Raw genomic sequence first — 54,993 nt, forward strand, 5'->3', positions numbered from 1 at the left:
GAGTACGTCCGGTACACGGGCGCCCCTCCGCCTTGCGAGGCACCGCACCGGACGACCCGGGCTCATCCGACAAGATCCGAAAGAGACGACCTAGCCGCGTACGCGAGGAGCACCGCCGTGCCCCTCGCCTACCGCGGGACGCTCACCGCCGCCGACGTGGACGTCATGTCCTGGCCGTACGCGGCCATCGCCCTGATCGACGAGGGCCGCGGGCTCCCCGAATGGCCCCGCTTCCTCGCGGCGCACCCCGACGCCGAGATCCGCTGGAAGCTGGCTTCCTGCCCCGGCCTGCCGCCCGACGTCGTGGACCTGCTCGCAGCCGACCCGGATGTGGAGGTGGTGGAGGAAGTGGCCCGCTGGACGGAGTCACCCGTCACCGCCCGCCTCGCTCGCCACCCGGACCCCCGGGTCCGCATCGCGGTGGCGTTCAATCCCACCACCCCGCTCGAAGCCGTCCTCGCTCTGGCCGAGGACCCCGAACTTCCGCTGCGATGGGCGCTGTCCGAGCGCACCGATCTACCCCAGGCGCTCTACGCCCGACTGGCCGACGACCCGAACGACCGGGTCCGGGCCGCGTACGCCCGCAACCCCGGGATCGGCCCGGCGCTGATCCACGTCCTGGCCGCCGATCCGGAGATCCAGGTACGGCGCGCCGTCGCGGAGCATCCGCACGTGCCGCTCGACCTGCTGGCGGAGCTCGTCGTCGACGACCGGGCGGCATGGAATCCGCTGCCACGGATCTCCGCCGCCACACCCGCCGAACTCGCCGAGCTGGCCGGCTCCCCCCACACGGCCGTACGGATGCTCGTGGCGCAGCGGCGCGACCTGCCCGCGGAGCTGCGTGACGCGTTGGCGGTGGACACGGACGCTTCGGTGGTCCGGGCCGTCGCCCCGCACCCCGGGCTGTCCGAGGAGCTGCTGCGCGCCATGGTCGCGCGGCACGGCGTACAGGTCCTCTCCCGGGTGGCCGCCAACCCGGACGCCTCGGGGAGCCTGCTGGAGTTCGTGACCCGGCACCGGCCGGGCGTGCGCAACGCGCTCAAGGAGGTCGCCGAGCACCCCCGTGCGACCGGCCCGGCCTTGCTCCCCTGCCTGGCGGACCGGACGGCCCGACCGCCGGCCGCCGCCCACCCGGCGCTGCCGCCCGAGGTCATCACGGGGCTGCTCGCCGACGAGGACCGACGGGTGGCGAAGGAGGCGGCGGGCAACCCCTCGCTGCCCCGCGCCGTGATGGTGGAGCTGGTGCCCTGACGGTCCGCCGGCCGCGTCACCCCGCAGGTGCCGGAGGGTGTCCCCCGCCTGAGGCGGCGACCGAGCCGGGGGTCACCAGTCCCGTCTCGTAGGCGAGGACCACGGCCTGGGCCCGGTCGCGCAGCGACAACTTCGCGAAGATGCGGGCCACATGGGTCTTCACCGTGGCCTCGCTCAGGGTGAACTCGCGGGCCAGCTCGGCGTTGGAGAGCCCGTGCCCCATCAGGGTCAGCACCTCGCGCTCGCGCGGGGTGAGCGCGGCCAGCTCCAGGTGGACGGCGTCCGCCGCGATCGGGTCCGCGGCGGCCGCGCCCGGTCCGCAGCGCTCCACCAGGCGGCGGGTGATCGAGGGCGCGAGCAGCGCGTCGCCCGTGCTCACCAGGCGGACGGCGGCGGCGAGATGTTCGGGGGTGACGTCCTTGAGCAGGAAGCCGCTGGCCCCGGCGGCGAGGGCGGCGTACACGTACTGGTCGAGGTCGAAGGTGGTCAGCATGATCACCCGGCAGTACGGGGATTCGGCCAGGATGCGCCGGGCGGCCTCCAGGCCGTCCATGTTCGGCATCCGGATGTCCAGGAGGACGACGTCGGGGCGCAGCCGGCGCACCGCGGCGACGGCTTCCACGCCGTCGGCGGCCACGCCGACCACCTCGATGCCGCGGGCCGTCAGGATCAGCCGGAAGCCGGTGCGGACCAGGTCCTGGTCGTCGGCGATCACCACGCGGGGCGCGGGCGCGACGGGCGGGGCAGCGTCCGGCGTGGTCACGGCCGCTCCAACGGGAGACGGGCCCGCACCCGGTAGCCGCCGCCGAGGCGGCGTCGGGCGTCGAGGTCGCCGCCGTAGACGGCGACGCGCTCGCGCAGGCCGATCAGTCCGCGGCCGGTGCCCTCCGGCTTCGGCCGGTCCGGGCCCCCGGCGGGCGCCGGCGCGGGTGCGGGCCCCGTCAACACGCTGGGTCCGCCGCCCAGCACCTCCACCCGCAGCGCGTGCTCCTGGTACCGCACCGTCACCTCGGTCCTTCCTCCGTCCCCGTGTTTGAGCGCGTTCGTGAGCGCCTCCTGGATGATCCGGTACGCCGTGACGTCGATCCCGGCCGGGAGCGGGCGCGGCTCCCCCGAGATCCGTACCTCCACCGGGAGCCCGGCGAAGGCGAACCGGTCGATCAGCGCGCCGAGCCGGGCGAGGCTCGGCTGCGGCGCCAACCGGGCGGCGTCCGAAGCTCCGTACGGTTCGTCCCCGCCGTCCTGGGCGGGGGCGAGCACGCCCAGCAGGTGCCGCAGTTCGGTCATCGTGTTCCGCCCGGCCCGCTCCACGGCGCCCAACGCCGCCGCGGCCTCCTCGGGCAGAGTGGTGAGCACCTCGCGGGCGGCCCCGGCCTGGACCACCATCAGGCTCACATTGTGGCTGACGATGTCGTGGAGCTCCGCCGCGATCCTGGCCCGTTCGGCTTCGACGGCGCTGCGGGCCGCGCCCTCGCGCTCCCGCTCCAACAGCCAGCCGCGTTCCTCCAGCGCCACCCGGTGTCCGCGCCGGGCGCGTAGCAGGGCCACGGCGAGCGCTCCGGCCACGGCCGCGGACCCGCAGGCCGCGACCACCGCGATGATCAGTGCCAACTCGAACTCCCCCGCCCCATGCGCTTGTTCGCCATTGTGCCGGACGGCCGGCGTACATCCCCAGGATGACCTGCCGCGACGATTACATCCGGGGGCCGACGCCGGGCCCGTGGGCTCCGCCTTAGGTTCGGTCCATGACAACTGATCATGACACCGACACCGCGCGGCAGGTCGTCGTCCGGCTGGACGACGTGCACAAGGAGTACGGCGACGCGAAGGCCTTGGACGGTCTGTCGCTGGAGATCCGGGCCGGGGACGCGGTGGCCGTGATGGGACCGTCCGGCTGCGGCAAGTCCACGCTGCTCAACATGGTGGCCGGACTGGACCGGCCGACCTCGGGCACCGTCGAGGTGCAGGGCCAGAACCTGGGTGGGCTGAACGAGACCGGGCTTGCGCTCTTCCGGCGCCGGCACGTCGGCATGATCTTCCAGTTCTTCAACCTGATCGACGACCTACCGGTCCTGGACAACGTGGCGCTGGCCGCCCAACTGACGGGCGCACCGGCCCGACAGGCACGCCGTCGGGCCCTGGAGCTCCTCGACGAGCTCGGGGTGGCCGACCGCCGCAACAACTATCCGGCGACCCTCAGCGGCGGTGAGCGGCAACGGGTCGCCGTGGCGCGCGCCCTGATGAACCGTCCGGCACTGCTCCTGGCGGACGAGCCGACCGGCGCCCTCGACAGCCGTGCGGGCGAACAGGTGATGGACCTGCTGATCGACCTCAACCAGATCGGCCAGACCCTGCTGATCGTCACGCACGACCCGCAGTTGGCCACCCGGTGCGCGAGCCGTCTGGTCGAGGTCGCCGACGGCCGGGTCGCCCGGCAGAGCGCGCTGGAGGCGACCGCGTGAGCGCCGTGTGGCGGGCCTCGCGCGCGGCGGTGCGACGCCGCAGGCTCCAGACGTTCGTGATCGGACTCGTCGTGCTCTGCTCGACCACGACCGTCCTCCTGGCGCTGGGGCTGCTCGACGCCGCGACCAGCCCCTTCGACAAGGCGTACGCCGCCCAGCGCGGCCCGCACACCGTGGCGACCTTCGACACCGCGAAGGCCTCGCCGGAGCAGCTCGCGCGGACCGCGCGGCAGCCAGGGGTGGAGGCCGCGGCGGGGCCGTTCGGGCAGGGCGTCCTGGACGTTCCCCCGGGCTGGCTGTGGACGCCGGGCGGCTCCCTCACGGTGGTGGGCCGGGCCGACCCCGGGGGCCCGGTGGACCGGATCGAGCTGCTGGAGGGCCACTGGGCGACCGCGCCCGGCGAGATCGTCGTCGGCTGGCCCTCGGAGGGCTCACCGGGACCCCGGATGCTGGGAACCACGCTGGAGGTGCCGGGATCCGCGCCGCTGACGGTCGTCGGGTTCGCGGCCGCGATGAGCAAGTCGGCGGGTGCCTGGGTCTCGCCCGAGCAGATGGCCACCATGCGTCCGTCGGCCGCGCAGATGCTGTACCGCTTCACGGACTCCTCGACGGACGCCCAGCTGGCCTCCGCGCTGGCCGGGGCGACCGCCGGGCTGCCCGAGGGGGCACTGGTCAGCGCGCAGACCCACCTCGGCCTGCGACAGGCCTTCTCGGCCCTGGCCGATGCCTACCTCCCTTTCATGACGCTGTTCGGTGTCCTCGGCCTCCTGGTGTCCGCGCTGATCGTCGGGAACGTGGTCAGCGGGGCGGTGGTGTCCGGGTACCGGCACATCGGCGTGCTCAAGGCACTGGGGTTCACCCCGAACCAGGTCGTCGCCGTGTACCTGACGATGACGGCCGTGCCCGCGGTCGTGGGCGCAGCCCTCGGCACCCTGCTCGGCAGCGCACTGGTGGAGCCGGTCCTCGAGGTCGCCTTCTCCGGCATCGAGACGGGCCGGGCCGCCGTCGGCGACGTCGGTGTGTGGGTGCCCGCCGTCTGCCTGCTGGGGATGCCGGCCCTCGTCCTTCTCACCACCCTGATCCCCGCGCTGCGGGCGCACCGGCTTCCGGCGGCCCGGGCGATCAGCGCGGGCGGCGCTCCCCGGACCGGGCGCGGGCTGCGCGTCCAGCGCGTGCTCGGCGCCAGCCGGCTGCCGCGGGCGGTCAGCATGGGCCTGGGCCAACCCTTCGCCCGGCCCGGCCGCACCCTGCTGACCATGGCGGCCATCGTCCTCGGGGTCACGACGGTGACCCTGGCGACCGGGCTGACCAGCACGATGCTCGCGTTCGGCGAGGCCGGTCGGGGCGGCGACGGAGCCCGGATCCATGTGGAGGCGGGCGGACCGGGCAACGGCCGGCCCGCTCCCGTGCTCGGTGACGGCCCGACCGAGGAACGGCTGCGGTCCCTGCCCGGCGCGACCGGGGTACGGGCCCGCGGGCTGGCGCAGGTGAACCTGATCGGGCAGAGCCGGCCGGTCTTCGCCAATTTCTACCGCGGGGAGGACGCCGCGGCCGCGGGCCGGATCGCCCGGGGCCGGGAGGCACGGGCGGCCGGTGAGATCACGGCCGGGCCGGCCTTCCTGAACCAGCACGGGCTCGAGGTCGGCGACCGCGTCACCCTGGCGCTGAACGGGAGACAGGTGGCCGCGACCGTCGTGGGTGAGCTCGTGGAGGGCGACGCGCGGGCCTTGGACGCCACCTGGCAGACCTTCCTCCAGCTGTCACCGGAGGCCGGAGCCGCCGAGTACGAGGTGCGCCTCGCGGCCGGCGCGGACGTACGGGCGTACGTGGAGGCGGCCGAGGCGATCGACCCGAACCTGCGCGTGGCCGTGCTGGACGGCCGGAACGCCGGGACCGTCACCGTCGTCGCGTTCTCGTCGGTGTTCACCGTCCTGCTGAGCATCGTGGCGGCGCTCGGCGTCTTCAACACCGTTCTCCTCGGCGTCCGGGAGCGCCGCCGGGACCTCGGCATGCTCAAGTCGATCGGGATGACCCCGCGGCAGGTGGTGGCGATGACCCTGACCTCGGTCGCGGGCGTGGGCGCGGTCGGCGGGCTGCTCGGCGTCCCGCTCGGGCTGATCGCGCACCGGCTCGTCGTCGACAACGTCGGGGTGGTCACCTTCCCGGAGTCGATGAAGGACGTCTGGGACGCCCCGCTCGTGGCCGGCCTGCTGCTGGCAGGGGTCGTGATCGCGGTGCTCGGCGCGCTGGTCCCGGCCCGGTCGGCGGCCAGGATGACGATCGCCTCGGCCCTGCACACCGAGTAGCCGCCCACACCGAACAGACGCCCCGCCCCCGGACCGGCCCGAGTGAATTCGTCACTTCCCCGGGCCGGGGGTCGTTAGGGCCTGGGGGTTGACTCGGGGGCGAAGGGATGACGGAATGCGGCAGTTTCCTCTGGAGATGCACCACATGGCACCCGGCCGGGTGGTCGAGTGGCGGCTCAGGTCCACGGCGGCGGAGGCCTCCGACACGGGTGACCCGGTGGGCCGGAAGGCGTCCTTCAACCAGGACAAGCACTTCACCGTCGCCGAGGAGAGCAGGGCCGCCGACGACCCGGTCGCGTCCTGGGTCGCGGTGACCTTCGAAGTGACCGGCCCGCTGGACGAGCAGGCACTGGCGCAGTCCCTGCTCTCCTTCGTGCAGCGGCACGAGGTCCTGCGCTGTGCGTTCCGCCGCCTGGCGGGCGAGGTGGCCTGTGAGCCCTTCGACCCCGCCGCGCTGGCCCTCGAACCCCAACAGGTGGGCGTCTTCGAGACCTCCGACCTGCTGCGCGAGTTCCTCGTCGAGCGGTTCAAGCGGAGCATCGACACGCTCTCCTGGCCGCTGTTCGTCATGGGCGCGGTGGAGCGCGAGGAGTCCGCGACGGTCTATCTCGCCTTCGACCACATCGTCTGCGACGGCATGTCGATGCCGATCGTGGCCCGCGAGGTGTCGATCGGCTACGAGGCGCTGTGCCGCGGCGAGAGCGTCGAACTGCCGCCCGCCCCCAGCTATCTCGACTTCGCCGAGGAGCAGCGCCGGCGCTACCTGTCCATCGACGCCCGTGACGAACGCCTTGACCACTGGAAGGCGTTCATGGGGGAGGCCGGCGAGTTCTTCCCGCGGTTCCCCCTCGATCTGGGGGTCGAGCCGGGCCGGATGTACCCGATCGTCAACGAGGCGTCCACCCTCCTGGACGCCGCCGAGGCCGAGGTGTTCGAGAAGACGTGTCTGGCGGTCGACGGGAAGCCGTTCATGGGGGTGCTCGCGTCGGTCGCCGTCTGTCTGCGCGAGGCCGGCGGCCCGGGCGTCTACCGTGGCCTGATGCCGGTCAGTGAGCGCGGTCGGGACACCTGGGCGCATTCGGTGGGCTGGTTCGTCAACACCCTGCCCATCGAGTTCGACGCCTCGCCGGGCCGGGACTTCGCCCAGGTCATGGCCTCGGTACGGGCCGGATTCGGCGAGATGATGCGCCACCTCGACGTGCCGTTCGTGCGGGCGTGGGAGCTGCTGGCGCCGGAGGAGTTCGCCGCCCGGTCCTGGCCGTACCCGGTGAACTTCTTCTCGTACATCGACATGCGCAAGTGCCCCGGGGCCGAGCGTCACGACGACTGGCGGCCCACCACCCATGTGTGGTCGGCGCGCGCCAACGGGGCCTGCTCGTGGTTCCAGCGGGACACGGAGGGGCTGCACATGAACTCCCTCTACGTCGACACCCCGGCGGCCCGCCGGACCATGGGCGACTTCCAGGAGGCGCTGCGCCTCACCGTGCAGGAGATCGCCCGGTCCGGCGGATTCCGCCGACCCATCGCGCTGACCGCGCCGCGGCGGCCGGTACGGACCCCGCTGGACGTGGCCGCGTTCGCCCGCCGGGGCTGAGCGGCGCCGTCCGGGTCGGGTCGGGGAGCGATCCGGGCAGGTCGCGCACAGCTCCGCGGCAGGTCGGCGACGGCGGCGAGATCGGGTGGGGCCGCCCGGCCCCACCCCCGCCCCCGGGTCAGAGGCGGGACGCGCGGCCCAGCAACAGGGTGCGTTCCTGGGCGTTGCGCGTGAGCGAGGCCGCCCGCTCGAACTCCGCTCGGGCCTCCTCGTTCCGGCCCAGCCGCTCCAGCAGGTCTCCTCGTACGCTCGGCAGCAAGTGGTAGGCGTGCAGGGCCGGTTCCTCGGCCAGGGCATCGACCAGCGGCAGGGCCGCGGCCGGGCCGTCGGCCATCGAGACGGCCACCGCCCGGTTGAGTTCCACCACCGGGGACGGGATCAGCTGGACGAGCCGCCCGTACAGTGCGGCGATCCGTGGCCAGTCGGTGTCCTCGTAGCGGACGGCCGCCGCGTGGCAGCCGGCGATCGCGGCCTGGACGGAGTACGGGCCGTTCCCCGCCCGGCCCAGCGCCCGGGCGCCCCGGTGGATGAGCATGCGGTTCCACCGGGACCGGTTCTGGTCGGCGAGCAGCACGGGCTCCCCGTCGGGGCCGGTGCGGGTGGTGATCCGGGAGGCCTGGAACTCCAGCAGTGCGGCCAGGCCGTGCGCCTCGGGCTCCTCGGGCATCAGCGCGGCCAGTACGCGGGCCAGACGCAGGGCGTCCTCGCACAGGGCGGGCCGGACGAGGTCGTCGCCGGCGGTGGCCGAGTACCCCTCGTTGAAGACGAGGTAGATGACCTCCAGGACCGAGGAGAGCCGTGCGTCGCGGTCGGCGCCGTACGGAACCTCGAAGGGCACCCCCGCCTTGGCCAGGGCCCGCTTCGCCCGGACGATGCGTTGGGCGACGGTGGCCTCGGAGGTGAGGAAGGCGCGGGCGATCTCCTGCGTGGTGAGGCCCCCCATCAGGCGCAGGGTGAGCGCGATCCGGGCCTCGGTGGCGAGGACGGGGTGGCAGGAGGTGAAGATCAGGCGCAGCAGGTCGTCGTCGATGTCCTCGGGATCGGCCGGCTCGGCGGGCGGTGGCACGTCCGCCAGGCTCCGGCCGACCTCCGCGAGCTTGCGCGCGTAGATCTCCTTGCGCCGGACGAGGTCGATGGCGCGGTGCTTGGCGGTGGTCATGAGCCAGGCGCCGGGCCGGTCCGGAACGCCCTCCTTCGGCCACTGCTCCAGGGCCGCGACGAGGGCGTCCTGGGCGATCTCCTCGGCGATGCCCACGTCCCGTACGACGCGGGCGACCGAGGCGATGATCCGCGCGGACTCGATCCTGAACACCGCTTCGACCGCTTGGGCCGCACTCACTGCCGTCACGGCCACCCATCAGAGCAGCCGTGACGAGGCAGGGCAAACGCGGCGCGGACGCGCGGGATCACATCTCCTGGATCTCCCGGACCTCGGCGCTGATCTTCCATTCCACCGGGTGGATCTCGAGGAAGCGCCGGGTCCACTCGATGGCCTCGGCCTTGTCCTTGCACTGGCTGAGGGAGTAGCCGCCGACGACCTCCTTGGTCTCGGTGAACGGGCCGTCGGTGTAGCTGATCTTCCCGCCGGACCAGCTGAGGCGGGTGGCCTCGGAGGTGGGGAGCAGTCCGGCGGTGTCGAGCATGACACCCGCCTTGGTGATCTCCTCCAGGAGAGCGCCCATGCGCTGCTCGAACTCGGGCGGGAAAGCGGTGTCGGCGGGCAGGTCCTGCTCGTTGATGCGGATCATCGTCAGGAAGCGCGGCATGGTGACTCCTCGGTCGGGAGGGCGGGGACTCTCCCCGCCTCTCACCCCTGCGTCGAACGGGAGACGCCCGGATCGACAGCCTCCGGGAAATTCTTCGAAGTTTTTTCCGGGGCGGCCACCGCGGTGCCCCGTCCGGGGTTCGATCGGTCCACCAGGCCTGACTACTCGCGAGTAGGATCGCGGGACCGGACTCCTAGGACCCCTTCGAGAGGACCTCCCCGATGCCTCGCGCCTCCTCCCCCTTCCTGTTGGCCGGCCTCCTGGCCACGGCAGCGGTCGCCCACGCGGTCGCGCCGAAGAAGTTCGACGCGACCGTGCCCCGTTCACTGCCGGGCAGCCCGCGCGGGTGGACGTACGCCAGCGGGGCGGCCGAACTGGCCCTCGCGGCCGGCGTCGCCCATCCGCGCACCCGCCGGGTGGCCGCGCTGGCCACGGCCGCCTTCTTCGTCGGCGTGTTCCCGGCGAACGTGAAGATGGCCGTCGACGCGCGCCACGGCTCCCCCCGCACCCGGGCCGTGACGCTCGGCCGGCTGCCGCTGCAGGTACCGCTGGTGCTCTGGGCCCGCAAGGTGAGCCGAAACGCCTGAGGCCGCGGATCCGGTCTCGGAACGGGCCTTCGAACCGGTCGCCGCAGCCGTCACCGAGCCGCGGTGGTCAGCGGCTGTCCCCCGTCCAGTCCCAGTGCCCCGGGTCCCCCGCGCGGCGGAGGTAGTGGGCGCGGCCGCCCGCTCCGTAGCGGCCTATCTCCGTCGGGAGCCTCGCCTCCTCCATCAGCTGGGGCGCGCTCCAGCCGGTGACGTCCAGGAGGAGCCCGTCGAGCGGCCCGCCGACCAGCTCGCCGTAGGTGCGTCCGGGGCGCGGTCCGGGGTCGGGGTCCTCGTGGTCGGCGCCGTAGACCCGGCGCCGCAACATCCTGTCGTCCATACCGATCAGCTTCACAGCCACCACTGACAACGGACCCGGCGGCCGCGGGTCGGCGCGGCGGCGATGATGGGGGCCGCCCTCCCGATCCGGGGAGGCGCACGAGCGAGGAGCGACACGTATGGCACGTCGGGTGCACCAGCCACTGGAGAACCGGGAGTTCGACTTCATCCTCTCGATGACGACCGGACCGGTTCTCGCGTACTTCTGCGGCACCTGGCCCAAGGCCGTCGAGGCGTGCCGCGCGATGGACGCGGTCGTCGGGGAGCTGATCGAGGAGTACGGCACGCGGTTCACCGCCGTCCGCACCGATATGACCCGCTGCCCGGAGCCGACCAGGCGTTACGGGGTGACGGGCGCGCCGACCGCCGTGCTCATCAAGGACGGCGAGACGGTCGCGAGCCACGCGGGACCGATGACGCGTGAGGAGTTCCGCGCGTTCCTGGACGCCCACCTCTGAGCGTCCCCGGGTTCAGAGCAGGGTCACGGCCCGGCGTTCCAGGGCGCGGGAGCCGTCCACCAGGGCGGCGAACTCGTCGAAGAGGGCGCGCCGACCGGGGGCGTCCGTGTCGGGGGCGGCCTCGCGTGCCAGTTCCGCGAGCCTGGACCAGTTGCCCGCCGAGTCGCGGAACAGGGCGGCCGCCTCCGACCGTCCCGCGAGGTCGAGGAAGTCCGCGTAGAGCGGGCGTGTGGCGCCGGGCGCGGTCCATTCCTCCTCCAGGCACGCGTACAGCCGCCGGGTCCCCGCGAGGAACGCCTCCGGGGAGCCGAAGCGGCGTTCCCAACCGGTCCTGGTACGGACGTCGCGCAGCTGGGCGGCGAGCTTCTCCATGCCCGAGAAGCCGAAGTTGACGTCGAACCGGTTGCCCAGCACGGGCCCGGTGAGGCGGGCGGCCGTGGCGGCCACGGCCCCGTCGATGTCAGGGGCGCCGGCGGCGGGGCCGGTGGGTACGAGCATCCGGTGACGGCCCTTGCGATGGCCGCTCCAGGCCTCGCCGAACTCCCGCTCCGCGATCCGGTACGGGGTCGGCGCCCCGTCCTCCACGCAGAGGATGTCTCCCTCGTATCCGGCGAGGACCACGGTGTACGGATCGGCCGCGGCCATCTCGTCCGGGATCCCACCGTGCCAGGGGAGCCGGGACCGGTCCACGGCGCAGAACACCGGACGGCCGGCGTCGAGGGCGGCGCGCACGCGGTCCCAGCGGGGCCGGGAGCTGTGGGTGACCTCGTAGGGGACGCCGAGCCGGCCGAGGGCGGCTTCCACCCAGGGGTCGGGGTGGGCCTGCGCCACGATCGTCAGCAGGGGTGGGTGCCCGGCGTACTCGAAGACGAAGTACATGAAGCCGATCCCGCCCGCGAGGCCCGCGACCAGTTCCTCCTCGTGCACGCTGCCGAGGGCGTGCCGGACCAGGGAGCTCTCTCGATGCCGCCCGGTGCCGAAGTCCTCGTAGAGGAGTCCGGTGGGCTTCGGCAGGGGTGCCTGCTCGGTCATCGGGCCAGCGTAGCCCCGAGGTCCGGCAGCCGGATTTCCTGTACAGTTGTCCAGGAAATATCGACCGGTAGAAGTGGAGGCGGCCATGCACGCGGTCGCTCAGATCCTGATCGGCCTCGTGGCCGCGCTGCACGTGTACTTCATGGTTCTGGAGATGTTCCTGTGGCAACGGCCCCCGGGGCGGGCCCTGTCGGGCTTCGACGCGGACACCGCCCGCCTCACCGCGCCGCTCGCCGCGAACCAGGGCCTCTACAACGGCTTCCTCGCCGCCGGCCTGGTCTGGTCGCTCGTGATCGACTCGCTCGCCACCCAGATCTTCTTCCTCGCCTGCGTCGTCGTCGCCGGGATCTACGGGGCGGCGACCGCCAACCGCCGGATCCTGGTGGCACAGGCCCTGCCCGGCGCCCTCGCGCTCGGCGCGGCGCTGCTGGCCGCATGAGCCCGGAGGCCCCGCGTAGGGAAGAGCCGCGTCCGGAGGGCCTTCGCGCGGAGGACCCCCGTACGGCCCGGACGAAGGGGCGGCTGCGGACGAGCCTGCTGGCCGAGTGCGCCGACCGGCCGCTCGCCGAGGTCAGCGTCTCGGCCGTGGTCCGCCGGGCCGGTGTCGGCCGCGCCACCTTCTACCTGCACTACGAGGACCTCACGGCGCTGGCCGTGGACGCCTGCGCGGATGTGGTGCACGCGGCGGTCGACGCCCTGCACGCCTGGCAGACCGGCCCGTCACCACTCCCCCCGACCCGACCCCCCGCCGCACTGGCCGCCTTCCTGGCGCAGGCGGCGGACCGGGCGCCGCTCTACCGGACCCTGCTCCTCCCGGGCGGCGACGGCCCGCTCGGCAGGCGCCTCCACCGGGAACTGCGCGCCCGGGCCGTGGCGGAACGGGCGGCGGTGGGCGCCCCGCACCCCGAGCTGGTCGGGTCGGCGGTCGCGGCCGCGTTCACCGGCGTCCTCGCGGACTGGCTGCACGAGGACATCCGGGCGGATCCCGAGGCCCTGGCGGACCACCTGTGGCGGCTGCTGATGGCCCTCCACCGCGCGATCGGGCCGGGCGGCGGCGGAGGGCATCCGACCCGGGCCCGGTAGCGGACCACCCGGAACGCACGAGGCCCCGCCGGGTGGACCGGCGGGGCCTCGCGTCACGGGCCGAGCTCGTGAAGTGGACTACCTGAGCGGAACCACCCGCTCAGCCTGCGGACCCTTAGGGCCCTGGGAGACGTCGTACTCGACGCGGGCGTTCTCCTCCAGCGACTTGAACCCGGTGGTCTCGATCGCGGAGAAGTGCACGAACACGTCGGGGCCGCCGTCGTCCTGCTGGATGAAGCCGAACCCCTTCTCCGAGTTGAACCACTTCACGATGCCTGTTGCCATCTGGCTGATCCTTCACAACGTTCCACTGCGGGCCGCACACGCGGCCGTCTCGATCCTGCCCAACGGCCCCCCGGAGCACACGCTGAACGCGGCCGACCGGGGCAAGAGCGCACATTCGAACTTCTGGCCGCCTCGTCCGTCGAAAGAGGGACCGAAACGTGATCCGAAGCGCCCCGTGGGGATTCACGCACCACCGTCGGCGGCGGGCAACGACGCGACGGATCGGGGTCGAGGGGCCGCCGCGAGCGCCCGCCGCGGACCGCCGAAGCGGCAGCCCAGGCAGTCGGCGTGCCCCGCGTGGGCGCCGGTGTCCCGGGTACGCCAGTCCCAGTCGGCCTCCGGTCGAGGTCCGCTCGGCTTGCCCCACCCGGCGAGGTGCAGCAGCCAGGTGACGATCCCGGCCACGGCGACGACGCCGAGGCCGAGCCAGATCCCGGGGACCCAGGCCGCGCACACGGCGGCGCCCGCTCCCGCGAAGCCCAGCAGGGCCAGGCCGGTTCCCGTCCAGCCGGCCACCGTGTGGCCGAGGTCTACGTGGCCGTGCGCGCTCATGGTTCTCCCTGGTCGGACCGACAGCAGTACGCTCGAGGGCGGGAAGCTTATTTCGCAAGGTAAGCATCTCACTCACTAAGTAACTTAGATGCTAAGGAGTATTTGGGTGCAGGGCAAGACCCGCCCCCCGGCCACGGCCGGCGAGGCGATTTCGCGCATGGACCAGTACGTCGCCCTCGGCATCGTCGGCCAGCAGGAGGTCGCGCAGCTGCTCGGGCTCAACGTCACCGACCTGACCTGCCTGGGACACATCCTGGGTGCCGGGGAGACCCCGCTCGCCGCCGGTGACCTCGCCGGACTCCTGGACCTGACCACCGGCGCCGTCACCGGGGTGCTCAACCGCCTCGAACGCGCCGGCTACGCGCGACGGGTCCCCGACCCGGCCGACCGGCGCCGGGTGCGGGTGGTGGCCGACCCCACGGCCGCCGCGCGGGTCATCGCCGTGTACCAGCCGATGTACGACCGACTGGCCGTCCTCTTCGCCGACTACACCCCCGACGAGATCGCCGTGATCGCCGACTGGTTCGGCCGCGCCGCGGTCGAGATCCGCGCGCACTGCGCGCAGGTGCGTTCGGGGGAACTGACCGCCGGGGAGGTTTAGGGCCCGCTGGTACCATGGGCGGTTGACCATCTCCTTCCTTCTTCCCTCCTTCTTTCTGCTTCGAAAGGTCCTGCATGAGGAACCCGTCAGCTCATGGGCGCTTCGGTGTGAAGGGCGGTGCCAAGGCCGGTGCCCGCACTCCCGCCAAGGCCGCCCGCGCCCTCGGCCCGCAGGGTGAGTTCACGATGCACGCGCCGAAGGAACCCGCGCTCGCGCCGGTGAAGTCCTTCGCGGAGCTCGACCTGCCCCGTGAGCTGATGGAGACCATGGCCTCGCTGGCCGTGACGGAGCCGTTCCCGATCCAGGCCGCGACGCTCCCGAACGCGCTGGCCGGCCGGGACGTCCTCGGCCGCGGCCGCACCGGCTCGGGCAAGACCCTCGCCTTCGGCCTGGCACTGCTGGCCCGTACGGCGGGGCAGAAGGCGGACCCGAAGCGCCCGCTGGCGCTGGTCCTCGTACCGACGCGCGAACTGGCGCAGCAGGTGACCGAGGCGCTGGAACCGTACGCCGCGGCCCTGAGGCTACGGATGGCCACCGTCGTCGGCGGGCTGTCCATCGGCCGCCAGGTGAGCTCCCTGCGTACCGGTGCCGAGGTCGTGGTGGCCACCCCCGGGCGGCTGAGCGACCTGGTGGGGCGGCGGGACGTACACCTCGAGCGCGTGAAGATCACCGTGCTCGACGAGGCCGACCAGATGTGCGACATGGGCTTCATGCCGCAGGTCACCGAGATTCTGGACCAGGTGCACCACGCGGGACAGCGGATGCTGTTCTCGGCGACCCTGGACCGCAATGTCGACCAGCTCGTCCGCACGTACCTCAAGGACCCGGTCTCGCACTCCGTGGACCCGCAGGCGGGCGCGGTGTCCACGATGGACCACCACGTGCTGCACATCCACGCGGCCGACAAGGTCTCGGCGGCGACCGAGATCGCGGCCCGGGACAACCGGGTGCTGATGTTCCTCGACACCAAGCACGGGGTCGACCAGTTCGTGAAGCACCTGCGGGCCATGGGCGTACGGGCGGAGGGCCTGCACAGCGGCAAGTCTCAGCCGCAGCGCACCCGGACCCTGGCTCAGTTCAAGACCGGGGCCGTCACCGTCCTGGTCGCGACGAACGTCGCGGCGCGCGGCATCCACATCGACGACCTCGACCTCGTGGTCAACGTGGACCCGCCCGCCGACCACAAGGACTACCTGCACCGGGGTGGCCGCACCGCCCGGGCCGGCGAGTCCGGCCGGGTCGTCACCCTCGTCACCCCGAACCAGCGTCGGGACATGGTCCGCCTGCTCGCGGACGCCCGGATCCGGCCGACGATCACGCAGGTACGGTCCGGCGAGGCGGCACTGACCCGCATCACCGGCGCCAAGGCCCCCTCCGGGGTCCCGCTGGCGGGCTCGGCACCGACCGACGCCAAGGGCAAGCCCTCGGGCTCGGAGCTCGCGTTCCGCGGCATGGGTACCCGCCCGGGCCGGGGCAAGGAGTCCCGCAAGACGATCGAGGCCCGTCAGCAGGCCGAGGCCCGCCGTGCGGCCCGGGTGCGCCGGGGCGTCTGACCCTCGAGGACCGACCGCGTACGCCGCGCGCCCCCGGACCGGATCCGGTCCGGGGTGCGCTGACGGCCTTCGGCGTCAGCCCCTGCGGCGGCGGTTGCGCGCCACGATCGCGCGGGTGACCACGGGCGGGAGGAGGTCCTTGGCCAGCTTGCGCCAGCGGACGCCGGGCTTGCGCGCGGCCGGCTTGCGTGCGGCGGGAGTCGCGACCGGCGCCGGTTCCGCCGGCGGCGCGGGATGCAGCGGCTGCGGGGACTCCGGCGCGATCACCCCTTGGTCCGCGATGCGTACCAGGGGGTGGCCGTCGACCATCTCCACGCCGTGCCAGAGGTCGGTGCGCTCCTCCAGCCAGGCGAGCAGCGCCGTCCGGTGGGGCTTCGGGTCGCCCCAGGTCGCGTAGAGCTTCGAGCCCGAGATGCAGATGGGGTGCAGTTCGCCCGTGGCCACCGCGCCCCACACGGCGGCCGCGACGCCGGGGGTGTGCTCGGAGCGGTAGTCGTCGAAGGCCACCACGGCGTCCGGGGTCGTGACGATCCGCGAGGACGCGATGTCCGTGGCGACGTGCTCGTAGAGGTGCGAGGCGTCGATGTGCACGAAGCGGCAGCTCGCCGGCTTGACCTCGTCGGCGACGACCGAGGTGGGGGCCTGGATCAGCGTCGGCAGCGCCTCGTGGAAGGCCAGGTAGTTCGTCTCGAAGCCCCGCCGCGTGAGCGTGGGGTAGGACTGGCGGTTCTCCGCGATGTTGAAGTCGTCCGTCGCGGGCGAGTCGAAGAGGTCGCAGACGGTGAACTTCTCGCCGGGCCGGAGGTACCGACCGAGAAAGATCGCACTCTTCCCCATGAAGGCGCCGAGCTCCAGCAGGTCGCCCGGCTGCCCCTCGTCGCTGTTCTGACGCGTCAGGAACCAGTCGAAGAGCGCCTGGTCGTACGCCGAGAACCAGCCTTTGACCTCGTCGTACGTGGTGGGTACGAGCGGAGCCGGCTCACCGTCGGGGGTCGTGACGGAAGCTTGAGAAACGTGCGACACGGAGAGTCATCCTCCAGCGAAGTGGCATCGGTCTTCACGCGGATACCCGGCCGGGTAACGGCACTTTATGCCCTGGATGGACGTGTGACGAGATGTAAACGCGATCATCCTGTGATTCCTGCCCCACCGGTCCGGAGCGGAGTGATCCGGTCCGGGGCCGACGGCGCGATACGGACGCACCGGGTCCGGGCGGCGGGGCCTCGGCCGCCGGCAACCGCGGTGCGCGGCGCCGCGGACGGGTGAGCTCCGTGATCCCGGTCGTGCCGTGATCAGCCGCGGGGTTTCCCGTCCGACCGGTCCGTCTCGCCCTCGTCGTCCTCGTCGGCGGCCCGGTAGTGGTAGGCGTCCCACCAGTCGTCGTCCTCGTCCGTCGGCTCGTCGTCGTCCGGCTCGTCGTCCGCGGACACGACACCGCGCCACCTCCGGTCGTCGTCGGCGCTCCGGCGGACGTCGAGCCGCCGCTGCTCGTCCAGCGCCGCGAGCGCGGGATGGGACCGCCTACGGGCATGGTCCCCCAACGGGTCCTCGCACGCCGTACGCGCGCGGACCGCCCGGTCGGCGCCTTCGGCGAGGCCGAGTGCCGCGAGGCCCGCCGCGGCCACCGCGGAGGCGACCCACTCCCGGAGCCCGTGCGGGGGCGCCAGAACCAGCAGCACGCCCGCCACGCACCAGAAGCTCAGCAGCAGGACCACGGCCACGCAGCCGCAGCAGTCCAGGAGCCACCCCCGGTCGTGCGTCGGGGTGCGCGGGATCCGGGGGACGTGGGGCAACGACGCCTCCCGTTCCCGTGCGTACGCCCAGTGCCACGTCAGGTACTCGGTGTCGTACCGGACGACGCGGCCGATCGACACGGGCTCGGGATCGTACCGACGTACGGCGTCCAGCAGAGCGGCGGGCAACGGGTGGGCGGGCGGCGGCCGGCCGGGGTCGCGGCCCTCCTCGGTGAGCCGCGCCGCCCCTTCCGCGTCGATGTCGAGGTATCCGCCGAGCAGCAGCTCGGCGGCCGCCGCCTCGGACTCTTCGAAACTCAACGCGGCGGCGTGGTACGGCTCCAGGTCCAGGCCGGCGACCAGCCCGAGGACGGTGCGCCGCAGCCGCGCCCGACGCCACCACCGGAGGCCGATGACCGCGTACACGGCGGCGGCGACGGTGAACGTGGAGGCGGCGAGGACGAGTTGGAGCACGCGTCGAGGCTACGTCCGCGACCGCCGGGGCGAACACGCAATTTCCGGCGCACCGTTCAGGTCAGACCGGCTCCTCGACCAGGGCGAAGCCTTCGGGCAACTCCCACAGGAACGCGCGGCGCGCGGGATCGCTCTCCTCCTCGGCCATCTTCCCGAGCAGGTCGAGGAATTCGCCACGCTGATCGTCCGACAACCGGCTCAGTACGTGGCACACCCACTCCATCATGCGGACGGCGTCGTCCTGATCCATCTGTTCGTCCTCGCTGCCGTCGACGAACCGGAGGACATCGACCAGGGCCTCCGCGAGGGCATGGGTCAACGACGGGTACACGGACATGGGTAGGGCCTCCCCCGGACGGTCTGAGCAGTAACGGCCATCCGACCACACCCCACCGACATCGCCCCCGGCCGTCGGCCGTCGGACCGAGCACCGGACCCCGGAGTCGCCGTTCAGACCGCGGTGCCGCGCCGCAGGCGTTCGGCGGCCGCGTTGCGGACGCGGCGGGTGCGGGCGTCGGCGGCCAACAGGGTCAGGGCATCGTACGAGGTGAGCAGGCGGACGGCGGTGCGCTGGCACCAGTCGGAGGCGGCGGTGAGCTCCTCGGCGGACCAGGCCTCGCCGCGGGTGACGGCCTTGAGCAGGCTCCACTCCCGCAGCCGGCGCTCGGGGAAGGCCCGGCCGGCGAGGGCGGCGGCCATGGCCAGGGCCCAGGCGGGGAACTCGTCCTCGGCCAGCAGTTGTACGGCTCGCCGGTCGAGGTGGGTGACCACCGCGCTCTCGGCCATCACCCCGTCGGGATCGCGCAGCACGGCGGCCACCACCTCCGCCTCGCCCCGCACGCCCGCGCCCGGGCCCGGCGCCGCGGCCAGGGACTCCAGGTGGCGGGCGTAGCGCCAGTGCTCGGGGGGCTCGTCGGGGTCGGGGCCGTTCATCGGGCCCTGCGCCGGTATGCCCGTGGCGGGTCGCTGCTGGTCGTTTCCTCGCGCCATGGCACCCATTCCACACGATCTCCGTCGGCGGCCGGCGGTCAGGGTGCCGTCAGGGGCCGTTCCGCAGTGCGGGGCAGGCATCGATCTCCGTCCGTGGCCGTCCGGTGGCCGTCAGACCTGCTCGAAGTGGAAGGACTTGATGAAACAGTCGCGGGGCTGACCGATCGCGAAGAAGACGCAGTCCACGAGCGACTGGGCGGTGAGCGGGTCCTTCGCGGTGCGCGGCGCGCCCTCCCAGGACTCCGAGAGCGGGTCGTGGTTGTCGAAGTCCGGCGGGTAGAGGGAGATGACGCGGACGCCCTGGTCGCGCAGCCTGCGGGAGAGGATCTCGGTGAATCCGGCCTGGGCGCTCTTGCCGGCGTAGAAGGCGGCGTGGGCGTCCGACCGGTGGTGACCGGTCTCCCCGCAGCCGGAGATCATGGTGACGATGTCCGGCACGGTCGACTTCAGGAGCAGCGGGAGGAAGGCCTTGGTGGCCAGGACCGTACCGGTGGCACCGGAGGCCAGGGTGTCGATCACGTCCTCGTCGGAGGCGGACAGCAGGTCCGCGCCGTGCTGGTAGCGGGAGCCGTTGTTGACGAGCACGTCCACGTGCTCGGCGCGGGCGGCGACCGCGGCGGCGAACTCCCGTACGGAGGCGGGGTCGGCGAGGTCGCAGCGGTAGGCGTGGACGCGATCCGCGTCGTGGCCCTGGGCGCGGATCTCGTCGCGGACGCGTTCGGCGGCTTCGAGGGTGCGGGCGGAGAGGTGGACCTCGGCGCCCCCGCTCGCGAATCGGAGGGCGAGGGTGCGCCCGAAGTCGCGACCGGCGGCGGTGATGACGACGCGGTGGTGTTCCAGAGCCATGTCTGCGCTCACTCCTGATTCGTGGTCTGCACATATGTTCTCAGGCGTGTGCGGTGTCGGGCCGTGCGGGCCGGGGCAGGCCGGGGGACCGCGGAGGGCCGGGCCGTTCGCGGCGCCCGGGGGCACGGCGCGGACGTGTACCGGCCCTCCGCGCCACCCCTCAGGCCTCGCCGGTCCCGTGCTCGGCCTCCTGGTCCGCCTCCGGCAGCGGAGCCCCGGTCTCCAGCAGCGTCTTGAGGCTGGACGCGAGCATGGGCCAGGCCCGGCCGCACATGCCGATCAGGGTGCCGCCGGGTTCGAAGTCCTCGTGCAGGATGGTCAGCCGGGCGAGGGTGTCACCGACGGGCTCGATCTCGTACGTCACCTTCGTACGGCGCTCCTTCGCCAGTTCGGCCCGCAGTTCCTCGCCGATCCCGGCAGAGGCCGCCCACTGCGGGGTGAAGGTGTGCCAGGTGTAGGAGAGCAGGCGGTCCGGAACGCAGTCGAGGACCACCTGTTCGGGGTCGCTGGTACGGGCGCCTCGCTCGACCCAGTCCATCGGCGAGCCCACCGCCCAGTCGGTCTCGAAGCTCAGGCCCCAGTACCGGCGGGTGAAGGCGGGCTCGGTGAGGGCCTGCCAGACCCTGGCGGGATCGGCCTGGATGTACAGGGTGTAGGTGATCGCGCTGTCGCTCATGGCCCCATGCTGCGGGACCGCGGACCGCGGACGCCGGATTTCCCGATCATGGCGGTGGTCGCGGGCGGTGTCGGAGGCCGCTCGCACCCCGGTCGGTGGGCCGCCGGGACCGCCGTCGGTTCACGGGGAAGGCGAGCCCGCACAGCCCGAGGCCGGCTCCCGCGGGCCGAGTCCGAGAGCCCGCTCGTGCCGGTCCACCGGGTGCGGTGGTCGGGGACCGGGTCACGCTGCCACGCGGCCCGACGCCGGCGGGTCCGCGGACAGGTGGCGTCGGCCTCGACGGCCGCCGCCGTCCGCGGTGCGAGGTCCGGGATGACGGCGTCCTCGTGGCAGCTGATCGACCAGGCGCTGGTGAATCCCCGGTGAATCCCCTGTCCTCGACGGTAGGCGGCGCCACCGACACCTCACCGCCGGGTGCCCTCCTCGGGGAGTTCGGTGGGCGGGGTACGGGTGGGGGCGGGGAGGCCGAGGCGGGTGCGGGCGGTGTGCACCGCCGCGAGCTCGTCGTCGCCCGCCCGCCCCCAGTCGCTCAGTTCGCGGACCTGTTCGGGCGTGGCCAGCAGACGGGCGTACGCCGGATCCGCGCCCGGCGGGAGGCCGGTGAGGCGGGCCGCGCCCCGGGCGTGGACGCCCGGCTCGCCCTGCCGGTAGCCGAGCGGGACGGCGTCCTGCGTGGAGCCGGCCGTCGGGGGCGGGAGGTGGGCGGCGCCGGTGGCCCGGGAGATCAGCAGCAGGACCCGGCCGTCGGGCGCGAACAGCCAGGCCGACACGTCCTGTACGGGTACCCCCTCCGGGACCGGGCCGGGGTGCCAGGCACCGTGCTGCGGGATCCGCCGGGTGCGCAGGACCCCGAGCCGGTCGAGGGCGGTCGGCGCGGTGGGGCGGCCGTCCTCCAGCAGGGCGGTGCCGGAGCCGTTGACGCGGGCGCGGAGGGCGGACAGGGCGCGGCGGGCGTCGCCGGGGTCCATCAGGGCGGGCAGGTCGGCCGGTTCGGCGAAGTGGATGCCGGTGATCTCCTGGGCGGGGAGGCGGACGGCCTCGATCCGGTCGGGGGTCCAGGTGCCGCCGTCGTAGACGTGCAGGATCTCGCCGGGGAAGCGCATCTCGGGCGGGAAGCCGGGGGTGTCGGCCGGGATCCAGTCCACGGCGAGGCCGCGCGGGTAGCGGCCGTCGACGCCGAGCTCCTCGCGCAGTTCGCGGGCGGCCGCCGCGGACGGCGCCTCGCCGGCGTCCACCGCCCCGCCGGGGAGCAGCCGGTCGGCGCGGTAGTCGACGCTCTGGACGAGGATCCGGCCGCGGGTATCGGTGACGAGGACGACGGCGGCGGTCCAGACGGCGGCCCGCGAGGCCCCGTACTCCGCCGGGGTCATCCAGGTCCCCGTCCGCTCCCGATCGTCCTCGTCGTCGATCGCGCCCTGGTCGGTCAGCTGCGGCATCGGACTCCGTTCACCGTGGGTGGACCCGCCGACCTGTGCAACAGGGGGCACGGCCGCCGGGTTACGGCGACCGGTCCGCCCTCCTCGACTCCCCGTCTCTTTGCCGCCCCTATACCTCCTTATTACTTGGTTATGCATCTCCTGGTACGTTCCGGATGCGGACTGGCGGTGTGAAAACCGTCGGTCCGACCACTTCGCACGCACGCTCGGCACGCGCGCACCGCACGGACCCAGGAGAGACCTCTCACATGCGACGCGCCTCTCCCACGGGCCGGCTGGCCGGGGTCGACGCCGTACGCGGCCTGGCCGTCCTCGGCATGTTCGCCGTGCACGTCGGCCCCAGCCCGGAACCGGAGGGCGCCGGTCATCTCCTCGTCGCGGCCGACGGGCGCGCCCCGGCCCTCTTCACCCTGCTCGCCGGCTTCTCCCTGGTCCTCGCCCAACGCGGGTCGGACCCGGCGCAGCGCCCGGCGGGCTGGGCCCACCGTTGGCGTCCCCTGCTGATCCGCTGCGCGCTGCTGGCCGTGCTCGGCGTCATTCTGGCGTCGTTGTGGCCCGGGATCCTGGTCATCCTGGCCTTCTTCGCCGTGTACTTCCTGGCGGCGGAGCCCTTCACCCGACTGTCCACCCCGGTGCTCACCACCGTGGCGGGCGCGTCGGTGGTGGTCGGCCCGCTGTCGTCGTTCCTGCTGGGCCCGGTGTTCGGCTACGAGGTGTCCGGGCGCGGCCTGGTCCCCGAGGCCGGCGACCTCGCCAGTTGGTCCGGGCTGGGCCGCGTGTTGTTGGAGCTGGTGCTCACCGGGGCGTATCCGCTGGCCACCTACTTCCCTTACGTGCTGGTCGGGATGGCCCTCGCCAAGTCGTGCGACGTGCGGGTGCGGTCGGTGGCCCGGCGGATGGCGGTGTGGGGCACGGTGGCCGCCGTCGCCGGGTACGGCTCGGCCTGGCTCGCGAGCCATGTGTTCGGCGCCCGGCAGCGGCTGTTGGAGGTGATCGCCGTCCACCACCCGGAGGCCGTCTCCGCCGCCGACCCGGTGCGGGAGGTCCTGAGCGGCCAGTACGGCGCCGTGCCCAGCACCTCCTGGGACTGGCTGCTGGTGGCCGACCCCTACAGCCAGACCCCGCTGGAGACGCTGGGCAACGCGGGTGTGGGCTGCGCCCTCATCGGCCTGTGCGCGCTCGCCGCGCGGCACGGGGTGGGCGTGCGCCTGCTGCGGCCGCTCACCCTGCTCGGGGCGATGGCGCTGAGCGCGTACGTCGTCCACGCGCTGGTGCTGGCCGGTCCGGCGCACGGCGCCGCGTCCTGGTCGGCCTGGCTGGCCTTCAGCGCCTCGGCCCTGGTCCTGACCTGGGCCTGGCAGCGGATCTGGGCCGACAGCCCGCTGCGCCGCGGCCCGGTGGAACACGTGCTGCGGCTGGCCACGCGGGGGCGCGGCGCGGCCTGAACGCGCACCATCACCCGTTTGTGTGACGGGGTTCGGCTCGCGCGGTGCCGGTACGGCAGGGTGGGTGGATGCAGCTGCGCCGCGCCCTGCCCCTGACCCTTGCCGCGCTCGTGTTGGCCACCGGGTGTGTGACGGTACGTCCCGACGCCCCGTCGGACGCGCTGCGGGCGGCGTCCGCGGCGGATGGTACGCAGGCCCGGCAACCGGCACCCGTCGCCCTGCCGTTGGGCCCGCTCCCTGCCTCACCCGAACCCGTCTCTCCCACGCCGACCCCGCCCGCTCGGCCTGCTTCGGACGCCTCGGATACTTCGGACGTCCGACCCCGACCGCCCGCACCGCCCGCGGTCCCGGAGGGCGGGCCGGCCCCCGTACGGGCGGCGGCCGAGCGGCCGCATCGCCCGCGCCGCGCCGAGGCGAAGGCCCCGCGCCCCAGGCGGCCCGCCCAGCGGGCCGCGGCCGCGGCGCCGACGAAGCCCCGCAAGCGGCCGCCGACGGTGGCGAAGCCCCGGCCGGCGCCGCAGCGTCCGTACGACATGTCCGCCCTGTGCGAGGCGGCCAAGGGCACGGTGCATCCGTCCATCGTGGCCCTCTGCCGCTGAAGGCGTCCTGGTCCGCCGTACGTCCGCCGTACGGGTTCGGGCATGTCCGGGCAGGCCGCGGAGATACCCTCGGAGCCGCGGAACGGACGACACGGGGAGCCAGGAGCATGTACGACGCGGGGCCGTCGGCGGTGGACGCCGTGCGGGCGCTGAAGGAGCTGGCGCGGGAACAGCCGGACGACCTGGAGCTGTTCGAGGGGTTCACGGACGCGGAGTTGGACGGCTGGGCCGTCTCGGTGCCCGAGGAGGTACGGGGCGTACTGCGGGAGATCGGCGGCCTGGGGACCGAGGACCACGAGTACCGCTTCGGGCCGCGCGGCCGAGAGGTGTTCGCGGACGGATGCTGGACCCTGGGCGAGACGGACTTCGGTGAGGGCGCGCTGATCGTGGGGGTCGGGGCCACCGGCTGGGGGCCGGTGGTGGCCGTCAACCCCTGGGGAGCCGACCCTGAAGTCACCGTCGAGGCTCCGGACTTCAGCGCATGGCTCGCCGGGTTCACCGAACGGCTCGCGGACGGGGTCGCGGACCGACCGAGGGGCACGTTCTCCGTATCGGCCACCTCCACCGTGGCGCTCGCCGAGGGAGGTGAGGCAGGTGCGGGAGACGAAGGGGCCGCAGGGGCAGCAGGGGCCGATCACGAACTCGCCGCCCTCGTCGGCCGCGGCGACCCGCTCACCGATCTTGTCGACCTGCACGACCTTCCGGGCTACCCGTGCGCGGTGGACTGGGAGCCGTACTTCTCCACCTGCCACAACACCGCCGACACCGGAAGCAGCGAGGTCCAGTTCGAGATCGTCGGCGAGGGCCGGGCCCTCCTGCTGCGCAGTGTGGTCAGCGGGGACTTCCTCGGCCGGGCCGTGCGCCGCCACCGCGTGCCCGCCGATGCCGCCCGGCGCGCGGTGGCCGAGCTGCGGGAACTGGCCTCCGCTCACCCCGACTTCGTCGTGCTCGACGCGGGCTGCGCCGACTCCGTCATCGACGGCTGGTCGGTCCCGGTCCCCGAGGAGGTCCGGACCGTGCTCCGGGAGATCGGCGGGGTGACGATCGCGGGACTTCCGGCACTGCGCCTGCGGCCCGGGGCGCCCGAGCACGCGGTGGACCCCGAACTGCACCGCATGCTCGGCGGCGACGGTTCGTACTGGCCGCTCGCGCGGATCGCCCACGGACGGAGCCACGCGCTCGCCCAGATCCGCATCGATCCGGAGACCGGCCGGTGGGGGTACGTCGTATCCGTGCCCGGCGACGGCGAGAGCCTGCGCGCCTACCCGGAATTGGCCCTGCTCGCCGAATCCCTGGCGGATCTGCTGCTGACCTTCGCGCGGCTGGCCCGGCGGGCCGCCGCGGGCGCGGACTTCGCCGCGCGGATGGCCCGGGACACCCGATGGTTGTTCCCCAACACCGGTGAGCCGTGGCCACGCCCCGCCCCGGTCGGCGAATGGGCCGGTTCGACGGACCCGCTGCTGGCGGCGGCCACCGAGCTGCCGGCGGGGACGCATGCGGCGGACCTGCGGGCCGTGCCGATCCCGAGCGACCTGTGCTTCTACCGGGCGGCCGGCTGGCCGTACGCGGCCCGGCTGGAGCGGCTGCACTTCGCGGCCGCCGGCCGGCTGGCCGCCGCGGTACCGGTGCCCACGCCCGTGCCCCCCGTGGGCTGACGGCTCCGCGGCCGGGGACCGGTTCATCCGACCGGCCCGGCCCGGCTGCCCGGGGGTGGCGGGCGCATTCGCTTGGATGGGCCGGGCGGGGACCGACCGGCGCCCCGTCCAGCCCTCACCTCCAGGGAGCCGCCATGATGAAGATCGCCCTCTTCGGCGCGACCGGCGCCGTCGGAACCCGGGTACTGCGCGAAGCGCTCCGGCGCGGCCACGAGGTCACGGCCGTCGTCCGCGATCCGGCGCGGCTCCCGGACTCCGGGAGCGGCACCGGGGCCGGGGCGCTCGTGGTGGTGCGCGGCGATGTCCTCGATCCGGCGTCCGTGGCCGCGACGGTGGCCGGGCACGATGTGGTGGTCAGCGCCTTCGGACCCGGCCGCGGGGACCCGGCCGCCCTCGTGACCGCCGCGAAGGCGCTGATCGGCGGGGTGCGGTCGCTCGGTGCCGACGCGCCCGCGCCGCGGGTGGTCGTGGTCGGCGGGGCGGGGTCCCTGCGTACCTCCGGAGGGGCGGCGGTCTGGGACGAGGCCGGTGTTCCGGCGCCTGTCCTGGCCCTGATGCACGCCCACGGGGACGCCTTGGACTTCCTGCGGACCGTGCCCGTGGAGCAGGTGCGGTGGACCTGTCTGAGCCCGGCCGCGCGGATCGAGCCGGGCGAGCGGACGGGCACGTACCGGCTGGGGCTCGACGATCTGGTGGTCGACGAGGAGGGCCGGAGCCGGATCTCGACGGAGGACTTCGCCGTCGCCCTGGTCGACGAGGTCGAGCGTGACGCGCACGCGGGCCGGCGGTTCACCGTCGCCCACTGAGCGGCCCGGCAGGCGTGCGCCGGCCCTGAGGCGACGTGCGGGAGACGGGGAACGGGGCTTATTGGGTGGAGTGGGCCGGTCGGGTTACCTACAGTGACCGGGCACCCGATGTCGAGCAGGAGCGGATCATGCGCATCCACTATCCCCGTACGCCGCACCTGCCCTGGTCCCCCGGGGTGGCGTCGGACGACGTCCGGGTCGTCGGGTCGGCCGGCCTGGTCGGGCGCGAGGTGGTGGTCACGGAGAAGCTCGACGGTGAGAACACCACCCTGTACGCGGACGGCCTGCACGCGCGCTCGCTCGACTCGGCGCACCACCCCTCGCGGGCGTGGGTCAAGGGCCTCCAGGGTCGGATCGGCCCCGGGATCCCGGCCGGGTGGCGGGTGTGTGGGGAGAACCTCTACGCCCGGCACTCGATCCCGTACGAGGACCTGGACAGCTGGTTCTACGGATTCTCGGTGTGGGACGGGGAGCACTGCCTCGACTGGGACCGGACCGTACGGTTCCTGAGCGGCCTCGGCGTGCCCACCCCGCGCGTGCTGTGGCGGGGCACCTTCGACGAGCGCGCGCTGCGCCGGCTGAAGCTCGACACGGCGCGCCAGGAGGGGTACGTCGTCCGGACGGTGGCCGGCTTCGCGCGCGAGGACTTCGGGCGGTGCGTGGCGAAGTGGGTGCGGGGCGGCCATGTGCAGACGAGTACGCACTGGATGTTCGCGCAGGTCGTGCCGAACGGGCTCGGTCCGACGGCCCCGTTGTGGGCCGTGCGCTCGGGGGCCGAGGTCGATCTGCCGGGCCTGTCCGCCGCCCTCGGGCCGAGGGCGGCCACTGCCCCGGACCCCACCGACTCCACCTTCGCCGCCGACGCGGAGGAGGTCGCCGAGGCCGTGGCCCGGATCGACGCGGCGGGGCGGACCGGGGAGGGCCGGCTGGCCGGTGTCCTCGCCGCCGCGCTCCACCGCGAGCCGCGGGCCCGGATCGCGGCGCGGCTCGCGGCCGGCCCGGTCGGGATGGGCCTCGCGCGGCGGGTCTGCGACCTGGTGGGGCTGTACCCGTACCTGCGGCGGCCGTTCCCGGACCAGGACCGGCGGGCCGGCCTGGTCCGGATGGCCGCGGCGGCCGATCTCGGCGTGTTGCACGCGCTCGCCGGGGCGCTGGCGGACGGGCCGGCGGCGCGGGAGTGCGTGGAGTGGTCCGCACTGTGCGCCGAGGAGGCGGGGCTGCTCGGCCCGGATCCGCTGGAGGCGCTGCGTGGCGGGCTGCGCGAGGCGCTCGCCGGGCTGGACTCCGGGGCCGCGGACCGCTGCTGGGCGGAGGCCCGGCGGGCGTTCGGGCAGGGCCGGATCTCGGGATCCGCGGTGGAGGAGGCCGTGGCGGCGACCTGGCAATGGCGCGAGGGAACGTTTCCCCGGCTGATCCAGCTGTGCGGGCCCTCGGGCAGCGGGAAGAGCACCTTCGGCCGCGAACTGCCCGGCGTGGACACGTACATCGGTCTGGACGAACTGCGCACGGCCAGGGGTTCCCGGGCGGACCAGGGGGCCAACGCCGCGGTGTTGAGCGAGGGGCTGGACCGGCTCGACGCGGCGCTCGCCCGCGGCGGGACGGTGGTGTGGGACGCCACCTCGCTCACCGACCAGCAGCGCGGCCTGGCCGGCTCGGTCGCCCGGCGCCGCGACGCGCTGGTCACCCACGCCGTGGTGCTGGTGGAGGAGGCGGAGCTGGTGCGGCGCAACGGTGTGCGCCCGCATCCGGTGCCGCCGCAGGTACTGACCTCGCAGGTGCGCCGGTTCCACCCGCCGTACGCCGGTCAGGCGCACCGTACGTGGTACATCGGCGCCGCCGGGGTCGTCGAGGACACGGCCGGTGGCCTCGCGGCCGGGCTCGCGGGCACCGAACGGCAGCAGGGGCGGGGACAGGGACAGTCGCAAGGCCGGGGGGCGTACTGATGCGTACCAGCGAGGAGCTCTACCACCAGGTCCGTTGGGACTCCCGGTTCGATCCGGCGCGGTTCGTGCTCGGGCTGCTCCAGCGCGGGGCCGCGCCGAAGCGGGTCCCGCTGCCCTCCTTCGTGCCCGGCGGCGACATCCCCTGGCACCGGGTGCTGTTCGTCGAGGCGGACGGTGAGCTGGTGTGGGACCGGGCCACGGGCGTCGACCGGATCGACGTCACCACGGCGGGCCGGGTCCGCGATCCGCGCCTGCTGCGGGCCCCGTTCTTCACCGCGCGGACCCCGCACGCGTGGGACCCGGCGGGCGGCGGCACCTGGCGGCCCGCCGGGCCGGCGCCCGGGGGCGGGGACGGGACGGCCACCGGACCCTCCTCGGTGCGGCTGCTGACCTGGAACACGCTCTGGGACCGGTACGACGCCCCGCGCATCGCCACCGCCCGGCGCCGGCCGCTGCTGCTGGCCGATCTCGCGGCCGCCGATGCCGATGTCATCGCGCTGCAGGAGGTCGAGCCCGAGTTGCTCGGGATGCTGCTGGCGGCGCCGTGGGTGCGGGCCTCGTACACCCTCGGTACGGATCCGGGCGGCCGGGACGTCGCCGAGTGCGGGCTGCTGGTGCTCAGCCGGCTGCCGGTGCGGGAGGCGGGGATGCACCTGCTGCGCCCGCACAAGGCCGTCACCGCCGTCACGGTGGACACCGCGGCTGGTCCCCTGGTCGTCGCGAACACCCATCTGACCAGCGACCACAGCGAGAACGGGCACGTGCGGCGGGAAGCCGAACTCGCCCGGCTCGCGGAGGGGCTCGGCGGCATCGACACCGGCGTGGCGCTGCTGGGCGACTTCAACGACGGCCGGCACGGCGCCGAGGGACCCGCCGCCGCGCTCGGCATGCGGGACGCCTGGAGCGACGTGCACGGGACGGCGGACGCCACCCCGACCTTCGACCCGGTGGCCAATCCGCTGGCCGCGGTGGGCTCCCTGTCGGGCCGGTCGGCCCGGTTGGACCGGGTCCTGCTGCGGTCCACTGTGGCCCGGGTGACGCGGGCCGGGCTGCGCGGCGACTCCCCCGCCCCGGATGGGCTGTTCATCTCCGACCACTTCGGTGTGGAGACGACGGTGGAGTTCGGGGAACGGGGCGGCCTGCCCGTGCGTCTCGACGTACCGGCGACGGCGCGGACGGCGGTGGCGTGGCTGCCGCCGGCCTTGCCGCAGGAGGTACGGGAGCTGCGGCGCACGCTGGATCCGGCGGCCGGACGCTGGCCCGAGCACGTGAACCTGCTCTTCGGTTTCGTACCGGAGTCCTCCTTCGCCGAGGCGCTGCCGCTGCTGGCGGAGGTGGCCGCCACGACCGGGCCGTTCTCCGCCCGGCTGGAGGGTGTGCACAGCTTCGGGCACCGTGAGGACGCCACCGTCTGGCTGGATCCGGCGGCGGCCGGTGAGGCGCCCTGGCAGGAGCTCCGGCGCGCGCTCGCGGAGCGGTTCCCGGGCTGCCGGGGGCGTACGGGGGACCAAGGCGGCTACACCCCGCATCTGACGCTGGGGCGCAGCCAGGACCCGCAGCGGGCGGTCGCGGCCTTCGCGGCGCGCCTGGGCGGCCCGGTGGCGGCGCGGGTCGGGGAGTTGGCCGTGCTCTCGCGGCGCGGGGACGGGCCGATGCGGGTCCGGGCGACGGTGGCGCTGGGCACGGGCGAGGTGCGCTGGGAGCCGGAGACCGTGGAGCGGTCCGCGCCGGAACCCCGGGACGGGGCCGCCGAGTCGGTGACCGCGCGGGTCCGGGCCGCCCTCGGCGACGGGCTGGTGCATCCGGCCGGGTCGCGCCGTATGGGCTGCGCGCTGCCGGAGGCCGATCTGGACCTGGTGGCGGCGCTGCCGGGCCCGGCCGATGTGGCACTCGTACGGGACCGGGTGGCGGCGGCGCTGCCCGAGGCGGGGCGGCTGCGCGAGGTGACGGGGGCGCGGGTGCCGGGGCTGCGGTTCCGCGTGGACGGGCTGTCGGTGGATCTGGTCACGGTGGCCACCGGCGGGCTGGATCCGGCGCACGCGGTGGCTCGGCGGGCGGAGCTGGGCGAGGCGGCCGCGCTCGCGCTGAGCGCGGTCAGCGACGCCGATGCGGTACGGGAACGGGTGGGCGCGGACCGGCACGCCGCGTTCGCCGGGCTGGCGCGGCGGGTGAAGGCGTGGGCCCGGGCCCGGGGGCTCGACTCGGCCCCCTTCGGCGGACTGCCCGGGCTGGCCTGGGCGGTTCTCGCGGCGCGTACGGTGCGGGAGGTCGAGGATGCCGGCGCGCTGCCGCCCGAAGCCCTGCTGCGCGAGTTCTTCGGCAGGTGGGCCGCCTGGGACTGGCGCGAGCCGGTGTCGCTGTCGACGGCGGGCCCGGAAGTGGAGGCGGGGGTCGGCGAGCCGGATGCCGCCGAGGGTGGGCCGGATGCGATCACCGTCCTCACCCCCTCGGAGCCGGTGCGCAGTTGCACGACCCAGGTCGGGTCCGGTCTGCGGGACCTGTTGGTCCAGGAGTTGTACGCGGCCTGGGAGCTGCTGGAGTCCGGTTCCGTGGACGACGCGTGGGTCCCGGGGCCGCCTCCGCTGCACCGTCGGCACGCCGCCTGGGCGGTGGTGACCGTACGGACGACCTCCGAGGGGGAGTTCGAGGCGACCCTGGGCCGGGTGCGCGGACGGCTGCGGTCGCTCCTCGGCTCGCTGGAGCGGGCCGGTGTCACCGACGCGCACGCCTGGCCCCGCCCCTTCGAGTCGGGCCCGACCCTGGCCCGCTACGCGATCGGCCTCGGTGCCACTCCCCCGGACGCGACGCGCCTGGCCGCCCTGGCCGGCCCCTGGCGGACCGGACTGCCGGGGGTCGAGGTCGCCCGGGTGGCCGGCGGCGAGGTGCCGGACCTGGCCTGAGGGGGCGGGCCGGGGACCACGGGCGACGGTGCGTGGGTCAGATCTCGATGATGATCTTCCCTGCGGTGTGCCCGCCCTGGCTCAGCTCGAAGGCGGCCGCCAACTCGCCCAGCGGGAAGGTCTTGGCGATCGGCACCTTCAGCTGCCCGCCGTCGGCGAGTCGGCCCAGTTCGGCCAGATCGTCGCCGATCGGGCGGACCCACATCCACTCGCCGCCGGCCCCGAGCACGCTGGGGTCGGCGATGGAGGCGTGTCGTCCGTCGTCGTGGAGGACCTCCCGGGTGACGGCGCCGACGCCGCCGACGAAGTCGGCGACGACCGTGGGGCCGTCGGGAACGAGGGCCCGTACGCGGGCGGCGAGTCCGTCCCCGTACTCGACGGGTTCGGCCCCGAGCTCCCGGACCCGGTCGTGGTTGCGCGGGGAGGCGGTGCCGATGACCCGGGCGCCGAGGGCGCGGGCGATCTGCACGCCGAAGGAGCCGACACCGCCCGCGGCGCCGTGGATGAGGACGGTGTCGTCCTTGCCGGTGCCGAGGCGGGTCAGCAGTTGGTAGGCGGTGAGCCCGGCGAGCGGGAGCCCGGCGGCCTCGGCCCAGTCGAGCGAGGCGGGCTTGTGCGCGAGGGCGCGTACGGGCACGGTGACGAACTCGGCGAAGGTCCCGCCGTGCACGTAGTCCTTGCGGGCGTACGCGATGACCTCGTCGCCCTCGGCGTATTCGGGGGTGTCGATGCCGACCCGCTCGACGGTGCCGGACACGTCCCAGCCGGGCACCACCGGGTAGACGACGTCCATCAAGGGGTCGAGCCCGCCCGACATGATCTTCCAGTCGACGGGGTTGACGCCCGCGCACCTGACCCGGACGAGGACCTCACCGGGTCCGACCTTGGGCATCGGCAGCCGGGTCTCGGAGAGCACCTCCGTCCCGCCGTACGTCTCGTACGCCATTGCCCGCATGGTTTCCTGGCTGCTCCGGCCCGACTGGGACATGTACCCGACCTCTCCGTGTGCTGGTGGACCCGCCCCCCGGTTCATCCCACCATGCACGAAGCGCCCGCCCCACGAGGTGGAGCGGGCGCGGCGCGGCGCGGCGTCGCACGGCGTCTCGCGGCGTCGCACCGCGCCGAACGGCACGAGGCGGAAGGATCACTCGTACTCGGTGCCGCCCTTGCGGGTCAGGTAGGCCGGGCTGACCGCCTTGGCGATGGCCCGGCCGCCCACGACCGGGCTGTACCGTTCCGCCGACGGCCGGATGACGACGCCCTCGCGCAGGTGCACGGCCTTCCCGGAGACGGTCTCGCGGCCGCTCGCCAGTTCCAGCACCTTGTCGAGGTCGTACGGGCCCTCGTACAGCCGTGGGACGAGCGGAAGCTCACCGTCCGCCAGGACGTCGACCGGATCCAGCCAGCGCGTCCGGCCGTCGATCTCGGCGGACACGTCGAAGACGGCGTATCCGGGCGGCGCGTCGGCGGTGCGTACGTCGGTCCCGTACGAGAGGTCCTGGACTCCCTTGCCGTACACCTCACCGAAGATCCCGACCCTGGTCGCGCCGAGACGGTCGGCCAGGGCCGCGGCGACGGCCGGAACCGCGTGGCCGTGGACGGCCCGCCAGTAGAGGTTGCGCTCGTCCTCCTTGAGCGCCAGCCCCTTCGAGCCGAAGCCCTTGGAGGACACGTAGGACCGCTCGCCCTCGACCACGTACGTGAACAGGCAGGCGGTGCCGTGCAGCTTCTCGGTGAGGACCACCGGCTCGCCGGACTCGAAGATGTGCGGGTAGCGCTGGAGGTTCTCGATGTCGACCCACGGCATCAGATCGGCGGCGGCCTCGACGTCGCCGCTCATGGTCGTGGGTATGGGCGGGGCCCATTTGGTGATCCCGAGCAGCTCCGCGAAGTCCGTTTCCTCCTTGGCGGCCTGGGCCAGGTCGACGTCGGCGAGCGCGCGCGGCCTGCACACCAGTCCTTGCGAGAGTTCGCCGCGGAGCCGGACCGCCTTGACCCGGTCGGCGGAGCCGCCGGCGAGTCGTCCGGTGAGACCGAGCTCCTCGATCAGGTCCGCGGGCAGCACGGCCTGTTCGGGGATGTAGATCGCGAACTCGCCCGTGCGGTAGGCACCCTTGGCGATGACGGCGCGGTAGAGGCCCACCTGGGCCAGTTCCAACGCGTCGGCGTTCGGGTGCTCATGGACGGTCAGTTCCTCGGCGGTCACGCGCAAGGTCGACATGGTGCGGCTCCAACGGTGGTCAGGGACACGGACGACGCCCGGTGGTGCGGCGCGTCGGTGAGGACCACTCTGCTTCGGGCCATTTGCGCTGGTCCAGCGAATATCACGGTGTTAGCCTGCCCGCCCCCGCCCGCCCCGAGTTCCGCGACCCACAACCCACGTTCCACCACCACGTTCCGCAACCCACGCTCCAGGTCCCATGTTCCTTGTCCCGTAGGAGGCTCCCATGTCAGCTCGTCCGGTCACCGTCGTCACCGGCGGCAGCAGAGGCATCGGCGCGGCGACCTGTCTGCGGCTGGCCGCGCACGGACATGATCTGGCGATCGGTTACACCCGTGACGCGGCGGCGGCCGAGGCCGTCGCCGAGGGCGTGCGGGCCGCCGGGTCCCGTTGTGTGACCGTGCGCGGTGACGTGTCCGAGGAGTGCGCCGTCGAGCGGCTCTTCGACATCGCCGGCGCCGAACTGGGCAGGGTGACGGGGCTGGTGAACAATGCCGGGGTGACCGGCCCGCTGGGCCGGCTCGCCGATGCCCGCACCGAGGACCTGCGGCGGGTGCTGGAGGTGAACCTCCTCGGGTACCTACTGTGCTGCCGGCGGGCCGCCCGGGACATGGCCGAGGCCGACGGTGGGGCGATCGTGAACGTCTCCTCCACGGCCGCCACCCTCGGCAGCCCCGGGGAGTACGTGCACTACGCGGCGACCAAGGCGGCCACCGACGCGCTCACCGTGGGGCTCGCCAAGGAGCTCGGTCCGGACGGGATCCGGGTCAACGCCGTGGCACCGGGCGTCATCGAGACCGATATGCACGCGGCGATGGGCGATCCCGACCGGCCGGCGAAGGCGGCGGCCGGTATCCCGCTCGGCCGGCCCGGCCGGCCCGACGAGATCGCAGGGGCGATCGCCTGGCTGCTCTCCCCGGACGCCTCGTACACCACGGGCACGGTGCTACGGGTCTCCGGCGGTCGCTGATCGCGGCGGCCGGTCAGCCCATCGCCGCCTGGGTGGCCGGGCCGTAGACGCCCGGAGCGTCGCCCTTGATGGAGCGGTCGCGCTGCAGTTGACCGACACCCCGCTTGGTCTGGCTGTCGTAGACCCCGGTGACGGAGACGTACGTGAACCCCTGCCCGTGGAGCAGCTCCTGCAAGGCGCGCACCTCGGGTCCGGTGTCCCCCATCCGCAGGGTCCCGGAGGAACTCGGCGGACGGGACGCCGAAGCGCTGGGCGAGGACGGCGGCTTCGGGCCCTGGCTCGCGGACGCACCGGGCACACGGGAGGGGGTGGGCGAGGTGGAGGCGGCGGGGGACGGTACGGACGCGGTCGGACCGGGTGCGTCGGCCTCGGCGCCGGAGTCGGCGCTGCGCCCCCGAAGCATCGGTACGGACAGCTCGGCCGGAGCCCCCGCCCGGGGCGGTTGCGGATCGGGACCGCCCAGCAGGAACACCAGGGCGGCCACCGCGGCGAGCGCCGTCAGGGCGAGGGCGGCGAGCGGAAGCCGTTGGCGCCGGCCGCGCCGGTCGCGACGACCGTGGACGACAGCCGGGCGGGGAACCGAGCCGGAATCGGGAACGGTCGCCGGGACGCCCGTGGGAGCGGCTACCGGGACCTCGGATTCCTGAACGCTTGCCGGGCCCGGGAAGGCGAGGGGGCCGGTCTGCGGCCAGGTGGGCGCGGTCGACCGGGGCGGTGGGCCCGAGGGGGCGACGTACGGGCGTACGAGCAGGTGGTCTTCGGGGACGATCCCGCTGTCATCAGGGTCCTGGCGCATGGTGGTCTCCCGGCGGGGACGGGGGCCGACGCGGCGGTGCGGTGCCGGCCCCCACCCGGTCGGTCAGGATCCGCCCCGCCGGGCGGTGGCAGCCGGGGCCGCGCCGGCGGCGTGGGCGCCGGGCAGCCCGAGCGCGCCCTGCGGGCCGTGTGCCGGAGAACCGCCGATTTCGGCCGGGTCGATCGACGGGCGAACGGGTCTGGACATCTGACGTATCTCCGAGGTGCGGCTCACGCGGTGGTTCTCGATCGGCGCACTCTTGCCCCGATGCGGGGGCCGGGTCAAGCCCGGTGTCCGATCCGCCCCTGTCCATCCGATCTGTCGGGCGTGCGGCGGATCGCGGTGACCCACACGGTGGTGGCGGCCGCGAGCATCAGGGTGGCCCCGCCGAGCGGGGCGGCGGGTTCGGAGAGGTTGTCCACCGCGAGACCGCCGCACAGTGCGCCGGCCGCTATGGCGAAGTTGAACATGGCCACCATCAGCGAGGACGCGGCCTCGGGCGCCTCCGGGGCCGCCTTGATCATCCAACCTTGCACGCTCACCGAGACCCCTCCGTAGGCGAGGCCCCAGGCCAGCAGCAGCACGGTGCCGACGGCCGGTCCCGGCAGGACGGCGATCAGCGCGAGGACGACGGTGAGGGAGGAGCTGACCACGAGCAGGGTCCGGTACGCGTCGCGCGGCCCGGCCAGGAAGTTCCCCGCGACGCCGGCCACTCCGTAGCCGAGCAGCAGGGTGCTGATGTACTCGGCGTCGACTCCGGAGACCTCCTGCAGGATCGGACGCACGAAGGTGTAGGCGGCGAACTGCCCGGTCACCACGAGGAAGGTCACGACGACCCCGGCCCGCACGGCACGGTTCTCCCGGAGCAGGGCGGGGAGTTCGGGGAAGGTGATGTGCCGGGTCGCCGGCAGCGGGGGCAACAGGACGAGCAGGGCGGTCAGGGTGACGAGGCCGAGGCCGCCGACGGCGGCGAAGGCGGCGCGCCAGCCGCCGAGTTCACCGAGCAGGGTTCCGGCGGGGACGCCGAGCACGGAGGCGGTGGGGACGCCGCCGAAGACGAGCGCGGTGGCGCGGCCCACGTGTCGCTCGGGGACCAGGCGTACGGCGAGTCCGCCGGCGATGGCCCAGAATCCGCCGACGCTGACGCCCACGAGCAGGCGGGCGGCCAGTACGACGGCGAAGTTCGGGGCCAGGGCGGCGGCGAGGTTGGCGGCGACCATCAGGGCGATGAGCACGCACAGCACGAGGCGCCGATCGAGGCGGCCGGCGCCGACGGTGACCAGCGGCGCGCAGAATCCGGCGACCAGCCCGGGCGCGGTGACCATCAGACCGGCGGTGCCGTCGGAGACGCCGAGGGCGGCCCCGACGGGGGTGAGCAGCCCGACGGGCAGCAGCTCGGAGGTGATCAGGCAGAAGATGCCGAGCGAGACGGCACAGACGGCCGCCCAGCCCTTCCACGGAGCGGCACCACCGCTCCGCGGTGCGGGTCGGGCCACCGGCGGGGAGACGGACCCGGGACGGGACGCGGGAGCGGACAGGGGGGCGGACTCGGGAGCGGACAGGGGGGCGGAGTCCGGCCCGGACGCGGGAGCGGAGTCCGGCCCGGAGGGCTCCGGGGACGGCGCGGGATTGTTGCCGGGCGCGGCAGCTGAGGTCATGGATCGGGGCTCCGTAGGGACGATCGGCGGACAGGACACGGCACGGGGAGCCGGGGGTCGCGCCTCCCCCTTCACCCGCACTGCCGTTCCAATTTCCCACACGCCCCGGCCTTCCCACCGGGCCGGTGTCACCCGCACGCGTGAGAGGGGAACCGGGCCGGCCCGGCCGTACGGCAAGGTGGTCGGATGCAGTTACGCCGGGCCGTGCCCCTCTCCCTCGTCATGCTCCTCGCGAGCACCGGCTGTGTCTCCGTCGGGCCGCAGGATCCGGCGTCGGCTCCCGTACGGGGATCCGTACCGCCGGCCGAGGCTCCCGTGGTCCCGGCGCCCCTGGCCCTGCCGCTGGGGGCGCTGCCCGAGGCCGACACGCCCGCGCCGGACCCCGCCCAGGGCCCGGACGCGGAACGCGGGGCGGCCCCGAGGTCGGCCCCGAGGTCGGCCCCGGAGCGCGAGCCTTCGCGCGAGCGGGCCCCGAAGGCGGCTTCGCCGCCCCGTCGCAAGCGGGTACCCGGAGCCACGACGGCCCATCCGCGGCGCCGGCCGGCCCCGCCGCCGCGGATGGACCAGCTGTGCGCGGCGGCGGACGGCACGGTGCCGCCGTCCATCGTCGACCTGTGTCTGCGGCAGTACGGCCGCTGACCACAGACCACCGACCACCGACCACCGACCACCGACCAGCGCGCCTTTCGCCGATGCGACGCTTGACCCTCCCCCTGTGTCAGACCTTGTAGTGGAGAGCGTCATGTTCACCATCGGAGACTTCGCCAAGCACGGCCGGGTGTCGGTCCGCATGCTGCGTCACTACGACGCCCTCGGACTGCTACGCCCGGCACGTGTCGACCCCTTCACCGGCTACCGCTTCTACGAGGCCGGGCAGCTCGCCCGCCTCAACCGGGTCATCGCGCTCAAGGAACTCGGCTTCTCCCTGGACCAGGTGGGGTCGATCCTCAACGAGCGGGTGGGCGCGGAGGAGCTGCGCGGCATGCTGCGGCTGCGGCAGGCCGAGCTGGAGGCCGCCATGGCCGCCGCGGCGGCCCGGCTGGTCCAGGTCGAGGCGAGGCTCCGGACCATCGAGAGAGAAGGATCCATGCCTGCCGACGAGATCGTCGTGAAGAGCCTTCCGCCCGTCCGGCTCGCCGAGCTGACCGGTTCGGCCGGGAGTTACGAGCCGCAGGACATCGGCCCGGTCATCGGGCCCCTGTACGACGAGCTGTGCCGCCGGATCGAGGCCGCCGGGGTCGTGCCGACGGGGCCGGGGACCGCGTACTACGAGGACGTGCCCGGCCCGGGGTCCTCGTCGGCCGTCCTCGTGCACGCCGGACTGCCGGTGGCGGCCTCGGTCCGCGCCGAGGACCTCGGGGGCGAGGTACGGATCGTCACGCTGCCGGCGGTGGAGCGGGCCGCGACCGTGGTGCACCGCGGCTCGATGGACGGGGTCCTGCCGACGTCACAGGCCCTGGCGCGGTGGATCGACGCGCACGGCCACCGCTCGGCCGGCTACGCCCGCGAGCTGACCCTGGCCTGCCCGGAGGACCCCGATCAGTGGGTCACCGAACTCCAGGAGCCGCTGGCCGCCAGTTCCTGACCCCTGCCGCTCAGGGGCGGCGGCCGCACGCGCGGGCACACCGCCGGGCCGTGTCGCGCCGGGCCGTACGCAGCCTGCGCACGGTGGTGTGGCCGCGCCGCTTCCACTCGCCCCGGGGCAGCGCGGCCCGCTGGCCGCCGCCCGCGATCAGGGCGTTGACCGGGGTCATCGGGTCGGTGGCCATCGCCTTGGCGAACAGGACGCCGACCACGAGCGGGACCAGCGCCACGGCCAGGGCCGAGCCGGCGGTGGTCATGTGCTGCATGCGCGGGCGGGCGGTGGTCGCAACGCTCGGGGCCTCGGAAGTCATGTCCCCATTCCAGCAGCGGAGTGGGCCCCGGGAATCGGGGTGGATACTCAGGCCGTTGGGCGTGAAGTACTCAGACGGACGGGACGGGGGTGGGTGATGGCGGTACCCGGGCAAGGTTTCGAGCCCGCGACCGGCGACGGCCCTGCGGCCGCGTCCGGCGGGCGTCAGGCGGAACTGCGCACCGCGTACGAGGGGCTGCTGCAGATCCGCCGCCTGGTGAACGGTCCGGCGGGGGCGACGGTTCCCGCGCCGTGGGAGGTACGGCAGCTGCCGCGCGCGGTGGCCCTCGCCCTGGAGGCGGCGGGGATCGCGGCGTCGGCGGTGGACGAGGAGGGGCGGCGTACGCGGACGGGCTACCGCGTGGCGGCCGGAGCGGAGCCCGGGCGGGCGGAGGTGACCTGGCTGGGCCCGGCCGGTGGCGGCGCGGCCGGTGAGGATCAGGAGCGGCTGACGGCCTGCGCCGCGGTGCTGGAGGGGCTGGGCTGGGTTTGCCTGCTGTACCGGGGCCCGCGGCGGCGCCGCTTCCTGGAGGTGGAGCCCCCAGGCCTCGGACGTCAGGCGTAGCGTCCGGCCAGCGTGGTCACCGTCTCGGCGAGGGCGCGCCGCAGTTCGGGCGGGCCGAGCACCTCCGCCTCCGTACCCAGACGCAGCAGGTCGCCGACGGCGACGGCCTGGGACTCCACGGCGATGCGCAGCCGGACCCAACCGTCCGCGTCGGCCGGGTCCGCTTCGGCGAGCGCCCGGGTGCCCGCCGCCCCGAACTGCATCGGCAGCAGCAGCTGCCCGCGCGGGGACAGGCGTAGTTCGGCGGTCTGCTGGTGCAGGGCGGCGTCCAGGCGGGTGGTGGACTCCTGCCAGTACGCGGCCAGTTCGAATCCGGGAGGCCGTTCGAAGCGCTGCGTCGTGGTGTCCACGGTCAGGAACCGGGAGACCCGGTAGGTCCGTACGGCGCCGTCGACATCGGCGACGAGGTACCAGATGCCGCCCTTGAGGACGAGGCCGAGCGGACACAGGTCGCGCCGTACCTCGCCGCGCCAACGGCGGTAGTGGGTACGGAGGACGTGCTGGTCCCACACGGCCTGGGCGATCTGCGCGAGGTGCGGGACGAAATCGGCCTCCCGGAACCAGGCGGGCGCGTCGAGGTGGAAGCGGTCCTGGATCCGGCGGGCCCGTTCGGCGAGTGCGGCCGGCAGTGCCGCCTGGAGTTTGAGCTGGGCGGCGGCCAGATCGGCGCCGAGGCCGAGCTCCTGTGCGGGTCCGGGGGCGCCGGCCAGGAAGAGGGAGCCGGCCTGGGCGTCGGTGAGGCCGGTGAGGCGGGTGCGGTAGCCGTCGGCCAGCCGGTAGCCCCCGGCCGGGCCGCGGTCGGCGAGGACGGGGACGCCCGATGCCCCGAGGGCGTCGATGTCGCGGTGGATGGTGCGCACCGACACCTCCAGCTCGGCGGCGAGTTCGGGGGCGGTCATCCGGCCACGGTTCTGCAGGAGCAGGAGCAGGGAGAGAAGCCGGTCGGCGCGCATGGCGTCATTGTCCCCCGTTCCTGACAGAAGGTGTCAGGTATGGCTGCCAGCCTGGAAGCACGCCGGGCGGAGAGACCGTCCGGCCGGCCGAGAGGACCATCATGCCCACGCCCGTAGAGACCGGTGGCCGCTTCACCTTCGCCGACTGGCAGGAGAGCCCCGTCGGCGCCGCGGACGCCGTCCCGCGGCTCGCTCACGCCCATGTCACCAACGCCTTCAGCGGCGGGATCGCGGCCGCCGGGACGGCCTGCGACTACACGATCGCCTACACCGGGGAGAACGTCGGCTCCTACAGCGGGATGGAGTTGGTCGCCGGCAGCCTCGACGGCCGCAAGGGCAGCTTCGTCCTGGAGGAGCGCGGCACCTTCGACGCCGCCGGCACCGTCTGCCGCTTCGAGGTGGTCCCCGGCTCCGGCACCGGGGACCTGGCGGGACTGACGGGCTCCGGAGGTTTCACCTACCGCCACGGCGACACCTCCGTGGCGTACACCTTCACCTACGAGGTGCCGAGCTGACGTGCGGGCGGCCACACCTCGAGGTCACGGTGTGGCCGCCGCCCCCGAACGTGTGGGTGACCGGGGGCACTTACCAGCTCTCGTAGGTGCCCCCGACGCTCGGGGCGGCGTCGACGCCTGTACAGGCTTTACCGGAAAAACTGTTGAATCTGGTCCTAATGTCCGGAAATCCTCGGCCAATTTGGCGATCTGGGGACTGATGTTTCATCATCATGACTGTACGTCAGCTTTTGGCGTGCCATCGAGGGAGGCGGGGGCGCCGGGGGTCCCCCGTTCACACCGGATCGATGCCGCAGGCGAGTCACCACGCTCGCCGTGGCCGCCGTGGATCCCGTCCCCGTTCCTGTTCCCGTCACCCAGGCAAAGGCTCATGTCCGCCCAGCAGCTCTCGGACCTCATACGTTTCGCCCGCCACAACTCGCCCTACTACCGGGACCTCTACGCGTCCCTGCCACCGCACGTCGACCGCCTCGCCGACCTTCCGGTGGTCGACCAGCAGGACTTCTGGGCGGCCAACACCCTCCAGGACAGCCGTGTGTTGACCGGGCCGCTCAGCGAGGCGACCGTCTACAAGACCGGTGGCACCACCGGGTCCCCCAAGTTCTCCGTCTACACCCGCGACGAGTGGCGTACGTTCGTCACCGCCTTCGGGCAGGGGCTCGTGGACACCGGCCTGCGCCCGGGGCACCGCGTCGCCGACCTCTTCTACGCCGGGGAGCTGTACGCCAGCTTCCTCTTCGTCCTCGACTCGCTCGCCCACGCCCCCGTGGACAACGTCCGCCTGCCCATCGGCGGCGGCGCGCCACTGGAATCGACGATCCCCACGCTGCGCGATCTCGCCGCCCAGGTGCTGACCGGCACGCCCACCACCCTGTGCCGGCTCGCCGAGCAGGTCGTCTCCTCCGGTGTGCGACTCGACGCCGTGGAGTTGCTCCTCTTCGGCGGAGAGGCCCTCTTCGACGACCAACGACGCCTGCTGGCGGCCGCCTTCCCCGGCGCCGAGGTCCGCTCCGTCGGCTATGCCAGCGTCGACGCGGGCCTGCTCGGCCGCCCGGTGTCCGGCCCCGACGCCCGGGTGCACCGGCCCTTCTCCCCGTACGCGGTCGTCGAGATCCTCGACGACGCCACCGATGAGCCCATCACCGAACCGGGGCGGCCCGGCCGGGTCGTCGTCACCAGCCTCTTCCGCCGGCTGATGCCGATCATCCGCTACCCCGCTGGCGACCGGGCCGAGTGGACCGGCACCGGTCCCGGCCACTTCAGGATCCTCGGGCGCGCCGAGGAGGGCGTGCGGGTGGGCCCCGTCTCCCTCTACACCCAGGACGCCCAGGATGCCGTGGCCACCGCCGACACCGCGGGGGACGTGGTCGGCATGCAGCTCGTCGTCCGCCGCTGGGACGGCCGTGACGGGCTCGTCCTGCGCCTGGCGACGGCCCCCGGTGACGAGGCCCGCGGCCGACTCGCCGACGGTCGTGCGGCGCTGGCCGAGGCCGTCGTCACGGAGCTGGAGGCCGTACGGCCGCTGTATCCGGACAGCGTGCGCGCCGGGTTCGTGCACCCGCTGTCCGTGGAGTGGGCGCGCCACCGTGACCTCGCCGTCAACCCGCGTACGGGCAAGCTCGTCCGCGTCCTCGACGAGAGGCCGACCGCATGAGCACCGCACCCGCACCCGTGGCCGACCCGGCCGAGACGCCGCCGGACGCACCGACCGGAACCTACCGCCGGCGCGCTCCGTTGGTCCTGCGCAACCGCGCCTTCGGCGCCGTGTGGCTCGGCCAGGTCCTCACCCAGGCCGCCGTCCGCATGTTCCAGGTCGGCGTGTCCTGGTGGATCGTCGCCTATGCCGTGCCCGAGGCCCGCGGGCTGGCCTCGGGGCTGTTCATGGCCGTCTGCACCCTGCCCGCCGTGGCGCTGGCGCCCGTCGTGGCCGCGGTCGTCGCCCGGTGCGCGCACCGCTCGGTGCTGCGGACCGCCGCCGCCGTGGCCGGGGCCGCCTCGGCCGCCCTCGCGGTGTGGGCGCACGGCGGCGGCCTACCGCTGACCACCGTGTACGCCGCCGGTCTCGCGCTGGCCACCTGTCAGGCGTTCTTCGACCCGTGTCTGACCACCTCGGTCCCCGAACTCGTCGACGACGCCGACATCGAGACGGCCACCGGCTTCGAGCTGTCCACCCAGTCCTTGGCGGGCCTGGTGGGGGCGCTGCTCGGCGCCCTGACCGTCGACCTGGCGGGCGTGGCCGGACTGGCCGCCGGCTGCGCGGCCGCCTACCTCGGCGCCGCCCTGCTCGTCGCGAGCGCCCGGTTCCGTACCGTCCCGACGGACGGCGCGGACGGCGCGGACGGCCCGGACGGCGTGGTGGCCGCGCCCCGGCGGCGCCCGCTGCGCCGCATCCTGGCCGAACTGCCCTCCGTACGACGGATCCTGATCTGCTTCACCGCGGCGAACCTGTTCACCGCCGCCGTGTTCGTCGTCATCCCCCTCTACACCCGGTCGGTCCTCCTCGGTGGAGGCGGCACCGTGGCCCTGCTGGAGGCCTCCCTGGGCACGGGTGCGCTCGTCGGCGCCTTCACCGGCACCCGCGTGCCGGGACGGCCCACGGTCGCCGGCGCCTGGTGCCTGGGACTGATGGCCCTCGCCCTGGCGCTGCCCGGGCTGTTCGCGCAGCGACCGGTCGTCGCGGGCTGCCTGGCCGTGGCCGGCTGGTGTGCCGGGGCCGTCAGCGTCCGTTTCGTCGCGCTCTTCCAGCGGATGGTACCGACGGCGGACAAGCCCGGCTTCTTCGCCGTGATGCAGGCCGTGCTGGGCGCCTCCCTGCCCGTGGCGTCCCTGGTGTTCGGCTCCGCCGGTGACTTCCTGTCCCCGCAGACGCTCTGCCTCGCGCAGGGCATCGGTCTGCTCCCCGCGGCCTGCGCACTGGCCCTGCTCGGGTCCGGTACGCCGCCCGAGGCGGCCCCGGCGGAATCCGCGGGAGGAGAGCGATGAGCCCCGTGATCGCTCCGGCCGTCCGCGCGGACATCGCCGAACTGCGCCAGCTCTACTACGCCGTCTACGGTCCGCACTATCCCGTGGCGCTGGGCACCGACCCGGCCGAGATGGCCCGGCTCATCGCGGACCCGCACTCCCTGTGGCTCGTCACCCGATGCGCCGACACGGGGGCGCTGACCGCGTCCGCCGTCATCCGCGGCGAGGCGGGCAGCCGCACCGGCCGGCTGGAGGGCATCGCCGTGCACCCCGAGCACCGCTCGGCGGGCCTGGCCGCCGCCCTGACCGAGGCCCTCTGCGCCGGCATGCTGGACACCGGCCGGCTGGACTCGGTGTACGCGACCGTGCGCACCGTCAGCGCCGGTCCGCAGCGCGTCGTCGCCCGCAACGGCTTCCGCCCGCTGGGCATCCTGCCCAACGCGGTCGATCTCAGCACCCGTGAAAGCCTCGCGCTCTACGCGCGTCACGCGGCCGGAGTGCTCGACCGACGGCTCCCCGTCACCGAAGTACCGGCCCCGCTGATGCCGTTGCTGCGCACCTCCGAGTCCGCGCTCGGCATCGAGTACCCCGGGGTCAGGGCCACCGACCGCCCGCTCCCGGCGCCCGCGCCGCACGCGGCCGTCGAACGCCTGGAGGTGATCGAGGCGCCGGCCTTCGTCCGTCGCCGCTTCCGCGAGCGGTTCCCCTGCGCCGAGGGCTGGTTCTACCCGCTGCACACCCCGAACGTGCTGCTCACCCCCGAGGACGGCCGGTTCGAGGTCTACGCCTACCTCAACCGTGCCGGCGGCTACGGATCCCTGCTGACGGCCCATCCCGACCCGGCCGCGGCCGCCGCCCACCTCGAACCCGTCACCCGGGCCCTGGCCCGCGCGGGGGCCGGCTACGTCGAGGCCCTGGTGCCGCTCGCGCACCACGACGCCCTGTCGGCGTTCCTCGCCCAGGGGTTCATCGCCGGGGCCCTCTACCCGGCCATGCGCGCGGACGGCGACGGCTTCCACGACTACGCCGTCCTGTCCCGTTCCGGTGAGCGCATCGACTTCCGCGGCGTCGCCGTCGAACCGCCCCTCCAGCCGTACCTGGACTGCTACGTGTCGGCCTGGGCGTCGACACACCTGCCCACTTCATCCGAGGTTGCCTCATGAACCCCCATCTCGCGCCGGTCGCCGTACCCGACCCGGCCCTGCTGCCCCACGTACAGGAGCTGTGCGACCTGACCGACCCGTACGCCTTCGGCCCCGAGCAGGACGCGCTGTTCGCCGCGGCCATGGCGGAGACCAACGCCTGGCACACCGAGCGCTCCGCGTTCTTCCGTTCCCTGTACGAGGCCACTGCGCCGGCCGAGCCGTACCGTACGCCGCTCGTCCACGCGAACTTCTTCAAGCGGCACGAGGTGCTGTCGATCCCCCGCGAGGACGTCGACCTGCACCTGACCTCCTCCGGCACCACCGGCCAGAAGTCGCAGATGTTCTTCGACCGGTGGACCATCCGCTCCGCCCAGCGCATGGTCGCCCGGATCTTCGAGCGCAACGGGTGGATCACCCCCGACCAGGAGGTCAACTACCTCCTCTACAGCTACGAGCCGGCCCCCTCGCTGAACCTCGGGACCGCCTTCACCGACAACTACCTGTGCGATTTCGCCCCCGCGCGCAGCGTCGCGTACGCGCTGCGCAACACCGGCGGCGAGCACGAGTTCGACCCGTTCGGTTGCATCGCCGCGCTGCGCCGCTTCGAGCGGGAGGACGCCCCGGTCCGCATCCTCGGCTTCCCGGCCTTCCTCTTCTTCACCCTGGAGCGGATGCGGGCCATGGGGCTGCCGCCGCTGCGCCTGCCCGAGGGTTCCCTCGTCGTCCTCGGCGGTGGCTGGAAGGGCCATTCCGACCGGCGCGTCGAGAAGGAGGAGCTGTACTCCCGGGTCACCGAGCAGCTCGGGATTCCGGGTGACCGGATCCGGGACACCTTCGGGTCGGTCGAGCACTGCATCCCGTACATCGAGTGCGACCACCACCGGCTGCACGCGCCCGTCTGGTCACGGGTGACGATCCGCTCCACCCGCACGCTCGAACCCCTGTCGTACGGGGAGCGGGGCTACCTGCACCTGGTGTCGCCGTACATCACCTCGGTGCCGGCACAGAGCGTGGTCATGGGCGACCTCGCCTCCCTCCGGCCGGGCGAGGCCTGTGCCTGCGAGCTCCCGACCCCGTGGTTCACCGTCCACGGCCGTGCCGGGGTGAGCCGCAACCGTAGCTGCGCGGTGGCCGCGGCGGAACTGATGAAGGGAATGGCGTGACCGTGAGCGTGCACCACCACTACTGGCAGGGCGAGTTCATCGACGACGAGGAGGCCGGCCGCCGCCTCGCCGAGCTGCCGGCCGCCGTCGAGGCCGCGCTGGCCGAGGGGCTGGAGACCGAAACCGTCCTGGCCGCGTGCGACGCCCTCGGCGCCGCCCTGTGCGACCCCGACCACCCGGTGCGCGCGCGGCTCGCCGCGCACCTGCCCGAGGGCGAGGACCCGGCCGTCCTGGCCGAGCTGGGCGGCCTCCTCCGCCGGCGGGAGCTGACCCGCAAGCTGCGCCGGGAGCTCGGCAGCGCGACGCCCGGCCGGCTGAACCGGGCGGATCCGCGCGAGACGGTCTACGAGGCCTGGGCGCCCGTCGGCCTGGTCGCCCACATCGCACCGGGCAACGCGGCGACGGTCGCGCCGCTGAGCATCGTCGAAGGGCTGCTCGCCGGCAACGTCAACGTGCTCAAGACCAGTGGGGACGACACCCTCCTGACCCAGCATCTGATGGCCGAGCTCGCGGCCCAGGACGCCGGCGGCGCACTCGCCGCGCGGATCGTCGTCCTGCGCTTCCCCTCCTCCCGCCAGGAGTGGCTGGGCCTGATGTGCGCGCCGGCGGACGCCGTCGCCGTATGGGGCGGGGAAGCAGCGGTCGAAGGGGTGGCCGCCCATGTGCCGGCCGGCTGCCGACTGGTGGAGTGGGGGCACCGGATCTCCTTCGCCTACCTGACGGCCGACGCCTGGTCGGACGCCGGGACGCTCGACGCCTTGGCGGACGACGTCTGCCTGTACGAGCAGGAGGCGTGCTCCAGCCCCCAGGTGGTCTACCTCGACACCGAGGACGAGGACGAGCTCTTCGGTTTCGCCGAGCGGTTCGCCGCGGTCCTCGCCACCCGGCCCCCGGCCGCGGCCGGCGCTCCGGCGGGCGAGCCGGACCCGGCGGAGGCGGCCGAGCTGACCACCACCGAGCTGATGGCCCGGCTGGAGGAGCACCTGGGCCTGACCCGGGTGTTCGCCGCCGCCGACGGCTCGTGGCGGGTCATGGCCGACACCCGGTCCCCGCTGACCGCCTCGCCGCTGCACCGCAGCGTGTGGGTCAAGCCGCTGCCCCGCAAGCGGCTGATCGCCACCCTGCGGCCGATGCGCCGCTACCTGCAGACGGCGGGCATCGCGGGCGGCGCCACGGACGTCGCCGAGCTGTCCCGAACCGCGCTGGCCGCGGGCGTCACCCGGGTCACACCGGTCGGCGCCATGCAGGCGAGCTACGCGGGTGAGCCGCACGACGGCGTCTACGCCCTGCAGCGCTACAGCCGGCGCGTCGCGGTCCAGGCCGATCCGGCCGGCTTCGCCACCACCGCCTGCCTGGACGACCTGGTCCGGCCTGTGCTGCTGCCGCGTCCCACGGGCCCGCTGCTGGGCAAGGAGGACGTGCAGGAGCCGGCCCGTCGGCTGCCGCGTGCCGACGCCGAGCTGTACTTCCGCAGCGGCGGCAGCACCGGCGCGCCGGCGCTGTCGGTCTTCAGCTACGACGACTACGACACGCAGATGCACGCCGCCGCCCGGGGCCTGCTGGCCGCCGGCTACGACCCGGCCGCGGACCGGACCGCCAACCTGTTCTACTGCGGCTCCATGTACGGCAGCTTCATCAGCTTCTTCTCCGTGCTGGAACGGCTCGGCGGGGTGCAGTTGCCGCTGTCGGCGGGCCCCGACCACCGGGCCACGGCGCAGGCGCTGATCGACCACGGGGCCGACACCCTCTTCGGCATGCCGTCCTACCTGTGGCAGCTGCTGCACGCGGAGGCGGACGCGCTGCGGGCATACGGCGGCCTGCGCAAGGTGTTCTACGGAGGCGAGCACTTCACCGAGGAGCAGCAGCGCACCCTGAGGGACACCTTCGGCATCGAGGTGGTCCGCTCGATCACCTACGGCAGCACCGACCTCGGCCCGCTGGGCTACCAGTGCGCCGAGAGTTCCGGCGGCGTCCATCACCTGCACGCCGACCTGCACACGATGGAGATCCTCGACCTGACCGAGGACCGCCCGGTGGTCCCGGGCGAGACGGGTCGGCTGGTGTTCACCACACACGCCCGGCGCGGCCAGCGGCTGGGCCGGTACGTGATCGGTGACCTGGGCCGGGAGATCCCGGGCCGCTGCCCGTGCGGCCGGCACGCGCCGCGCTTCGAGCTGCGGGGGCGCACCGGCGACGTGATGCGGGTGGCGACGTACTTCCTGAACCTGCGGCGTTTCGTGCTGCTGGCCGAGGAACAGGGCGGTCACCGGGGTGAGGTGCAGGTGCGGCTCGACTCCGCCGACGTACGCGAGCGGTTGACCGTACGGGTGGAGCGGACCGCGGCGACGGACCCGGAACAGCTGCGGGAGGTCTTCCTGGCCGGCTATCCGGAGCTGCGTTCGGCGGTCGACGAGCGGCTGCTGGAGCTGGTGGTCGAGGCGGTGGACGGCGCGTCGCTGGACCGCAGTGCGACCAGCGGCAAGCTCCTCGGCGTGGTGGACGCGCGCGGTTAGACGACGAAGGGGCGCGGGCCGGCTCGCAGGCCGGTCCGCGCCCCTCCTGTCCTCCGGGCCCGTCAGGTCACGGTGCGCCGAAGGTGAGCGTCAGCTGCGGCGTCCCTTCGTTCGCCTGTGCCTCGGAGGACCACAGCCACAGGGCGTCGGTACCGGTGCTGGTGAGCGCCAGGCCGTAGCTGCCGCCGAGGGCCGTCGCGACGCCGGCGGTGGTCAGCCCGGTGGTGTGCACCGCCGAACCGTCCGCGATCGTTCCGAAGGTGCCGAGCGCCGGACCGCCGAGCGCGGGGCGGTTGTTGTACGTGGTCCCGCCCTCGCTCCACGAGCCGGTGATCGGGAGGACGGAGACGGTGTCCGTGGTGCCGGCGCCGCTCTGCGTGCTCGTCTTCACGCTGAGCGCGGCCGACTTCAGTACGGTGCCCGCGGGCGCGGCGGGCAGGTCGAAGCGCAGGTAGCTCGCGTAGAACGAGGTGCCACGCACGGCGAGCGATCCCGAGGTGCCGTAGTTGGTGCCGGGCGCACCCGCGTTGGCGTAGGTGTCCTCCGCGGCGGGCACCTGGACCACCGAGTCGGCCGGGGCGGTGGCGAGGGTGTAGTGGTTCTGCACCTGCGCCGCGCTGAGCACCGTCGGGTAGACGGCGGTCTCGTCGAGCCGGCCCGCCCAGTAGTCGCTGGTCGGACGGTTCGGCCAGGAGGTGAGGTTGTCGCCGCCCGTGCGCCAGTAGCCGGCGTAGTTCTCGTGCGTGGTGACGTTCAGCGTGCCCTTCTGCGCGCCGTCCACGTAGAGGGTCATCCCGCCCGGGCCCTGGGTGGCGACGACGTGGTGCCACTGGTTGTCGTTGTAGGCGGCCGGGGTGGTGATGGTGCGGGTGGCTCCGGTGTAGACGCCGAAGACCAGCCGTCCGTCGTTGGTCATGTAGACATGCTTGTCGTACTGGTTACTGGCGCCGACCTGGCGGCTTCCGAAGCCGACGAGCTTGCCGCCGCGGGTGGTGTCGGTCCGGAACCAGGTCTCGACGCTGTAGGTGCTGCCGATCGTCTGCCGCTTGTCCCCGTACACGTGGGTGTTCGAGCCGTTGAAGCCGATCGCGGTGCTCGCGCCGGAGACCGCGCCGGGGGTCTGTCGCAGGGCGGGGGCGTTGTTGTGGACGCCGCTCTGGTTGCCCGGCGAGGAGTCGGCGACGAAGGGCAGGGCCGATTCGTCGTAGCGCCAGTACAGCTCGGCCCCGTCGGTGCGGACCTTGTTCGGGTAGCCCTCCGCCGTGGTCGGGACGGTCACGCTCGCCGTCGCGGACAGGGCGCTGGTGTTGCCGGCCCCGTCGGTGGCCGTCACACGGTAGGTGTACGACTGGCCGGCCGCCACGGTGGTGTCGGTCCAGGAGGCCTGCGGTCGCCGGAAGAACAGCGAGTCGGCGGTGACCGTGGCGATCGGCGTGGCCGCGCCGTTCCGGTAGATCCGGTAGGTCAGCGCGCTGTCGTCGAGGTCGAGGCTGGTACGCCAGCGCACCTGGGCCTCGTCCGACTTGAAACTGACCGCGCTCGCCACGGGCACGGTGGGCGCGCCGGTGTCCCCGGTGGAGGCGAAGCGCGTCAGGCTCTGCTGCGCGGCTCCGTTGACGGTGGTGAACTCCCCGCCGACCCACAGGTACTGGACGCCGGCCTTGGAGCCGACCGTCATCACGCGCGGTCCGATGCCCTCGCCGATGCCGTCGTTGGTGTCGGGGGCCCAGCCGAGCTTGCCGGTGCCGGTGGTGGGCTGGGCGAGCAGGTGGTGGCGCTGTCCGTCGGGGAACTCGCCGACGCTGGAGCAGTCGTGCGCGTGCGAGGCGCTGTAGAGGACGTTCTGGTAGGGCAGCACGGCCTGGGTGGCGCCGAGGCAGGTGTCGCGCCAGCGCTGGCCGAAGTCGCCGAGGTTCAGGGCGATCCGGCCGTCGAAGACTCCGCCGCCGGTGCCCTCGTTGCCGGTGTAGAAGCCGGTGGCGTCGGTCGCGATGTCCTTGACGACGGAGTTGGTCTCGATGAAGCCGGCGTACGACTTGGTGAGTGCGCCGCTCGTCGCGTCGACGACGGCCAGTGCGTGCGTGTTCGTGCCGTTGACGGTGAAGAAGTCACCGCCGAGGATCACGTTGGTGCCGTCCGGGGTGACCTCGACGGCGCGCCCGGGCTCGTCGGCGTCGGCGGTGAAGGGCTTCAGGGCGCCGTCGGCCGCGCCGACGGCGGCGAAGCGCTGCCGCGGTTGGCCGGCGACGCTGAGGAAGTCACCGCCCGCGTAGACGGTGTCGCCGGTGACGGCGAGGGCGCGTACGGTGGCCGCGAAGGCCGGGCGGAAGCTCTGCTTCACCGTGCAGCTCGCCACGTCGACGGCGGCGAGACTGGAGACGGGGGTGCCGTTGACGGCGCCGAAGTAGCCGCCGACGTACAGGGTCTCCTTGTCCGGGGAGAGGGCGAGCGCGCGGACCGTGGCGGTGCCGGAGCCCACGGTGAAGGACAGCTCGCAGGAGGTCGGGGCGCCGGTCGCGGCGTCGAGGGCCACGAAGTTGACGGCCGACCGCTCGCTTCCGGAGCCTCCGGCGGGCGGGCGCACCGTGGAGAAGGTGCCGCCGACGAAGACCTGGCCGCCCGCTTCGGCGAGGGCCCAGACGACTCCGTCGGGCTGCCAGGTGGACAGCGCGTCGGCGGTGAACGCGACGGGCGGGGTGAGCGCCGCCGCCTGCGGGACGAGGCCGAGGCCCACCCCTGCTCCGGTTCCGGCCAGGGACAGGGCGAGAGCGGCCACCAGCCCTCGGGATCTACGCATGAATCCCCCAGTTCGATGTGCGGTACGGCCGTAGGGTGCGACCGTGCGGGAGATGGCCGAAAATCGCCGAACAGCAGTCCACAACCATGCCCACGGGCGCACCCTAGAGCGATTCGAGGCCTGATTCATCCCACTTGACACATCGGATGCAAAATCGCGCCGGGCCGCTCGATCACGCGCGGGGCTTCGCCCGGACGTGCATCCGCTCCCCCTGCCGCCCGAAGAGGCTGAGGATCTCCACCGGCCGCCCGTCGGCGCTGGTGAACCAGTGGGGCAGCCGGGTGTCGAACTCGGCGGCCTCGCCGGGGCCGAGGACCAGGTCGTGCTCGGCGAGGACGAGGCGCAGCCGACCCTCCAGCACGTACAGCCACTCGTAGCCCTCGTGCGTCCGCGGTTCCGGCTCGCCGCCGCGGTCGGGGATGAGCATCTTGTACGCCTGGAGGGGGCCCGGACCGCGGGTCAGCGGCACGGCCGTGCCGCCGTTCGGGAGGGTGCGGGGGGTCAGCCGTACCCGGGGATCGCCCACTTCGGGGGCGCCCACCAGGTCGTCCAGGGGCACCTGGTACGCGGCCGCGAGCGGCAACAGCAGTTCCAGGCTGGGGCGGCGCTGCCCGGACTCCAGCCGGGAGAGGGTGCTCTTCGAGATACCGGTCGTCTCGGAGAGCGCGGCCAGGGTGAGCCCGCGTCGGGCGCGCAGCTGTCTGAGCCGGGGGGCGACCTCGTCGAGGACCGCCTGGTGGGGGGAGGGCTTGTCGTCCATACGGCCATTGCACCCGGCCGTCCCGGAAACGGCAACAAGGTTTGCCGTCGGTCGCCCGGTGGCCGCACCCTCCCTGCATGAGCCCACACAGTGATTCCGCGGCCGGACACCGACAGCACCGCACCGGCGGCGCGGACGGGACGGCGTCCACCGGCGCCCACCGCACCGCGGTCCGGTGGGCGCTCGCCGGTCTGTCCCTGTCCGTCCTCCTCTCCTCGCTCGGCACCGGCATCGCCCCCGTCGGCCTGCCGACCCTGGCACGGGTGTTCTCCGCCTCCTTCCAGGAGGTCCAGTGGATCGTCCTCGGCTATCTCCTCGCCGTCACGAGCCTCATCGTGGGGGTCGGACGGCTGGGTGACCTCCTCGGCCGCCGCCGGCTGCTCCTGGCGGGCATCTCCTTGTTCACCGCGGCCTCGGCACTGTGCGCGGCCTCGCCCACGCTCTGGCTGCTGGTGGGCGCCCGGGCGGCCCAGGGGTTGGGGGCCGCCGTGATGATGGCCCTCACCATGGCCTTCGTCGGTGAGACGGTCCCGAAGGAGCGGACGGGCAGCGCCATGGGGCTGCTCGGCACGATGTCCGCGGTGGGCACGGCTCTCGGTCCCTCGCTCGGCGGGGCACTGCTCGCCGGGTTCGGCTGGCGGGCCCTCTTCCTCGTCAACGTGCCGCTGGGGATCGCGGCGTTCCTGCTCTCCCACCGCCATCTGCCGGCCGACCGGCACGAACACGGGGCCGACCGGGCCCGCTTCGACCACCGGGGCATGCTGCTGCTCGCGCTGACGTCGGCGGCGTACGCGCTCGCGATGACCCTGGGTGGCGGCCGGTTCGGGGCGCCGAGCACGGCGCTGCTCCTGGCCGCCGCCTGCGGGGTGGTCCTCTTCGCGCGCGTCGAGTCGAGGGCCGCCTCGCCCTTGGTCCGGGGGGCGCTCCTGCGCGATCCGGTGATCGGTCCGGGCCTCGCCTCGAGTGCCCTCGTGTCGACGGTGATGATGGCGACGCTGGTGGTCGGGCCGTTCTACCTGTCCCGGACGCTCGGCCTCGGCGCCGCCCCGGTCGGACTCGTCCTGTCCGTCGGTCCGCTGGTCGCCGCGGTGACCGGGGTGCCCGCGGGCCGTCTCGCGGACCGGTTCGGGGCGCGGTGCATGACCCTGCTCGGGCTGGCGTCGATGACGGCCGGCGCCTTCGTCCTGTCCCTGACGCCGGCTTCGCTCGGTGTCCTCGGGTACGTCGCTCCGCTCGCGGTCGTGACCGCCGGCTACGCGGTGTTCCAGACGGCCAACAACACCGCCGTCATGGCGGACATCGGCCCGGACCGGCGGGGCACCGTCTCCGGCATGCTCGGTCTTTCGCGCAACCTGGGCCTGGTCACCGGCGCCTCCGTCATGGGAGCCGTGTTCGCGCACGCGTCGGCGTCGGCGGACATCGCCTCGGCGCCCCCCGGGGCCGTGGCCACCGGAATGCGGTTCACCTTCCTCGTCGCCTCGGCCCTGACCCTCGCGGCCCTCGCCGCCGTCGCCGCGGTGGGCCGTACCCCGGCCCGTCCGACGGAGCACCGGGCCGCCTGAAACGCGTGGGCCGGTGGCCGAGTATCGGCATAGCCTGCGGCCGTTGCGCACCGCGACCTGACGGGAGAAGACCGATGTCGATCTTTGCCACATGGCTGTTGCTCGCCGAGGGCGGCGACGCGGCCGCACCGCTGGTCTACCAGGGATCGCATGTGAACCCCTCGGACAGCCACCCGCGTGCCGGATGGCTGGAGATCGCGGCGATACCCGATCACTGTCATCCCGGAACTCGCGACCTGCCTGCGGCTCCGGCGGAGGGACTGCCGGTGGAGTACCTGCGGGTGTCCCTCGGCCGGTCCGCCGACACCGGTCCGGGGGGCCGGTCCGAACAGGCGACCGTGGTCCTCGATCGGGGCCAGGTCGAGCGCCTGCGCGACACCCTCACGGAGTGGCTTGACACGGACGAACGGTGACACGGCTCCACGGCCGATCACGTGGCGGGCAGGGGGCGGCACAGCAGGGCGGCCGGGGAGGGGCGGGTGGCGGCGCGGGTGGTGAAGGCGATGCCCGCCGCGTACTCGGTGGGCAGGCACTGGCCCTTGTAGCCGCCGTAGGCGAATTCCCCGCCGGGGCCGCCCGCCGGGCGGTTGTCGCCCCGGTCGAACCACACGGTCCGACCGCCTCCGGGAAGCGCCGTACGGGCCGGGGCGCACAGCGCCGCCGAGACCCGCTCGCCCCGCAGGCTGTAGCCGATCAGGAACTGGCCCGCCGGACACTGGAACTTGGTGTACCCGCCGGCCCAGTCGCCGCCGGCCGGGACGTACGTCTCGTCGCGGACCACGGTGTGACCGCCCGTCGGGGCGCGCAGGTCCGAGGTGGTGCACAGGCCGCGGCCACCGGTGTGGGCGAGTCCGGCGAGGCGGGCGCCGTCGGGGCAGACCGCCTTGCGGGCGCCGCTGTCCCAATCGCCGGCCGCCCGGGTGCGCAGCGAGGCGTTGTGGTCGCGGTGGTCCGTGGTCAGCTGGTACCAGGCGGGGGTGGCGGGAATCGCTCCGGTACGGCCGGGGGTGGTGGTGAGCGGGGACCAGCGGGTGGTGCGCCAGTCGCCCTGGTCCAGGACGCCGGAGCGCCGGCCGGTCGCGTCGTAACGCAGGAGCGCCCAGCTGTCGCCGCCCGGGGTGCCCTGGGCGGTGGTGCTCCAGCCGACGAGC

At 73.9% G+C, this 54,993-nt stretch carries 52 protein-coding genes (1 of these 52 only partly in view); 27 read left to right on the plus strand and 25 right to left on the minus strand.

The genetic code is table 11. From position 1 onward, the window contains the following. Positions 1-117: 117 nt before the first annotated feature. Positions 118-1,251 (plus strand): hypothetical protein, encoded by a 1,134-nt coding sequence (locus ACGFYY_RS06005; protein WP_393707320.1) that lies wholly within the window; start codon positions 118-120, stop codon positions 1,249-1,251. A gap of 16 nt (positions 1,252-1,267) precedes the next feature. On the opposite strand, the gene ACGFYY_RS06010 is transcribed toward ACGFYY_RS06005, so the two are convergent. Then, on the minus strand, positions 1,268-2,014 hold the full coding sequence (locus ACGFYY_RS06010) for a response regulator (protein WP_393707321.1): 747 nt from the start codon (positions 2,012-2,014) through the stop codon (positions 1,268-1,270). Further along, the gene (locus ACGFYY_RS06015) at positions 2,011-2,862 is read right to left on the minus strand and encodes a sensor histidine kinase (RefSeq protein ID WP_393707322.1); all 852 of its coding nucleotides are present in this window, start codon (positions 2,860-2,862) and stop codon (positions 2,011-2,013) included. Before ACGFYY_RS06015 ends, ACGFYY_RS06010 begins: the two co-directional genes overlap by 4 nt. Positions 2,863-2,996: 134 nt before the next feature. On the opposite strand from ACGFYY_RS06015, the gene ACGFYY_RS06020 reads away from it, so the two are divergent. The 3 genes from ACGFYY_RS06020 (at position 2,997) to ACGFYY_RS06030 (ending at position 7,613) form a co-directional block, all read left to right on the plus strand. Continuing rightward, on the plus strand, positions 2,997-3,713 hold the full coding sequence (locus tag ACGFYY_RS06020; protein ID WP_328863613.1) for an ABC transporter ATP-binding protein: 717 nt from the start codon (positions 2,997-2,999) through the stop codon (positions 3,711-3,713). Further along, positions 3,710-6,019, plus strand: coding sequence for an FtsX-like permease family protein (locus ACGFYY_RS06025; protein WP_393707323.1), 2,310 nt, complete (start codon positions 3,710-3,712; stop codon positions 6,017-6,019). The genes ACGFYY_RS06020 and ACGFYY_RS06025 overlap by 4 nt, the downstream gene beginning before the upstream one ends. Before the next feature lie 115 nt (positions 6,020-6,134). Beyond that, positions 6,135-7,613, plus strand: coding sequence for a condensation domain-containing protein (locus tag ACGFYY_RS06030; protein WP_393707324.1), 1,479 nt, complete (start codon positions 6,135-6,137; stop codon positions 7,611-7,613). 118 nt (positions 7,614-7,731) lie between these two features. Here the strand turns inward: ACGFYY_RS06030 and ACGFYY_RS06035 are convergent, their stop codons facing one another. Further along, complete coding sequence (locus ACGFYY_RS06035; RefSeq protein ID WP_393707628.1) at positions 7,732-8,952, minus strand: RNA polymerase sigma factor; 1,221 nt, start codon at positions 8,950-8,952, stop codon at positions 7,732-7,734. 67 nt (positions 8,953-9,019) lie between these two features. Next, positions 9,020-9,379, minus strand: a complete 360-nt coding sequence (locus tag ACGFYY_RS06040) for a YciI family protein (RefSeq protein ID WP_030722852.1) — start codon at positions 9,377-9,379, stop codon at positions 9,020-9,022. A 221-nt stretch (positions 9,380-9,600) separates the two neighbouring features. Between ACGFYY_RS06040 and ACGFYY_RS06045 the strand changes: the two genes are divergently transcribed. Next, positions 9,601-9,966, plus strand: coding sequence for a hypothetical protein (locus ACGFYY_RS06045; protein WP_393707325.1), 366 nt, complete (start codon positions 9,601-9,603; stop codon positions 9,964-9,966). Between the two features lie 67 nt (positions 9,967-10,033). Here the strand turns inward: ACGFYY_RS06045 and ACGFYY_RS06050 are convergent, their stop codons facing one another. Next, on the minus strand, positions 10,034-10,303 hold the full coding sequence (locus ACGFYY_RS06050) for a hypothetical protein (protein WP_365275646.1): 270 nt from the start codon (positions 10,301-10,303) through the stop codon (positions 10,034-10,036). A gap of 118 nt (positions 10,304-10,421) precedes the next feature. Here ACGFYY_RS06050 and ACGFYY_RS06055 point away from each other — a divergent pair, with 118 nt between their 5' ends. Further along, complete coding sequence (locus ACGFYY_RS06055) at positions 10,422-10,760, plus strand: thioredoxin family protein (protein WP_365275649.1); 339 nt, start codon at positions 10,422-10,424, stop codon at positions 10,758-10,760. A 12-nt stretch (positions 10,761-10,772) separates the two neighbouring features. Here the strand turns inward: ACGFYY_RS06055 and ACGFYY_RS06060 are convergent, their stop codons facing one another. Next, complete coding sequence (locus tag ACGFYY_RS06060) at positions 10,773-11,792, minus strand: BtrH N-terminal domain-containing protein (RefSeq protein ID WP_393707326.1); 1,020 nt, start codon at positions 11,790-11,792, stop codon at positions 10,773-10,775. An 85-nt stretch (positions 11,793-11,877) separates the two neighbouring features. Here ACGFYY_RS06060 and ACGFYY_RS06065 point away from each other — a divergent pair, with 85 nt between their 5' ends. Together ACGFYY_RS06065 and ACGFYY_RS06070 are read left to right on the plus strand one after the other, a co-directional pair. Beyond that, positions 11,878-12,231 (plus strand): DUF1304 domain-containing protein, encoded by a 354-nt coding sequence (locus ACGFYY_RS06065; RefSeq protein WP_393707327.1) that lies wholly within the window; start codon positions 11,878-11,880, stop codon positions 12,229-12,231. After that, positions 12,228-12,875, plus strand: a complete 648-nt coding sequence (locus tag ACGFYY_RS06070; RefSeq protein ID WP_393707328.1) for a TetR/AcrR family transcriptional regulator — start codon at positions 12,228-12,230, stop codon at positions 12,873-12,875. The genes ACGFYY_RS06065 and ACGFYY_RS06070 overlap by 4 nt, the downstream gene beginning before the upstream one ends. Positions 12,876-12,953: 78 nt before the next feature. Here ACGFYY_RS06070 and ACGFYY_RS06075 read toward each other — a convergent pair whose 3' ends face one another. Then, a complete protein-coding gene (locus tag ACGFYY_RS06075; RefSeq protein WP_030758508.1) occupies positions 12,954-13,160 on the minus strand; it encodes a cold-shock protein in 207 nt (68 codons plus the stop codon). Between the two features lie 183 nt (positions 13,161-13,343). Continuing rightward, positions 13,344-13,712, minus strand: a complete 369-nt coding sequence (locus tag ACGFYY_RS06080; RefSeq protein WP_393707329.1) for an HGxxPAAW family protein — start codon at positions 13,710-13,712, stop codon at positions 13,344-13,346. A gap of 106 nt (positions 13,713-13,818) precedes the next feature. Here ACGFYY_RS06080 and ACGFYY_RS06085 point away from each other — a divergent pair, with 106 nt between their 5' ends. Both ACGFYY_RS06085 and ACGFYY_RS06090 read left to right on the plus strand, forming a co-directional pair. After that, on the plus strand, positions 13,819-14,313 hold the full coding sequence (locus ACGFYY_RS06085; RefSeq protein WP_365280955.1) for a MarR family transcriptional regulator: 495 nt from the start codon (positions 13,819-13,821) through the stop codon (positions 14,311-14,313). A gap of 74 nt (positions 14,314-14,387) precedes the next feature. Further along, complete coding sequence (locus ACGFYY_RS06090) at positions 14,388-15,866, plus strand: DEAD/DEAH box helicase (protein ID WP_393707330.1); 1,479 nt, start codon at positions 14,388-14,390, stop codon at positions 15,864-15,866. A gap of 75 nt (positions 15,867-15,941) precedes the next feature. On the opposite strand, the gene ACGFYY_RS06095 is transcribed toward ACGFYY_RS06090, so the two are convergent. The 7 genes from ACGFYY_RS06095 to ACGFYY_RS06125 form a co-directional block, all read right to left on the minus strand. Then, positions 15,942-16,889 carry a class I SAM-dependent methyltransferase gene (locus ACGFYY_RS06095; RefSeq protein WP_393707331.1) on the minus strand — a complete coding sequence of 316 codons (948 nt, stop codon included), beginning with the start codon at positions 16,887-16,889 and terminating at the stop codon, positions 15,942-15,944. A 269-nt stretch (positions 16,890-17,158) separates the two neighbouring features. Then, on the minus strand, positions 17,159-18,073 hold the full coding sequence (locus ACGFYY_RS06100; RefSeq protein ID WP_393707332.1) for a hypothetical protein: 915 nt from the start codon (positions 18,071-18,073) through the stop codon (positions 17,159-17,161). A 61-nt stretch (positions 18,074-18,134) separates the two neighbouring features. Then, positions 18,135-18,410, minus strand: a complete 276-nt coding sequence (locus ACGFYY_RS06105; protein WP_393707333.1) for a hypothetical protein — start codon at positions 18,408-18,410, stop codon at positions 18,135-18,137. Between the two features lie 113 nt (positions 18,411-18,523). Beyond that, positions 18,524-19,063 (minus strand): hypothetical protein, encoded by a 540-nt coding sequence (locus ACGFYY_RS06110; RefSeq protein ID WP_393707334.1) that lies wholly within the window; start codon positions 19,061-19,063, stop codon positions 18,524-18,526. A 111-nt stretch (positions 19,064-19,174) separates the two neighbouring features. Beyond that, positions 19,175-19,909, minus strand: coding sequence for an SDR family oxidoreductase (locus ACGFYY_RS06115; RefSeq protein ID WP_393707335.1), 735 nt, complete (start codon positions 19,907-19,909; stop codon positions 19,175-19,177). Between the two features lie 160 nt (positions 19,910-20,069). Then, a complete protein-coding gene (locus ACGFYY_RS06120) occupies positions 20,070-20,585 on the minus strand; it encodes an SRPBCC family protein (RefSeq protein ID WP_393707336.1) in 516 nt (171 codons plus the stop codon). Positions 20,586-20,989: 404 nt separating this feature from the next. Beyond that, positions 20,990-22,021: an NUDIX domain-containing protein gene (locus ACGFYY_RS06125; protein WP_393707337.1), complete on the minus strand. Its 1,032-nt coding sequence runs from the start codon at positions 22,019-22,021 to the stop codon at positions 20,990-20,992. Positions 22,022-22,269: 248 nt separating this feature from the next. On the opposite strand from ACGFYY_RS06125, the gene ACGFYY_RS06130 reads away from it, so the two are divergent. From ACGFYY_RS06130 to ACGFYY_RS06150, 5 genes are all read left to right on the plus strand, one after another. Next, positions 22,270-23,466, plus strand: a complete 1,197-nt coding sequence (locus ACGFYY_RS06130) for a DUF418 domain-containing protein (protein WP_393707338.1) — start codon at positions 22,270-22,272, stop codon at positions 23,464-23,466. 706 nt (positions 23,467-24,172) lie between these two features. Next, positions 24,173-25,720 carry a hypothetical protein gene (locus ACGFYY_RS06135; protein ID WP_393707339.1) on the plus strand — a complete coding sequence of 516 codons (1,548 nt, stop codon included), beginning with the start codon at positions 24,173-24,175 and terminating at the stop codon, positions 25,718-25,720. Positions 25,721-25,854: 134 nt separating this feature from the next. Further along, positions 25,855-26,526 (plus strand): NAD(P)-dependent oxidoreductase, encoded by a 672-nt coding sequence (locus ACGFYY_RS06140; RefSeq protein ID WP_393707340.1) that lies wholly within the window; start codon positions 25,855-25,857, stop codon positions 26,524-26,526. Positions 26,527-26,654: 128 nt separating this feature from the next. Then, entirely contained in the window at positions 26,655-28,469 is a 1,815-nt protein-coding gene (locus ACGFYY_RS06145; protein ID WP_393707341.1) for an RNA ligase family protein, read from the plus strand. Continuing rightward, entirely contained in the window at positions 28,469-31,369 is a 2,901-nt protein-coding gene (locus tag ACGFYY_RS06150) for a poly(A) polymerase (protein ID WP_393707342.1), read from the plus strand. The genes ACGFYY_RS06145 and ACGFYY_RS06150 overlap by 1 nt, the downstream gene beginning before the upstream one ends. Positions 31,370-31,406: 37 nt before the next feature. Here ACGFYY_RS06150 and ACGFYY_RS06155 read toward each other — a convergent pair whose 3' ends face one another. Both ACGFYY_RS06155 and ACGFYY_RS06160 read right to left on the minus strand, forming a co-directional pair. Beyond that, a complete protein-coding gene (locus ACGFYY_RS06155; protein ID WP_393707343.1) occupies positions 31,407-32,324 on the minus strand; it encodes an NADP-dependent oxidoreductase in 918 nt (305 codons plus the stop codon). Between the two features lie 189 nt (positions 32,325-32,513). Continuing rightward, positions 32,514-33,590, minus strand: coding sequence for an RNA ligase (ATP) (locus ACGFYY_RS06160; protein WP_393707344.1), 1,077 nt, complete (start codon positions 33,588-33,590; stop codon positions 32,514-32,516). A 226-nt stretch (positions 33,591-33,816) separates the two neighbouring features. Here ACGFYY_RS06160 and ACGFYY_RS06165 point away from each other — a divergent pair, with 226 nt between their 5' ends. Next, positions 33,817-34,560 carry an SDR family NAD(P)-dependent oxidoreductase gene (locus ACGFYY_RS06165; RefSeq protein WP_393707345.1) on the plus strand — a complete coding sequence of 248 codons (744 nt, stop codon included), beginning with the start codon at positions 33,817-33,819 and terminating at the stop codon, positions 34,558-34,560. A gap of 13 nt (positions 34,561-34,573) precedes the next feature. On the opposite strand, the gene ACGFYY_RS06170 is transcribed toward ACGFYY_RS06165, so the two are convergent. From ACGFYY_RS06170 to ACGFYY_RS06180, 3 genes are all read right to left on the minus strand, one after another. Further along, a complete protein-coding gene (locus ACGFYY_RS06170) occupies positions 34,574-35,356 on the minus strand; it encodes a peptidoglycan-binding protein (protein ID WP_393707346.1) in 783 nt (260 codons plus the stop codon). A 63-nt stretch (positions 35,357-35,419) separates the two neighbouring features. After that, entirely contained in the window at positions 35,420-35,563 is a 144-nt protein-coding gene (locus ACGFYY_RS06175; protein WP_393707347.1) for a hypothetical protein, read from the minus strand. A gap of 74 nt (positions 35,564-35,637) precedes the next feature. Further along, positions 35,638-37,014, minus strand: a complete 1,377-nt coding sequence (locus ACGFYY_RS06180; protein WP_393707348.1) for an MFS transporter — start codon at positions 37,012-37,014, stop codon at positions 35,638-35,640. 186 nt (positions 37,015-37,200) lie between these two features. Between ACGFYY_RS06180 and ACGFYY_RS06185 the strand changes: the two genes are divergently transcribed. Both ACGFYY_RS06185 and ACGFYY_RS06190 read left to right on the plus strand, forming a co-directional pair. After that, positions 37,201-37,653 carry a hypothetical protein gene (locus ACGFYY_RS06185; protein WP_393707349.1) on the plus strand — a complete coding sequence of 151 codons (453 nt, stop codon included), beginning with the start codon at positions 37,201-37,203 and terminating at the stop codon, positions 37,651-37,653. Positions 37,654-37,756: 103 nt separating this feature from the next. After that, on the plus strand, positions 37,757-38,599 hold the full coding sequence (locus ACGFYY_RS06190; RefSeq protein WP_393707629.1) for a MerR family transcriptional regulator: 843 nt from the start codon (positions 37,757-37,759) through the stop codon (positions 38,597-38,599). 10 nt (positions 38,600-38,609) lie between these two features. On the opposite strand, the gene ACGFYY_RS06195 is transcribed toward ACGFYY_RS06190, so the two are convergent. Next, the gene (locus tag ACGFYY_RS06195; protein WP_365272696.1) at positions 38,610-38,909 is read right to left on the minus strand and encodes a hypothetical protein; all 300 of its coding nucleotides are present in this window, start codon (positions 38,907-38,909) and stop codon (positions 38,610-38,612) included. A 96-nt stretch (positions 38,910-39,005) separates the two neighbouring features. Between ACGFYY_RS06195 and ACGFYY_RS06200 the strand changes: the two genes are divergently transcribed. After that, positions 39,006-39,473 carry a hypothetical protein gene (locus ACGFYY_RS06200; RefSeq protein WP_393707350.1) on the plus strand — a complete coding sequence of 156 codons (468 nt, stop codon included), beginning with the start codon at positions 39,006-39,008 and terminating at the stop codon, positions 39,471-39,473. Here ACGFYY_RS06200 and ACGFYY_RS06205 read toward each other — a convergent pair. Then, entirely contained in the window at positions 39,464-40,426 is a 963-nt protein-coding gene (locus ACGFYY_RS06205) for a helix-turn-helix transcriptional regulator (RefSeq protein ID WP_393707351.1), read from the minus strand. The genes ACGFYY_RS06200 and ACGFYY_RS06205 overlap by 10 nt on opposite strands. Positions 40,427-40,527: 101 nt before the next feature. On the opposite strand from ACGFYY_RS06205, the gene ACGFYY_RS06210 reads away from it, so the two are divergent. From ACGFYY_RS06210 to ACGFYY_RS06235, 6 genes are all read left to right on the plus strand, one after another. Then, a complete protein-coding gene (locus ACGFYY_RS06210) occupies positions 40,528-40,941 on the plus strand; it encodes a DUF3224 domain-containing protein (RefSeq protein ID WP_393707352.1) in 414 nt (137 codons plus the stop codon). A gap of 370 nt (positions 40,942-41,311) precedes the next feature. After that, entirely contained in the window at positions 41,312-42,595 is a 1,284-nt protein-coding gene (locus ACGFYY_RS06215) for a phenylacetate--CoA ligase family protein (protein ID WP_393707353.1), read from the plus strand. Then, on the plus strand, positions 42,592-43,923 hold the full coding sequence (locus ACGFYY_RS06220) for an MFS transporter (protein WP_393707354.1): 1,332 nt from the start codon (positions 42,592-42,594) through the stop codon (positions 43,921-43,923). The genes ACGFYY_RS06215 and ACGFYY_RS06220 overlap by 4 nt, the downstream gene beginning before the upstream one ends. Next, positions 43,920-45,065 (plus strand): GNAT family N-acetyltransferase, encoded by a 1,146-nt coding sequence (locus ACGFYY_RS06225; RefSeq protein ID WP_393707355.1) that lies wholly within the window; start codon positions 43,920-43,922, stop codon positions 45,063-45,065. Before ACGFYY_RS06220 ends, ACGFYY_RS06225 begins: the two co-directional genes overlap by 4 nt. Beyond that, positions 45,062-46,210, plus strand: a complete 1,149-nt coding sequence (locus ACGFYY_RS06230; RefSeq protein WP_393707356.1) for an acyl-protein synthase — start codon at positions 45,062-45,064, stop codon at positions 46,208-46,210. Before ACGFYY_RS06225 ends, ACGFYY_RS06230 begins: the two co-directional genes overlap by 4 nt. After that, a complete protein-coding gene (locus tag ACGFYY_RS06235; protein ID WP_393707357.1) occupies positions 46,207-48,723 on the plus strand; it encodes an acyl-CoA reductase in 2,517 nt (838 codons plus the stop codon). Before ACGFYY_RS06230 ends, ACGFYY_RS06235 begins: the two co-directional genes overlap by 4 nt. A gap of 67 nt (positions 48,724-48,790) precedes the next feature. Here the strand turns inward: ACGFYY_RS06235 and ACGFYY_RS06240 are convergent, their stop codons facing one another. Both ACGFYY_RS06240 and ACGFYY_RS06245 read right to left on the minus strand, forming a co-directional pair. Next, positions 48,791-51,520 carry a DNRLRE domain-containing protein gene (locus tag ACGFYY_RS06240; RefSeq protein WP_393707358.1) on the minus strand — a complete coding sequence of 910 codons (2,730 nt, stop codon included), beginning with the start codon at positions 51,518-51,520 and terminating at the stop codon, positions 48,791-48,793. A gap of 172 nt (positions 51,521-51,692) precedes the next feature. After that, complete coding sequence (locus ACGFYY_RS06245) at positions 51,693-52,280, minus strand: helix-turn-helix domain-containing protein (RefSeq protein ID WP_393707359.1); 588 nt, start codon at positions 52,278-52,280, stop codon at positions 51,693-51,695. A gap of 77 nt (positions 52,281-52,357) precedes the next feature. Between ACGFYY_RS06245 and ACGFYY_RS06250 the strand changes: the two genes are divergently transcribed. Both ACGFYY_RS06250 and ACGFYY_RS06255 read left to right on the plus strand, forming a co-directional pair. Then, positions 52,358-53,842, plus strand: a complete 1,485-nt coding sequence (locus ACGFYY_RS06250; protein WP_393707360.1) for an MFS transporter — start codon at positions 52,358-52,360, stop codon at positions 53,840-53,842. A gap of 74 nt (positions 53,843-53,916) precedes the next feature. Further along, positions 53,917-54,255, plus strand: a complete 339-nt coding sequence (locus tag ACGFYY_RS06255; RefSeq protein WP_393707361.1) for a hypothetical protein — start codon at positions 53,917-53,919, stop codon at positions 54,253-54,255. A gap of 17 nt (positions 54,256-54,272) precedes the next feature. Here ACGFYY_RS06255 and ACGFYY_RS06260 read toward each other — a convergent pair whose 3' ends face one another. Next, positions 54,273-54,993: the 3' end of a glycoside hydrolase family 5 protein gene (locus tag ACGFYY_RS06260; RefSeq protein WP_393707362.1), read on the minus strand. It continues 1,202 nt past the right edge of the window; the window shows 721 of its 1,923 coding nt (coding positions 1,203-1,923); its start codon lies beyond the right edge, outside the window; the stop codon is at positions 54,273-54,275.

This window comes from Streptomyces sp. NPDC048331, assembly GCF_043201215.1.
Taxonomy (GTDB): domain Bacteria; phylum Actinomycetota; class Actinomycetes; order Streptomycetales; family Streptomycetaceae; genus Streptomyces.

Coding starts and splice junctions, on each gene's coding strand:
- ACGFYY_RS06020 (WP_328863613.1), top strand. CDS start 2,997: ATGACAACTGATCATGACACCGACACCGCGCGGCAGGTCGTCGTCCGG.
- ACGFYY_RS06030 (WP_393707324.1), top strand. CDS start 6,135: ATGCGGCAGTTTCCTCTGGAGATGCACCACATGGCACCCGGCCGGGTG.
- ACGFYY_RS06040 (WP_030722852.1), bottom strand. CDS start 9,379: ATGCCGCGCTTCCTGACGATGATCCGCATCAACGAGCAGGACCTGCCC.
- ACGFYY_RS06045 (WP_393707325.1), top strand. CDS start 9,601: ATGCCTCGCGCCTCCTCCCCCTTCCTGTTGGCCGGCCTCCTGGCCACG.
- ACGFYY_RS06050 (WP_365275646.1), bottom strand. CDS start 10,303: ATGGACGACAGGATGTTGCGGCGCCGGGTCTACGGCGCCGACCACGAG.
- ACGFYY_RS06055 (WP_365275649.1), top strand. CDS start 10,422: ATGGCACGTCGGGTGCACCAGCCACTGGAGAACCGGGAGTTCGACTTC.
- ACGFYY_RS06060 (WP_393707326.1), bottom strand. CDS start 11,792: ATGACCGAGCAGGCACCCCTGCCGAAGCCCACCGGACTCCTCTACGAG.
- ACGFYY_RS06065 (WP_393707327.1), top strand. CDS start 11,878: ATGCACGCGGTCGCTCAGATCCTGATCGGCCTCGTGGCCGCGCTGCAC.
- ACGFYY_RS06070 (WP_393707328.1), top strand. CDS start 12,228: ATGAGCCCGGAGGCCCCGCGTAGGGAAGAGCCGCGTCCGGAGGGCCTT.
- ACGFYY_RS06075 (WP_030758508.1), bottom strand. CDS start 13,160: ATGGCAACAGGCATCGTGAAGTGGTTCAACTCGGAGAAGGGGTTCGGC.
- ACGFYY_RS06080 (WP_393707329.1), bottom strand. CDS start 13,712: ATGAGCGCGCACGGCCACGTAGACCTCGGCCACACGGTGGCCGGCTGG.
- ACGFYY_RS06090 (WP_393707330.1), top strand. CDS start 14,388: ATGAGGAACCCGTCAGCTCATGGGCGCTTCGGTGTGAAGGGCGGTGCC.
- ACGFYY_RS06105 (WP_393707333.1), bottom strand. CDS start 18,410: ATGTCCGTGTACCCGTCGTTGACCCATGCCCTCGCGGAGGCCCTGGTC.
- ACGFYY_RS06110 (WP_393707334.1), bottom strand. CDS start 19,063: ATGGCGCGAGGAAACGACCAGCAGCGACCCGCCACGGGCATACCGGCG.
- ACGFYY_RS06115 (WP_393707335.1), bottom strand. CDS start 19,909: ATGGCTCTGGAACACCACCGCGTCGTCATCACCGCCGCCGGTCGCGAC.
- ACGFYY_RS06120 (WP_393707336.1), bottom strand. CDS start 20,585: ATGAGCGACAGCGCGATCACCTACACCCTGTACATCCAGGCCGATCCC.
- ACGFYY_RS06125 (WP_393707337.1), bottom strand. CDS start 22,021: ATGCCGCAGCTGACCGACCAGGGCGCGATCGACGACGAGGACGATCGG.
- ACGFYY_RS06130 (WP_393707338.1), top strand. CDS start 22,270: ATGCGACGCGCCTCTCCCACGGGCCGGCTGGCCGGGGTCGACGCCGTA.
- ACGFYY_RS06135 (WP_393707339.1), top strand. CDS start 24,173: ATGTACGACGCGGGGCCGTCGGCGGTGGACGCCGTGCGGGCGCTGAAG.
- ACGFYY_RS06140 (WP_393707340.1), top strand. CDS start 25,855: ATGATGAAGATCGCCCTCTTCGGCGCGACCGGCGCCGTCGGAACCCGG.
- ACGFYY_RS06145 (WP_393707341.1), top strand. CDS start 26,655: ATGCGCATCCACTATCCCCGTACGCCGCACCTGCCCTGGTCCCCCGGG.
- ACGFYY_RS06150 (WP_393707342.1), top strand. CDS start 28,469: ATGCGTACCAGCGAGGAGCTCTACCACCAGGTCCGTTGGGACTCCCGG.
- ACGFYY_RS06155 (WP_393707343.1), bottom strand. CDS start 32,324: ATGCGGGCAATGGCGTACGAGACGTACGGCGGGACGGAGGTGCTCTCC.
- ACGFYY_RS06160 (WP_393707344.1), bottom strand. CDS start 33,590: ATGTCGACCTTGCGCGTGACCGCCGAGGAACTGACCGTCCATGAGCAC.
- ACGFYY_RS06165 (WP_393707345.1), top strand. CDS start 33,817: ATGTCAGCTCGTCCGGTCACCGTCGTCACCGGCGGCAGCAGAGGCATC.
- ACGFYY_RS06170 (WP_393707346.1), bottom strand. CDS start 35,356: ATGCGCCAGGACCCTGATGACAGCGGGATCGTCCCCGAAGACCACCTG.
- ACGFYY_RS06175 (WP_393707347.1), bottom strand. CDS start 35,563: ATGTCCAGACCCGTTCGCCCGTCGATCGACCCGGCCGAAATCGGCGGT.
- ACGFYY_RS06180 (WP_393707348.1), bottom strand. CDS start 37,014: ATGACCTCAGCTGCCGCGCCCGGCAACAATCCCGCGCCGTCCCCGGAG.
- ACGFYY_RS06185 (WP_393707349.1), top strand. CDS start 37,201: ATGCAGTTACGCCGGGCCGTGCCCCTCTCCCTCGTCATGCTCCTCGCG.
- ACGFYY_RS06190 (WP_393707629.1), top strand. CDS start 37,757: ATGTTCACCATCGGAGACTTCGCCAAGCACGGCCGGGTGTCGGTCCGC.
- ACGFYY_RS06195 (WP_365272696.1), bottom strand. CDS start 38,909: ATGACTTCCGAGGCCCCGAGCGTTGCGACCACCGCCCGCCCGCGCATG.
- ACGFYY_RS06200 (WP_393707350.1), top strand. CDS start 39,006: ATGGCGGTACCCGGGCAAGGTTTCGAGCCCGCGACCGGCGACGGCCCT.
- ACGFYY_RS06205 (WP_393707351.1), bottom strand. CDS start 40,426: ATGCGCGCCGACCGGCTTCTCTCCCTGCTCCTGCTCCTGCAGAACCGT.
- ACGFYY_RS06210 (WP_393707352.1), top strand. CDS start 40,528: ATGCCCACGCCCGTAGAGACCGGTGGCCGCTTCACCTTCGCCGACTGG.
- ACGFYY_RS06215 (WP_393707353.1), top strand. CDS start 41,312: ATGTCCGCCCAGCAGCTCTCGGACCTCATACGTTTCGCCCGCCACAAC.
- ACGFYY_RS06220 (WP_393707354.1), top strand. CDS start 42,592: ATGAGCACCGCACCCGCACCCGTGGCCGACCCGGCCGAGACGCCGCCG.
- ACGFYY_RS06225 (WP_393707355.1), top strand. CDS start 43,920: ATGAGCCCCGTGATCGCTCCGGCCGTCCGCGCGGACATCGCCGAACTG.
- ACGFYY_RS06230 (WP_393707356.1), top strand. CDS start 45,062: ATGAACCCCCATCTCGCGCCGGTCGCCGTACCCGACCCGGCCCTGCTG.
- ACGFYY_RS06240 (WP_393707358.1), bottom strand. CDS start 51,520: ATGCGTAGATCCCGAGGGCTGGTGGCCGCTCTCGCCCTGTCCCTGGCC.
- ACGFYY_RS06245 (WP_393707359.1), bottom strand. CDS start 52,280: ATGGACGACAAGCCCTCCCCCCACCAGGCGGTCCTCGACGAGGTCGCC.
- ACGFYY_RS06250 (WP_393707360.1), top strand. CDS start 52,358: ATGAGCCCACACAGTGATTCCGCGGCCGGACACCGACAGCACCGCACC.
- ACGFYY_RS06255 (WP_393707361.1), top strand. CDS start 53,917: ATGTCGATCTTTGCCACATGGCTGTTGCTCGCCGAGGGCGGCGACGCG.